61 protein-coding genes (2 of these 61 only partly in view) are annotated in these 57,671 nt (G+C 44.7%); 11 read left to right on the forward strand and 50 right to left on the reverse strand.

What is annotated here, in order from left to right; genetic code table 11:
* The 3 genes in view from MKY98_RS19025 to MKY98_RS19035 are tightly spaced (at most 14 nt apart) and all read right to left on the reverse strand, a layout consistent with a single transcriptional unit that may run on beyond the window.
* A protein-coding gene (locus tag MKY98_RS19025) for an NAD-dependent protein deacylase (protein WP_039272876.1) crosses the window boundary here: on the reverse strand, positions 1–687 show its 5' portion. The gene continues 54 nt to the left of window position 1, outside the view; only the first 687 of its 741 coding nucleotides appear in the window; its start codon is at positions 685–687; its stop codon lies beyond the left edge, outside the window.
* Positions 684–1,454: an HAD family hydrolase gene (locus tag MKY98_RS19030; protein ID WP_069012477.1), complete on the reverse strand. Its 771-nt coding sequence runs from the start codon at positions 1,452–1,454 to the stop codon at positions 684–686. The genes MKY98_RS19025 and MKY98_RS19030 overlap by 4 nt, the downstream gene beginning before the upstream one ends.
* A 14-nt stretch (positions 1,455–1,468) precedes the next feature.
* On the reverse strand, positions 1,469–2,275 hold the full coding sequence (locus MKY98_RS19035) for an alpha/beta fold hydrolase (RefSeq protein WP_039272872.1): 807 nt from the start codon (positions 2,273–2,275) through the stop codon (positions 1,469–1,471).
* A 313-nt stretch (positions 2,276–2,588) separates the two neighbouring features.
* Between MKY98_RS19035 and MKY98_RS19040 the strand changes: the two genes are divergently transcribed.
* From MKY98_RS19040 to ilvD, 3 genes are all read left to right on the forward strand, one after another.
* On the forward strand, positions 2,589–3,623 hold the full coding sequence (locus MKY98_RS19040; protein WP_069012476.1) for an acyltransferase family protein: 1,035 nt from the start codon (positions 2,589–2,591) through the stop codon (positions 3,621–3,623).
* 176 nt (positions 3,624–3,799) lie between these two features.
* The gene (locus tag MKY98_RS19045) at positions 3,800–4,048 is read left to right on the forward strand and encodes a KGG domain-containing protein (RefSeq protein WP_023989894.1); all 249 of its coding nucleotides are present in this window, start codon (positions 3,800–3,802) and stop codon (positions 4,046–4,048) included.
* 344 nt (positions 4,049–4,392) lie between these two features.
* Positions 4,393–6,081, forward strand: a complete 1,689-nt coding sequence (gene ilvD / locus MKY98_RS19050) for a dihydroxy-acid dehydratase (RefSeq protein WP_039272868.1) — start codon at positions 4,393–4,395, stop codon at positions 6,079–6,081.
* A 99-nt stretch (positions 6,082–6,180) separates the two neighbouring features.
* On the opposite strand, the gene MKY98_RS19055 is transcribed toward ilvD, so the two are convergent.
* Positions 6,181–7,566: a polysaccharide deacetylase family protein gene (locus tag MKY98_RS19055; RefSeq protein ID WP_069012475.1), complete on the reverse strand. Its 1,386-nt coding sequence runs from the start codon at positions 7,564–7,566 to the stop codon at positions 6,181–6,183.
* 179 nt (positions 7,567–7,745) lie between these two features.
* Between MKY98_RS19055 and MKY98_RS19060 the strand changes: the two genes are divergently transcribed.
* A complete protein-coding gene (locus tag MKY98_RS19060) occupies positions 7,746–8,900 on the forward strand; it encodes an AI-2E family transporter (protein ID WP_069012474.1) in 1,155 nt (384 codons plus the stop codon).
* Here the strand turns inward: MKY98_RS19060 and MKY98_RS19065 are convergent.
* From MKY98_RS19065 to MKY98_RS19115, 11 genes are all read right to left on the reverse strand, one after another.
* Positions 8,888–10,663: a peptidoglycan D,D-transpeptidase FtsI family protein gene (locus MKY98_RS19065; protein WP_069012473.1), complete on the reverse strand. Its 1,776-nt coding sequence runs from the start codon at positions 10,661–10,663 to the stop codon at positions 8,888–8,890. The two genes, MKY98_RS19060 and MKY98_RS19065, sit on opposite strands and share 13 nt — an antisense overlap.
* 126 nt (positions 10,664–10,789) lie before the next feature.
* Positions 10,790–13,036: a methyl-accepting chemotaxis protein gene (locus MKY98_RS19070; protein ID WP_069012472.1), complete on the reverse strand. Its 2,247-nt coding sequence runs from the start codon at positions 13,034–13,036 to the stop codon at positions 10,790–10,792.
* 224 nt (positions 13,037–13,260) lie between these two features.
* Positions 13,261–14,592: a peptidase U32 family protein gene (locus MKY98_RS19075; protein ID WP_069012471.1), complete on the reverse strand. Its 1,332-nt coding sequence runs from the start codon at positions 14,590–14,592 to the stop codon at positions 13,261–13,263.
* Positions 14,593–14,624: 32 nt separating this feature from the next.
* Entirely contained in the window at positions 14,625–15,554 is a 930-nt protein-coding gene (locus tag MKY98_RS19080; RefSeq protein WP_069012470.1) for a peptidase U32 family protein, read from the reverse strand.
* Positions 15,555–15,565: 11 nt separating this feature from the next.
* Positions 15,566–16,594, reverse strand: a complete 1,029-nt coding sequence (gene mltG, locus MKY98_RS19085) for an endolytic transglycosylase MltG (protein ID WP_069012469.1) — start codon at positions 16,592–16,594, stop codon at positions 15,566–15,568.
* 94 nt (positions 16,595–16,688) lie between these two features.
* On the reverse strand, positions 16,689–16,994 hold the full coding sequence (locus MKY98_RS19090; protein WP_013311522.1) for a DUF1292 domain-containing protein: 306 nt from the start codon (positions 16,992–16,994) through the stop codon (positions 16,689–16,691).
* Complete coding sequence (locus MKY98_RS19095) at positions 16,991–17,293, reverse strand: DUF1292 domain-containing protein (RefSeq protein WP_013311523.1); 303 nt, start codon at positions 17,291–17,293, stop codon at positions 16,991–16,993. Before MKY98_RS19095 ends, MKY98_RS19090 begins: the two co-directional genes overlap by 4 nt.
* A 13-nt stretch (positions 17,294–17,306) precedes the next feature.
* Positions 17,307–17,723 (reverse strand): Holliday junction resolvase RuvX, encoded by a 417-nt coding sequence (ruvX, locus tag MKY98_RS19100; protein ID WP_029515724.1) that lies wholly within the window; start codon positions 17,721–17,723, stop codon positions 17,307–17,309.
* A 9-nt stretch (positions 17,724–17,732) separates the two neighbouring features.
* The gene (locus tag MKY98_RS19105) at positions 17,733–17,993 is read right to left on the reverse strand and encodes an IreB family regulatory phosphoprotein (RefSeq protein ID WP_007431624.1); all 261 of its coding nucleotides are present in this window, start codon (positions 17,991–17,993) and stop codon (positions 17,733–17,735) included.
* A 136-nt stretch (positions 17,994–18,129) separates the two neighbouring features.
* A complete protein-coding gene (gene alaS, locus MKY98_RS19110) occupies positions 18,130–20,763 on the reverse strand; it encodes an alanine--tRNA ligase (protein WP_029515725.1) in 2,634 nt (877 codons plus the stop codon).
* Positions 20,764–21,113: 350 nt separating this feature from the next.
* Complete coding sequence (locus MKY98_RS19115; protein ID WP_029515726.1) at positions 21,114–22,181, reverse strand: AI-2E family transporter; 1,068 nt, start codon at positions 22,179–22,181, stop codon at positions 21,114–21,116.
* A 211-nt stretch (positions 22,182–22,392) separates the two neighbouring features.
* Here MKY98_RS19115 and MKY98_RS19120 point away from each other — a divergent pair, with 211 nt between their 5' ends.
* Positions 22,393–24,366, forward strand: coding sequence for a methyl-accepting chemotaxis protein (locus MKY98_RS19120; protein ID WP_029515727.1), 1,974 nt, complete (start codon positions 22,393–22,395; stop codon positions 24,364–24,366).
* Positions 24,367–24,531: 165 nt separating this feature from the next.
* On the opposite strand, the gene MKY98_RS19125 is transcribed toward MKY98_RS19120, so the two are convergent.
* From MKY98_RS19125 to MKY98_RS19135, 3 genes are all read right to left on the reverse strand, one after another.
* A complete protein-coding gene (locus tag MKY98_RS19125) occupies positions 24,532–24,744 on the reverse strand; it encodes a hypothetical protein (protein WP_013311529.1) in 213 nt (70 codons plus the stop codon).
* A gap of 10 nt (positions 24,745–24,754) precedes the next feature.
* On the reverse strand, positions 24,755–25,276 hold the full coding sequence (locus MKY98_RS19130) for a PRC-barrel domain-containing protein (RefSeq protein WP_029515728.1): 522 nt from the start codon (positions 25,274–25,276) through the stop codon (positions 24,755–24,757).
* Between the two features lie 136 nt (positions 25,277–25,412).
* On the reverse strand, positions 25,413–26,564 hold the full coding sequence (locus tag MKY98_RS19135) for a cysteine desulfurase family protein (RefSeq protein WP_029515729.1): 1,152 nt from the start codon (positions 26,562–26,564) through the stop codon (positions 25,413–25,415).
* A 585-nt stretch (positions 26,565–27,149) separates the two neighbouring features.
* On the opposite strand from MKY98_RS19135, the gene MKY98_RS19140 reads away from it, so the two are divergent.
* Positions 27,150–28,274 (forward strand): zinc-ribbon domain-containing protein, encoded by a 1,125-nt coding sequence (locus tag MKY98_RS19140; RefSeq protein ID WP_341011093.1) that lies wholly within the window; start codon positions 27,150–27,152, stop codon positions 28,272–28,274.
* Positions 28,275–28,306: 32 nt separating this feature from the next.
* Here the strand turns inward: MKY98_RS19140 and MKY98_RS19145 are convergent, their stop codons facing one another.
* Positions 28,307–28,642, reverse strand: a complete 336-nt coding sequence (locus MKY98_RS19145) for a YolD-like family protein (RefSeq protein WP_341011095.1) — start codon at positions 28,640–28,642, stop codon at positions 28,307–28,309.
* A 127-nt stretch (positions 28,643–28,769) separates the two neighbouring features.
* Between MKY98_RS19145 and MKY98_RS19150 the strand changes: the two genes are divergently transcribed.
* On the forward strand, positions 28,770–29,330 hold the full coding sequence (locus MKY98_RS19150) for a hypothetical protein (RefSeq protein WP_341011096.1): 561 nt from the start codon (positions 28,770–28,772) through the stop codon (positions 29,328–29,330).
* Positions 29,331–29,495: 165 nt separating this feature from the next.
* On the forward strand, positions 29,496–30,008 hold the full coding sequence (locus MKY98_RS19155) for a hypothetical protein (RefSeq protein ID WP_341011097.1): 513 nt from the start codon (positions 29,496–29,498) through the stop codon (positions 30,006–30,008).
* 120 nt (positions 30,009–30,128) lie between these two features.
* Here the strand turns inward: MKY98_RS19155 and MKY98_RS19160 are convergent, their stop codons facing one another.
* Entirely contained in the window at positions 30,129–30,362 is a 234-nt protein-coding gene (locus MKY98_RS19160) for a hypothetical protein (protein ID WP_341011099.1), read from the reverse strand.
* 223 nt (positions 30,363–30,585) lie between these two features.
* On the opposite strand from MKY98_RS19160, the gene MKY98_RS19165 reads away from it, so the two are divergent.
* The 3 genes from MKY98_RS19165 to MKY98_RS19175 are packed head-to-tail and all read left to right on the forward strand — an operon-like array spanning position 30,586 to position 34,338.
* On the forward strand, positions 30,586–31,743 hold the full coding sequence (locus MKY98_RS19165) for an AAA family ATPase (protein WP_341011101.1): 1,158 nt from the start codon (positions 30,586–30,588) through the stop codon (positions 31,741–31,743).
* Positions 31,736–34,024 carry a S8 family peptidase gene (locus tag MKY98_RS19170; protein WP_341011103.1) on the forward strand — a complete coding sequence of 763 codons (2,289 nt, stop codon included), beginning with the start codon at positions 31,736–31,738 and terminating at the stop codon, positions 34,022–34,024. Before MKY98_RS19165 ends, MKY98_RS19170 begins: the two co-directional genes overlap by 8 nt.
* A gap of 32 nt (positions 34,025–34,056) precedes the next feature.
* Positions 34,057–34,338, forward strand: coding sequence for a hypothetical protein (locus tag MKY98_RS19175; protein WP_341011105.1), 282 nt, complete (start codon positions 34,057–34,059; stop codon positions 34,336–34,338).
* 84 nt (positions 34,339–34,422) lie between these two features.
* On the opposite strand, the gene MKY98_RS19180 is transcribed toward MKY98_RS19175, so the two are convergent.
* The 30 genes from MKY98_RS19180 to MKY98_RS19325 all read right to left on the reverse strand — a co-directional run.
* On the reverse strand, positions 34,423–35,007 hold the full coding sequence (locus MKY98_RS19180; protein ID WP_341011107.1) for a phage holin: 585 nt from the start codon (positions 35,005–35,007) through the stop codon (positions 34,423–34,425).
* Between the two features lie 14 nt (positions 35,008–35,021).
* Entirely contained in the window at positions 35,022–35,942 is a 921-nt protein-coding gene (locus MKY98_RS19185) for a peptidoglycan recognition protein family protein (RefSeq protein ID WP_341011109.1), read from the reverse strand.
* A 3-nt stretch (positions 35,943–35,945) separates the two neighbouring features.
* A complete protein-coding gene (locus tag MKY98_RS19190) occupies positions 35,946–36,347 on the reverse strand; it encodes a hypothetical protein (protein WP_341011110.1) in 402 nt (133 codons plus the stop codon).
* A gap of 49 nt (positions 36,348–36,396) precedes the next feature.
* The gene (locus MKY98_RS19195) at positions 36,397–36,543 is read right to left on the reverse strand and encodes a CD1375 family protein (protein WP_341011111.1); all 147 of its coding nucleotides are present in this window, start codon (positions 36,541–36,543) and stop codon (positions 36,397–36,399) included.
* A gap of 5 nt (positions 36,544–36,548) precedes the next feature.
* Entirely contained in the window at positions 36,549–37,061 is a 513-nt protein-coding gene (locus MKY98_RS19200) for a hypothetical protein (RefSeq protein WP_341011114.1), read from the reverse strand.
* Between the two features lie 13 nt (positions 37,062–37,074).
* A complete protein-coding gene (locus MKY98_RS19205; RefSeq protein WP_341011116.1) occupies positions 37,075–39,564 on the reverse strand; it encodes a hypothetical protein in 2,490 nt (829 codons plus the stop codon).
* Positions 39,557–40,105, reverse strand: a complete 549-nt coding sequence (locus MKY98_RS19210; RefSeq protein ID WP_254664435.1) for a YmfQ family protein — start codon at positions 40,103–40,105, stop codon at positions 39,557–39,559. Before MKY98_RS19210 ends, MKY98_RS19205 begins: the two co-directional genes overlap by 8 nt.
* Positions 40,098–41,165, reverse strand: a complete 1,068-nt coding sequence (locus MKY98_RS19215; RefSeq protein WP_341011118.1) for a baseplate J/gp47 family protein — start codon at positions 41,163–41,165, stop codon at positions 40,098–40,100. The genes MKY98_RS19210 and MKY98_RS19215 overlap by 8 nt, the downstream gene beginning before the upstream one ends.
* Complete coding sequence (locus tag MKY98_RS19220) at positions 41,158–41,514, reverse strand: DUF2634 domain-containing protein (RefSeq protein WP_341011119.1); 357 nt, start codon at positions 41,512–41,514, stop codon at positions 41,158–41,160. Before MKY98_RS19220 ends, MKY98_RS19215 begins: the two co-directional genes overlap by 8 nt.
* A 47-nt stretch (positions 41,515–41,561) precedes the next feature.
* On the reverse strand, positions 41,562–41,921 hold the full coding sequence (locus tag MKY98_RS19225) for a DUF2577 domain-containing protein (RefSeq protein WP_341011120.1): 360 nt from the start codon (positions 41,919–41,921) through the stop codon (positions 41,562–41,564).
* A complete protein-coding gene (locus tag MKY98_RS19230; RefSeq protein ID WP_341011122.1) occupies positions 41,921–42,919 on the reverse strand; it encodes an XkdQ/YqbQ family protein in 999 nt (332 codons plus the stop codon). The genes MKY98_RS19225 and MKY98_RS19230 overlap by 1 nt, the downstream gene beginning before the upstream one ends.
* A 4-nt stretch (positions 42,920–42,923) precedes the next feature.
* Positions 42,924–43,634: a LysM peptidoglycan-binding domain-containing protein gene (locus MKY98_RS19235; RefSeq protein WP_341011123.1), complete on the reverse strand. Its 711-nt coding sequence runs from the start codon at positions 43,632–43,634 to the stop codon at positions 42,924–42,926.
* Positions 43,635–43,651: 17 nt separating this feature from the next.
* Positions 43,652–46,003, reverse strand: a complete 2,352-nt coding sequence (locus MKY98_RS19240; RefSeq protein WP_341011124.1) for a hypothetical protein — start codon at positions 46,001–46,003, stop codon at positions 43,652–43,654.
* A gap of 39 nt (positions 46,004–46,042) precedes the next feature.
* Entirely contained in the window at positions 46,043–46,693 is a 651-nt protein-coding gene (locus tag MKY98_RS19245) for a hypothetical protein (protein ID WP_341011125.1), read from the reverse strand.
* Between the two features lie 232 nt (positions 46,694–46,925).
* On the reverse strand, positions 46,926–47,348 hold the full coding sequence (locus MKY98_RS19250; RefSeq protein ID WP_341011126.1) for a phage tail assembly chaperone: 423 nt from the start codon (positions 47,346–47,348) through the stop codon (positions 46,926–46,928).
* Between the two features lie 28 nt (positions 47,349–47,376).
* Positions 47,377–47,850, reverse strand: coding sequence for a phage tail tube protein (locus MKY98_RS19255; protein ID WP_341011127.1), 474 nt, complete (start codon positions 47,848–47,850; stop codon positions 47,377–47,379).
* A 1-nt stretch (position 47,851) separates the two neighbouring features.
* Positions 47,852–49,174, reverse strand: coding sequence for a phage tail sheath family protein (locus MKY98_RS19260; RefSeq protein WP_341011128.1), 1,323 nt, complete (start codon positions 49,172–49,174; stop codon positions 47,852–47,854).
* Positions 49,174–49,416: a hypothetical protein gene (locus MKY98_RS19265; RefSeq protein ID WP_341011129.1), complete on the reverse strand. Its 243-nt coding sequence runs from the start codon at positions 49,414–49,416 to the stop codon at positions 49,174–49,176. Before MKY98_RS19265 ends, MKY98_RS19260 begins: the two co-directional genes overlap by 1 nt.
* On the reverse strand, positions 49,409–49,834 hold the full coding sequence (locus tag MKY98_RS19270) for a phage tail terminator family protein (protein ID WP_341011130.1): 426 nt from the start codon (positions 49,832–49,834) through the stop codon (positions 49,409–49,411). The genes MKY98_RS19265 and MKY98_RS19270 overlap by 8 nt, the downstream gene beginning before the upstream one ends.
* A 4-nt stretch (positions 49,835–49,838) precedes the next feature.
* Entirely contained in the window at positions 49,839–50,237 is a 399-nt protein-coding gene (locus tag MKY98_RS19275; protein ID WP_341011131.1) for an HK97 gp10 family phage protein, read from the reverse strand.
* A complete protein-coding gene (locus tag MKY98_RS19280) occupies positions 50,234–50,605 on the reverse strand; it encodes an ABC transporter ATP-binding protein (protein WP_341011132.1) in 372 nt (123 codons plus the stop codon). The genes MKY98_RS19275 and MKY98_RS19280 overlap by 4 nt, the downstream gene beginning before the upstream one ends.
* Position 50,606: 1 nt before the next feature.
* Positions 50,607–50,981 carry a phage head-tail connector protein gene (locus tag MKY98_RS19285; protein ID WP_341011133.1) on the reverse strand — a complete coding sequence of 125 codons (375 nt, stop codon included), beginning with the start codon at positions 50,979–50,981 and terminating at the stop codon, positions 50,607–50,609.
* Positions 50,941–51,255, reverse strand: a complete 315-nt coding sequence (locus MKY98_RS19290; RefSeq protein WP_341011135.1) for a Rho termination factor N-terminal domain-containing protein — start codon at positions 51,253–51,255, stop codon at positions 50,941–50,943. Before MKY98_RS19290 ends, MKY98_RS19285 begins: the two co-directional genes overlap by 41 nt.
* Before the next feature lie 46 nt (positions 51,256–51,301).
* Positions 51,302–52,345: a major capsid protein gene (locus tag MKY98_RS19295; RefSeq protein WP_341011137.1), complete on the reverse strand. Its 1,044-nt coding sequence runs from the start codon at positions 52,343–52,345 to the stop codon at positions 51,302–51,304.
* A gap of 18 nt (positions 52,346–52,363) precedes the next feature.
* Positions 52,364–52,735: a hypothetical protein gene (locus MKY98_RS19300; RefSeq protein ID WP_250268547.1), complete on the reverse strand. Its 372-nt coding sequence runs from the start codon at positions 52,733–52,735 to the stop codon at positions 52,364–52,366.
* 15 nt (positions 52,736–52,750) lie between these two features.
* Positions 52,751–53,386 carry a phage scaffolding protein gene (locus tag MKY98_RS19305; protein ID WP_341011139.1) on the reverse strand — a complete coding sequence of 212 codons (636 nt, stop codon included), beginning with the start codon at positions 53,384–53,386 and terminating at the stop codon, positions 52,751–52,753.
* 122 nt (positions 53,387–53,508) lie between these two features.
* On the reverse strand, positions 53,509–53,850 hold the full coding sequence (locus MKY98_RS19310) for a hypothetical protein (RefSeq protein WP_341011140.1): 342 nt from the start codon (positions 53,848–53,850) through the stop codon (positions 53,509–53,511).
* Between the two features lie 169 nt (positions 53,851–54,019).
* Positions 54,020–55,717 (reverse strand): minor capsid protein, encoded by a 1,698-nt coding sequence (locus MKY98_RS19315; RefSeq protein ID WP_341011142.1) that lies wholly within the window; start codon positions 55,715–55,717, stop codon positions 54,020–54,022.
* Positions 55,714–57,183 (reverse strand): phage portal protein, encoded by a 1,470-nt coding sequence (locus MKY98_RS19320; protein ID WP_341011143.1) that lies wholly within the window; start codon positions 57,181–57,183, stop codon positions 55,714–55,716. The genes MKY98_RS19315 and MKY98_RS19320 overlap by 4 nt, the downstream gene beginning before the upstream one ends.
* A 20-nt stretch (positions 57,184–57,203) precedes the next feature.
* Positions 57,204–57,671 carry the 3' end of a PBSX family phage terminase large subunit gene (locus tag MKY98_RS19325; RefSeq protein WP_068939733.1) on the reverse strand. Its footprint extends 795 nt past the window's final position, so the window shows 468 of its 1,263 coding nt (coding positions 796–1,263); its start codon lies off the right edge, out of view; it ends in the stop codon at positions 57,204–57,206.

The following is a 57,671-nucleotide window of genomic DNA, read 5'->3' on the forward strand; positions in this document are numbered from 1 at the left end:
GATTAAAAGATCCGCCTTATGATCATACGAGGTCGGATCTGTATTCAACAGCACCGTATGTTTACCACGAAAATAAGTAATCAAGCCCGCAGCGGGATGTACTGTCAGCGACGTTCCTCCAATTAACAGCAGATCAGCCTGTGAAATAGCCTGAACGGATTGAATAATGGTATCCTGATTCAGCTCCTCCTCATATAAAACGACATCCGGTTTGATAATTCCTCCATCTATCGGACATTTGGGTACAACCTCAGAGCTGTTCATCACTTCATCTAGACTGTAAAAGCGTCCACATTCCATACAGTGGTTGCGATGTACCGAGCCATGAAGTTCTAGTACATTCACACTACCTGCAGCCTGATGTAAACCGTCAATATTTTGGGTCACAACCGCTTTTAGACGGCCTTGTTTTTCCAATGACGCGAGGAAATGATGACAACCGTTCGGCTCCGCATCGGGATGCAGCATTTTGCTGCGATAGAAGTCGAAGAACACCTCAGGATGCTTCACAAAAAATGAACGGCTCAGCATAACCTCAGGGGAATAAGGCAATTTCTCCTCACTTTGATACAGGCCTGCTGCCGAACGAAAATCCGGAATACCGCTTTCCGTCGATGTGCCTGCTCCGCCGAAAAAAACAACATTCTGCGATTGCTGTATCCATTCCGCCAACGTATTAACTTTCATACCCTACGCACCTCCAGTTCTTCATATCCACGAACAACCTTATCCGCATCCAGTAAATGACCAGAACGTTCTGCTTCTGGCGCAAATCCAATAGCGAGCCGCACTCCGGCACGCTTGCCCATCTGCATGTCCCCATTACTGTCTCCGATGACTACCACGTCCGCCGGCGACAATCCTAGTAATGCGCAGGCTTTTTCAGCCATTTCCGGGTCAGGCTTACCGTATGTAACCCTATCATGTCCGATAATCTCGTCAAAATAAGATGTCAGCCCCATCCACTCCAAATGCTCCTGTGCAGCCTCGGTACTGTCAGAGGTCACAACTGCCAGCTTCAGCCCGGCATGGCGGCTTTGCTCCAGCAATGTCCGCAATCCTGGAAACACCTTCGCTGCCCGATGTCGCCGAATATCAGCCATCGCCGTTTTATTAAAGTCGCGGACAAGCCGCACAGCCTCATTCCACGGTACACCAGCAGTATAAAGCTGCCAAGCCAGTACCCCTGTACTTTCGTCCACCGTCCCCACGGCCAGCGGGCCAGAAGGATCGTAACCGATCACACGCCCCTCCTGATCGTGAACAGTACCTAGAACGGTACCTTTTTCCACCGTAAAACCGGCACCCGCCACGGCAAGATGCTGCTCCATCATATCCAGTATAGAACGAGCCCAGGGGCCCCACAACTGAATAAAATCCAGCAACGTTCCATCTTTATCCAATAGAATACCACGGCATGGGTACCGCTCCCCCTGCACGATCAGCTCAGACATGCAGCATACCTCCTTTACTGATTCTTAGGAGCCACATCCACACTTTCTTTCATCCAGTCCTGTAAAGCCGTTACCGTCTGATTCCATTGCTCGACAGCGCTAATTTTTGCAGGATTATCCCCTTTTTGGGCACCATAACTGCCGAATTGAGCATGATTACCCCCTTCGACTGTAAAATACAGCGTGTTGGCTGGTAAATAAGTTCTACCACTTTGGACATTTTCCATCTGGACGACTCCATCATCACTTCCCAGTAGAGAAATAACAGGCAGATTTTTATCCTTTAAATTTCCTTTGTTATCCGGGTAGGAGGCAAGGAAAAATACACCTTTGACCTGATCAGGATGCGCAGCTGCATATCGGGCCGCCATCACTCCACCTAACGAATGACCTCCAATAACAAACGCTTCTTTCGGATATGCCTTTAGCACTTCATTCGCTAGATCCGGGGAGATCAATGCAAGGTTGAGTGGCATTTTTGCAATAATCACATGATGACCCTTTTCCGCCAGACGGCGTGCCAAAGGCGCATAGCTTTCGGGCTTCACCAACGCCCCTGGATACAAAATGACTCCAGCTCCGCTTCTTTTTACAGGCTCAAAACCAACCCAATGTTCTTGTTCATTTACTTTCACAGCATCCGCTACTTCGGCTAATGCAGCCGCCGCCGTCTCGTCAGGCTGATAAGGCGTAAATACCTTCCATGCTCCCCACCCTGCTATCAGTGCAATAATAATCAGGATGCCTAAGAGAACTTTCCATATTCTCCGAGGACCACGTGTCCCATATGAATTGTATGATCTTCTTGTTCTTCTTCTCATTGTAAAAGTCCCTTTCGTCTTTCGTACCTCGTAATTCGTAATTTGAATATAAAATGTGCCGCTGTATTCTCAGCGTAACTATAGCCTTGTTAGGGTAACATCGTTGCACATACAGGGTCAAATCAGCATACATTTCCAGGTATTAGCCCGTCTTTGTCTGGTGTTCAAGCTTTCGCCACACAATAAGGTTATGATAACGCTTACTATTGTGAATAAAATCACAATGATAAAGTCCAGAGTATCGTACCTTGTTCCTTGTAAAGAATTATTTTTTAAATAGTTTATTCGGCAGAAGCCGCTCGGAGGGAAACACATGACGACAAGCCATGATGTACAAGGGGAAAGCTTCTTTCTCAATTTGCGATTTCTGTTGATCATATGCGTATTTGCAGGAAATGCTCTGGAACCTCTAGTCGGTTCATTTCATATTGCTCAACAATGGTTCAGCTGGATATTCATGTTTCATATGCCGTTGTTTGTACTCGTTACAGGCTACTTTGCCCAAACATCTTTGACCGGATCTGCAGGCCGAAAAGTTCTGCTTCAGATCGGTATGCAATATCTTATTTTTCAATCGCTCTATTCGATCTTGGATGTTGCGCTCTTCCACGTTCCCCATATCCATCATTCGTTCTTTGCTCCTTATTTGCTACTCTGGTTCCTTGCCAGCCATATCTGTTGGAGACTGCTAATGCTGTCTTTTCAGAAAATACCACCTGTCCTCCAATTGGGTATATCCGTGCTGCTCGGTATCCTCGTCGGGTATCTCCCTGTGGATGGTATATGGCTGAGCGTATGCAGAACCTTTGTTTATTTGCCTTACTTTGTAGCAGGTTATCATTTGAATTATGCGGACGTTCGGCGGTTCTTCACAGCTCCAGTCCGCATAATCGCTGGCTTTATATCTCTTCTGCTTATGGTACTGGCGGGAACGTCGTATTTCGACATCCCGGCAGGCTGGCTGTATGGCAATATGACTTACGGTGAATTGGGCCATACCGAATGGTACGCAGGAATTTACCGCATCGGCATTTATGGAGTTCAATGGATAGCATCCATGGCGTTCCTAAGCTTTGTTCCAGCTGTCACAGGACGTATAACCGAGATGGGAAGACGGACACTATATGTCTTTTTACTGCATGGCTTGATCGTCCGTACCGTCGTTGCGAAGGGAGTCTACGAATATATAGACACTCCAGTGGAAGTCATGTTGATTGTGGTGTGTGCTGCTGGTCTGTGCTGTATGTTGACCATGCCTTGGGTTCGAACTGCAACACGACCTCTGATTGAGCCACAGGTAGAGTGGATGCTAAGGCCAGCTCCTTATCCCTTTAGACGGTCCGCGTAATTTTTTTATCCATTTTTTATTTAACATTGAACACGCCACAACCCACTTACAGACCAACATGTGAGCAAGTCTACCCCCTCTTTACTCCACTTGGAGCCTGTTTCATACAGGCGTGACGTGGTAAGTAAAGGATGCGCGCAACAAAAAACAACTTTTTTATTAAGGAGTGATTTGTAATGGCACGTAATCAAAATCAGGGGAAAATGAGTCGCGAAGAGGCAGGTCGTATGGGTGGAGAAGCTACTTCCAAGAAGCACAATAAGGAATTTTATCAGGAGATTGGTAAAAAAGGCGGGGAAGCAACTGCAAACTCTCACGATAAAGAATTTTATCAGGAAATCGGCAAAAAGGGTGGCGATGCTACAGCTGAGTCGCACGACAAAAATTTCTACAGAGACATCGGTCGTAAAGGTGGCAGAAATTAAGGTGTAATGTCCTCTTCCGCTCTCCTTTAACATATAAACAAGCTGAGCCCATCTGCTTTATTGCGGTATGGGCTCTTTCATATTTTCCCTGATACACAAACCTATCAGTATAGATATTTCTAATAGATTCAAATTAAAACCTCTTCTAAATGCAATATATAGACAAATAAAACTGCTCATGTCTATATATTGTTGATTACAGAACACTTCTTGTATTTTTTCAATATCTTCATATATGTAGAAAAAAGCTCACATCTATGATAGACTCTTTAGAAAACATCTGCGCTATCACGGCGTCCATTGAACGCCATACTATTTTTATACTTTGGGGGGAAACCAGCATCATGACAGCTAAGACGAAAATGCGTTCCGATATGATTAAAAAAGGCTTTGATCGCGCTCCTCACCGCAGCTTGCTGCGCGCAGCGGGTGTCAAGGAAGAAGATTTTGACAAACCGTTTATTGCGGTATGTAACTCGTATATTGATATCGTACCGGGCCACGTCCATTTGCAGGAGTTTGGCAAAATTGTCAAGCAAGCCATTCGTGACGCAGGCGGTGTACCTTTCGAGTTTAACACCATCGGTGTAGACGACGGCATTGCCATGGGCCACATCGGTATGCGTTATTCTCTGCCCAGTCGCGAAATTATAGCTGACTCTCTGGAAACTGTCGTGTCCGCTCACTGGTTTGACGGCATGGTTTGTATTCCTAACTGTGATAAAATTACCCCTGGCATGATGATGGGCGCATTGCGCGTTAACATTCCAACTATTTTCGTCAGCGGCGGTCCTATGAAAGCTGGTAAAGACAAGAACGGTCGCTCTATTTCCCTGACCTCCGTCTTCGAAGGCGTAGGTGCATATCAGGCTGGTAAAATCGACGATCAAAGCTTGCTTGAATTAGAACAATATGGCTGTCCGACATGTGGCTCCTGTTCAGGGATGTTCACAGCGAATTCCATGAACTGTCTCGCAGAAGCAATGGGTCTGGCTATGCCGGGTAACGGCACCATTCTCGCAGTAGCAGAAGAACGTAAAGAATTCGTTAAACAATCTGCACGCCAATTGATGGAATTGATTAAGCTGGATCTTAAACCACGTGATATCGTGACTAAAGAAGCTATTGATAATGCATTTGCATTGGATATGGCAATGGGCGGTTCCACAAATACAGTATTGCATACATTGGCACTTGCCCATGAAGCAGAAGTTGACTACCCTATCGAACGTATTAATGAAGTCGCAAACCGCGTACCTCATTTGTCCAAATTGGCACCTGCTTCCGACTATCATATTGAGGATGTTCATAATGCAGGCGGCGTAAGCGCAGTACTGAATGAATTGTTGAAGAAACCGGGCGCACTGCATGGAGACTGTATTACTGTAACCGGAAAAACCATTCGTGAAAACGTAGAGGGTCAGGAAATTCTGGATACTAACGTCATCCACAAACTGGACAACCCTTATTCCGAACGTGGCGGTCTGGCTGTATTATTCGGTAATCTTGCACCGCAAGGCTCCATCATTAAAGTCGGTGCAGTTGATCCTTCGGTTGGTGGTTATCACAAAGGTCCTGCTATCTGCTTTGATTCACAGGAAGATGCACTGGCAGGTATCGCCAACGGTAAAATTAATGAAGGACACGTGGTTGTTATCCGTTATGAAGGTCCAAAAGGCGGACCTGGTATGCCTGAAATGCTCGCTCCAACTTCACAAATCGTGGGTATGGGGCTTGGTGCCAAGGTGGGCCTGATTACAGACGGACGCTTCTCAGGTGCTTCCCGTGGTATCTCCATCGGTCATATTTCCCCCGAAGCTGCAGAAGGCGGACCTATCGCATTTGTTGAGGACGGCGATATCATCGAGCTGGACTTGAACAATCGTAAGATTGAGCTCCAGATTACGGACGAAGAATTCGAACGTCGTCGCGCCAACTGGAAAGGCTTTGAGCCGAAGGTGAAAACGGGTTACCTGGCGCGTTATTCCAAGCTGGTGACGAACGCAAGTAACGGCGGAATTATGAAAATCTAAATGCTTTGCTAAGATAGGACTACTTTATGAACGGCTAAAAAGCCTCTCGATCCCTAACAAAGGATCGAGAGGCTTTTTTATTAGGTCATCAGGGTTAGCCTATTCAGTCAGCTCGCTGTTGAGTGCATGGACATCATCTCTCTGAGCTGTTTGCTCAAGAGCTTCGTTTGAGCGGTGTGAGTCTCCCTGATGAAAACGTTCAAACAAGGTATCCAGTGGCATCACAATTATTTTCGGTACCATTACATCTTTTTTTTCATTCAATTTCTCTAAGCCCGAAGGATGGATAACACGAAATAACAGCTTAAGATATACAGTGGACACATGCTTAAACAATCCTTTGGGAAGCTCTCGAACTTGAAATCCCAACTTCTCTGGTCCCCGATGAATCATACTTACTGCATAGATCGCCTTTACACCCTTCATTTCAGAATCATGTACAATGCGTTGGGTCAGATCAGGAAGTTGTTTTTTTACAATCCGAATTAATTGAATAGCTAGATGTACCATCGACTTTGCCGTCGAACCCAATTGGAACAACTTTTTATTATCAAAATGAAGTTCGATTACCGGGTCCCCTTTTTTTAGCCACCTGCTGTTCTCCATATTTACATTTGGCCCATGATAGATACGGCGACGATAATAAAAGATCGTATCCTCCTGACTTACGGGACGAAGACGAAACAAAACATGAAATAGACGCTCATACTGAAGCCATCCAAATACCAGCGTTCTTTTATACCAACCCGTACTGGACATCTCGGAGGCAGTAGGTTGATTGACAGACTGACGGCAAAACAATGTATCCACCCGCACGCTGCGTAATTGTCGTTCTTGGGCGACCCTCAGTAGCTTCTCCAGTGCGATTAGCATATTCTGTGGCGCTTCCGCGTCTGCCCCCAATGTCGTACCACAGTCATGGAGCAGCATCACCTCGCCACCCCTTAGCTTTTTAAGCATTCTCTCTGCCAATTGTTTAGCTCCAATGCTTGCCTTCCAGTCCCCGAACATGGAAGACCATAATACGATTCGACGACCATTGGTGTTGGAAATATCAAAGAAGTTCACTATCCCCCAAGGTGGGCGATAAAAGGTCGTTCCCTCGCCAGTTACTCGACGAATGACTGACTCTGTCTGGGCAATTTGTCTTCTAACAGTAACAGGCCGCATAAGCCAATTCGATTTGTGCACATAATTATGAATACCAATTAGATGACCTTCATCATGCATGCGTTTCAGAAGCTCAGGGTGTTTTTCTGCATTTATCCCAACAACAAAAAAAGTAGCTTTGGCATCAAAACACTTCAGTAAATCAAGCAGCTGCGATGTATACACTGGATCAGGGCCATCATCAAAGGTGAGCGCATATTCTTGTTCACTTTTGCCGCGCCTGAACACCCGGAAACCAAATATACGACTAACCAGCGCCGGAATAAAAGCATAAAAAGTTGAAATGTAAAACATCCATAACAGCAAAGTCTGCACGTTTTATCCCCACTTTTCTATTCTGAACTCCCCAAGCAGGCTTCCTGAGGAAAACTCACTTACTTATATGTTATCACAATGACGTAAACATGCCGAGATTTCACTACTTCATACGGTCAGCATTGAGGTCCAATTTAGTGTACAATAAATAAAAATCTAAAAGGAGTCGTTGTATCCATATGCTTCCATTGTACAAAAAATATTGGCGTACCGTTTTTGATATCGGTTTGATCGTATTAACCGTGTATTTAATTATGTTCGTATCCAGCAAACTGTATCAACTTGCCGCACCTGTGTTCCTTTCGTTCGTCGTGTTCTGGTGCATTGAACCTGCTGCCCGTTATTTTCATCGAAAAGGAATGAAAAAACCTTTTGCCTCCGCACTCTCCGTATTGCTGTTTATTATCCTTTTACTTGCTATTTTTTTCGGATTGGGTCTGATTCTGGTTACGCAATTTACGAAAGTCGCGCAAAACCTCCCACAGTATACTCAGATTATCCAAGCGGAATTCACGCGGTATCTTCATCTTTCTCAAGATAAAATCGCTGCTTTACCTCCGGGTGTTACCGAACGTGTGAATGAATATTTTGCGACTGCCACCACCATTGCTACGAAATGGGCACAGCTAGGCTTATCCTTTTTCATACAGTTCCTCAGTTCTTTCACTGTTTTTATGGGCAACTTTGCCATTGCAATCATTTTAGCGTTCTTTTTAAGTATGGAAATTAATCTTTGGAAGAGCATTGCCCGTAGTAAAACACCCAAGACACTAAAAACTGCTTATCTTTTTCTGAAAAACCACGTACTTAAAGCTATCTCCGCTTTTCTCAAGGCTCAAGCTCTACTGGTGGGGATTACCTTTGTTCTCGTATTTATAGGTTTACTCATTTTGCAAGTGGATAATGCCCTCTCATTGGCGCTCGTGGCAGCTTTGTTCGATATCCTGCCCCTGTTGGGTGTACCTGTTATTTTTATTCCGTGGGCCGTGTATCTGTTCATCACAGGCAATACCGGCCTGGCAGTAGGCCTGCTTATTGTCATGGCTGTCACGGTGATCGTTCGTCAGCTGGCAGAGCCTAAAATCACTGGTAATTCCATCGGTGTTTCATCTGCCTATCTGATGCTTTCCTTTGCCATTATATCGTTGTCCATCTTTGGACTGGCCGGATTAATCCTATCCCCCATTCTGATCATTTTGCTCAAGGAATTGTGGCAGCAAGGCTATCTGCAGCAATGGATTCGGTTTCCGACAGAGGAATTTGACGAGCCTCCGTTTATCGTTAAAATACAGGAGGAGGATCGTGAAGCTACTCGTGGTACTCAGGAGGATTGAGCTAACAGATCCATCACTTGACCAAACAATGCTGTAGCTTGATTTGCAGAATGTGTTGAAGCATTTTGCACAAGGACGGCGACCGCATAACGAGGCCGCTCTATCGGACCATACCCTATAAACCACTGGTGATTGATGGGGTGACCGTTCTTCAAAGCTTGGGCCGTACCTGATTTGCCGGCCAGATTCCATGATTTATTACGCAACGAGGCACCAGTCCCCTGTGTCACAACCTTTTCCATTGCTTCACGAAGCGTGCGAGCCGTCGATGTATGAATCAAGCGGCTACCCTCAGGTGAAGGTGCAGCGTGAGTAGGTAGTTCCAGTAAGGTGCTACCATCTGCATAACTGATGCGTTTGACGACGCGTGGTGCATGTACTTGACCATCATGCAGCAAGGTGACGATGAGATTGGCAGCTTGGAGAGGCGTCACCAGCACATCACGTTGGCCGATAGCTGTCTGTACACGTACGCCCGGATCAGACGCGTTCGTATGGGGGCCGAATACGGCTCCCTTTTCTTCGTGATCCAGCGGTCTGAATTGAGGTAGTCCTGCAAGATTCCGCTCCTGCCAGCCCACAGTTCGGCCCAATCCCAGTGCAGAGGCTGTGGCCTGAATTTGCTCAGGATTAAGCCGTTCGCCGAGATGAGCGAACACACTATTACAGGATACGGCAAGCCCTTCCTCCAGGTTCAGGGTACCGTGTCCTTCTTTTTTCCAGCAAGCCAAACCGTACTTGCCATAAGTTCCATGACAATGGAATTGTTCCTGCGGTTGGACAACACCTGATTCAAGTGCAGCAGCAGCCGTAACCAACTTAAAAATGGAACCAGGCGTTATCGCCTTAAGTGCACGATTAGACCAGTCTGTTTTTTTCTGGGGATCAACATGACCGGGATTATAAAAAGGGCGAGACACCATCGCCAGTACATCCGCGTTGCCTGCATCGAGCACTACCACCGCCCCTTCTGCCAAATGACTAGATTCCGTCAGCTTTTCAATCTGTTCCTGTATAGGTAGATCAATTGTAGTCTGTACCTTTAATGGATAGTGACCATTGGATGGAGCACTGACACGCAGCGGTACATGAGCCAATGGACGACGCTGCGCATCTACAAATCGGGAGACGAACGTTTCACCGACGCCGCTCAGTAGCGGCTCCAGCGTTCTTTCCAGCCCGGCTGCCCCCATCGGCAGTTCACTCGCTCGGTCGGCACGTTCATACAAAAAGCCAAGCCATTGCCTGCCATTGGGCAAATCCCTGTAACGTTTCGCATAAGGTACAAGCTCAATAAGCGAAGGGGCTAACTTCAGCAGCTTGCCTGCTTCATGCGGATTGATTTGTACGGGCTCTCCGCGCCCATCTCGCCATATGAGCGGGGATTGCAGCCCTTTCCATCGTGTCAGTAGTTGCTTCTTATTCGTACGCAGTAGCTCGGCCAGTTCTTCGCCATGTAAAGCCGCTTTGCCATCTACATCGGGAAAAAGTACTGGCGTCCATACTACTCCGCCAGTCAAGGGTCGCCCATGCCGGTCCGTAAACTGTCCACGTCCAGAGTCGATAGAAATGCCCTCCTGTCGCTGACGTGCTGACATTTCCTTAAGCGAATGCCCCCCATAAACGGACATATGAATGCCCGCTGTCCCCTGAAGCCAAGCCAGTCGGAATAATAAAATCAGCAGTAGCGCCATCACCCCCAAGGCCATATATGCAATTCGACGTTTTCGTATGAAACTGCTACCACGCCTCGGCACACCCATCCTTCTTTCATCTTTTTTCCAGTAGTATGTCCTGTAGTTGAAAAAGAAAACCCACTCAACTTTTAACGTTGAATGGGTTAACCACGGAGATCAGTGACAATCCTGATTCCCATGGTTTAGTTATATCTACACCGTAAACCGCGAAAGCTGCTCCTTCAAGTTCACTGATACTCCTTCCAGTTTATCCGACAAACCTACCAGTTGATTACCAATATTGGCCTGTTCAGTGCTGAGTGAAGCGACTTCCTGTGAAGTGGCCGAGGATTGCTCAGCTACTGCACTTACATTGGTCATTGCCTCGGACAATGTGGTCTGTGATTCACTCAGATGATGAATGGAGGCGGTGACCGTTCCCAACCGAAGCGCGAACTCTCCCATTTGCTGCTGCACCGATTGGAAAATGTCCGTTGTTTCCTGCACGGCTCCCATCTGCTCCCGGAACAGCGGGTACACCTCAGATAACGCCTGTACCGTTTCATTCATCTCATTGACGATGTTATTAGTAATACCCGTAGCTGTGCGAATAGCTTGACGTGATTGTTCAGCCAGCTGCCGAACCTCATTGGCTACCACCATAAAACCACGCCCAGCCGTCCCCGCTCGTGCTGCTTCAATCGTCGCATTCAGTGACAGAATGTTCGTTTGTTTAGCAATATCCTGTAATACGTCCAGCACCTTAAAGACATCGGAAGTTGTCTTCTTCAGTTCATCTACTTTGCCTACCAGAGCATGCGTAGTTTCTTCCGTAACCTTAGTCTTGCTCAATAGATTTTTCAGTTGAACTGTCCCTTGTTCACTGGATTGTTCAACTTCTTGTGCGACCAGACTCATTTCATGATTGGAAGCCATAACCGTATCCATTTGCTGAGATATATTCCCGGTTAGTCCGCTGCCACGTTCGGCCTCTGTTGCCAAACTGGCGGCGCCATGAGCAATTTCTTCCGTTGCTGCTGCTATTTCTTTGGCTGAAATGGCTGTCTTCTTCGAGGCATCGCCTAGTTCCGTCGCTGTTTTCAGAACCTCCTGAGCTGAGGCATTCGTCTGCTCTACCAGCAATGTAATTTGCTCCATCATGATATCAAAGCTTTCTGACAACTGCCCAATTTCATCCTCAGCCTTATAGTTCGTTCGAATTTGCAAGTTGCCTTTGGCGCCTTCGACCATTAAATCCTTCAGGTGTGTCAATGGACGAGCCACGAGACGCACGATCCACAGGCCAATGAACAATGCAATGAGTGCAGCCACTGCAGCAAATATCCAGGTCGTGGTTAGAATCCCCTTAGCGTCTCTCACCAGCTCAGATACAGGTACTACACCCACGAGAATCCATTTGGAAGTTCCCAGCGTATTATGAACCGCAAGCACATTTTGCTCTTTGCCATCTGCAACCTGCTCCATAATTTGATTTCCTTCGATCCCCTCAAGCTTGGAAACGTAATCCAGCTTTGTCTTTCCTCCAGCCAAGCTCTCATTGTTAGAGCCTACAAACTCCCCCTTGTCTGTCACAAGGCTAATCATACTGCCTGAGCCCAAATTAACACCTTTCAACTCGTCCTCCACCGCACTGGACTTTAAATTCATAACCAGAACGTAAGTCCCTCCCAACCCGGACATACTGTTCATGGAGCGTGCTAGGCGAAAGGTCTTGCTGCCATTGTCATTCACCTGCGTAGGTAGCCAAACCATTCCCTTGTTTTTCAAAATATCCTTAAACCATGCTTCCTGCCGTACATCCTTTTGTGTTCCGGTGCCCATAGCAGCAAACTTGGTTTCTTCCGGGTACAAATACAATGAATCAATCGCTTTATTCGTAAAAGCAATATTCGTTAATTTCTTGTTTACTTCGCCCATAGCAACAAAAGATGCAAAGGGATTTTTATCTTGCTTTACAGCCTTTTGCAACTGATCACTTAATTCAGTATCAAAAAATACCTGTGTCGATGTGTCTTGAAAGCGCTCTAGAATAATGTCAAGCTTTTCTGAAGTTTGCTGAACGGTCTGCTGATAAGCCGTAGCTGCGTTTTGCTCAATCGTACTTTTAGCCTTGTAGTATGAGAGCATCCCCAAGCTGACCACAAATAACATAATTGCCGCAAAAAAGATCAGAAACAACTTCATTCCAACCGAACGTATCGGATTATAGTTTTTGACCAAATGCATGAAATCTTTACTGTACCTTTCTGGCTTAAGTAAACGCTTTAAATTGTGTGTACCCTTACGAATCGCCTTAGCTAACCAGGGCGCAACCTTCGAAGACATCGCAACCGTTTGTTCCCCTTTATTCGTTGCTTTACTGCCTTTCAAACCCTGCATTTGATCCGTTTTCTTGGGTTGCCTTTTTACTGTATTCCCCTCTTTTTTCCGTAAACCCATTCCTCTCACCTACCACCATATAATTAGTTTCTAATTCCACGTCATCCATTATGTATCTATTATCTATATAACTTCTATCGGAACTATTCGACAAGGAATGTAGCTTTCCTTTGAGCATCGACTAAATTTTGTGAAACTTTTTTCCTAGAAAACTATTCAAAAAAAGGCCTCTCCAACCGATAGGAGAGGCTTTTGATTCTTTTCGTCTGTGGCTTAAGGCTTATTTACTTCTTTTTACGCATCATATCAAAATACGATACGGGCTGATCTACCTTCATTCTAATTCGTTGAAGCGGGTGACGAGCAGCATCCAACTCGTTGCCTTCCTCATCCCAGATCGTTCCGACCGTTTGTTTGAAGAATGTTCCGTTCGGACCGAAAAATTCAATTTCATGACCGGGTTTAAAATGGTTCCGTTGTTGAATAGTTGCGATCCCACTCGCGGCATCGTAGTCCATGACTAGTCCAGCAAAATCATAAGGGACTGCCTTTTCTTCCGGCTCATAAATATGATCCTCATGATCCGGTGTATCGTAGAAAAACCCTGTATTCAGCGGACGATTAGCTGCCTTGTTAATTTCTTCAATCCATTCTGGTTTGAGCACATAATTCTCAGGATCAGCCATATAGGAATCAATCGCTTGACGATAGACATTCACGACCGTTGCCACATAGTGGATAGACTTCATCCGTCCCTCTACTTTAAAACTGTCTACACCTACATCAATCAGATCAGGGACATTTTCAATCATACATAGATCCTTGGAACCCATAGAAAAAGCATTATCACTCTCTTCAAACAATGGAAGCTGGTTAACACCGAGCTGGAACTGTTTCAGTGCATTGCTAACCTGTGCCTCTTCTTCAGATATCCAAACCTCACCTGGGCGGGCATCCTCAAACAGATCGTATTTCCAGCGGCAAGACTGACAACATCCCCCACGATTGGAATCACGGTCTGTAAAGTGATTGGACAACACGCAGCGGCCGGAAAATGAAGAGCACATCGCACCATGGACAAAAGCCTCGATTTCGATGTCCACATGCTTTTTAATTTCTTCGATTTCCTCCAGACTGGTCTCACGTCCAAGTACCACACGCGGTAACCCCTCGTTTTTCCAAAACTTTACCGCTTGCCAGTTCAGCGTGGACTGCTGTGTGCTCAAATGCACTTCCAATCCAGGAACAGCGCGCAATGCCACGGATACAATAGCCGGATCAGCGACGATAACGGCATGAATTCCCGCCTCGTACAGATTGCGCAAGTACTCCTCAATTCCGGCAATATCTTCATTGTGGGCATAGATATTGGTGGCCACAAGCACTTTAGCACCATACTTGTTCGCAAATTCTACACCTTCGCGCATTTCCTCAAAACTGAAATTATCGGCGTTAGAACGCAGACCATATTTTTGTCCACCAATATATACAGCATCCGCGCCATAGTGAACGGCAAACTTCAGTTTTTCCAGATTTCCGGCAGGAGCCAACAGCTCCGGCTTGTCCAAACGATTCCGTTTACCTATATATTTTCTCGCTTTGGTTATCGTCCCCATGACGTTCCCCCCTCTGTAAATTCATTTTAAAATTAATAAACCTGCTCTTTATAGAAAAATCCGAAGGAAAGTTCCCGTTCAGGATCTTGAAGACGGCGAACTTCATCCAGCCAGCTTTCATCATAAGCGTAAGCATCTGGGTCGGCTGTATAACTATCTATTGCTTTACGATAAGCACGAACAACCGCCTCATTGTAAGCCGTAGGCTTCAATAAGCCCTCGATCTTAAAGCTATGCACGCCCGCCTCCATTAGAATATGCAGGTCCTCCATGATGCAAAAATCATCTGAACTCATAATATGTGTCCCATTTATATCCTCGTAAATAGGGAACTTCTCTTCTTTCCGCTCTGCTTCAATCAGAAACAAGCCGCGTCCTCTACCCAAATCCCCTTCTACATTACGTCCCTGGTGCAGCATATAACTTTGAACAAGCTTACGCTTGGAGTGATAAATATTAGTCATGCCATGTACCTGAACCTGTGCTTCTATGTTCAACTTTGGTATCATTTCGGTAATTTCATCCATACTCAGCTCACGAGCCAAAATGACCCGGGAAGCCCCCTTTTCACCCCAATAGTTGGCGGTTGCGAAGTTGGTAGAGATCATCTCACCGTTCCAGAACAGCTTCAGATGCGGGGCATACTCCTTCACGGCCATAAGCACTGCGGGATCATTAAACTCAATGGCGTCTATGCCGCATCCAGCTAGGGTCTGCACATATTCGGGAATGAGCGGCAATAGCTCGTTCGTCATCAAATTCGTCATAGATACATATACCTGCGCCGCATGCTTGCGTGCTTCTTCTACCACTTCACGGATTTGGTCCGGTGTAAAATGTCCCGGCAGTCGCATTCCAAAGCGGTCATCTCCAATAAGTAATGCAGTAGCTCCAGCCCCCAGCATATGGCGGGCATCCTCCGGAGAGCTGGAAGTTGCCAGTAGTTCGGGTTTGTAAGCCATAGGCTCACCTCCTAATTTGTCTTACGGTTACTTACCTGAATGTTATGCAAATGTTCTTTATACGTTTTGGCAAACAAATGTTCATGTGTCCCGTCTTTTTTGGTCACATAAAATAAATAATCTGTAGCTTTCGGCTGTAAAGCCGCTATCACTGAGTTCAGACTGGGACTTGCAATCGGCCCTGGTGGAAGTCCCAGATGCAAATACGTATTATAAGGGCTTTCCACAGCCAAATCCTTGTAATACAGCCGTTCTTTTTGCTTGTCCAGCATATATTGAACCGTAGCATCAATTTCCAGCTTCTTACCCTGTTTGAGCCGGTTATAAATGACGCCAGCTACTACAGACCGCTCATCTTCCACAACCACCTCGCGCTCTACCAAAGAAGCAACCGTCAGCAGTTGATGCAGCGTTTCACCCCGCTGTTTCAGCTTGGCATCCAGATCGGAAACAGTCTCCAACCGCTTTTGTGTCTGTTCTAGCATCACCTGTATCATATCTTTGGCCGTGCTGCCCTTTTTCAGCTCATAGGTTTCCGGGAAAAGGTAGCCCTCCAGCGCATAGCGAAGCCCCGCCTGCTTTGGAATGTCCCGCACCAGCGCGACGTCAAAAGCGGACGGATCGTTGGCCAGCTGCAAAAATTGCTGCCGGTCTGCCAGTCCTTCCTTTTGCAGCTTATCAGCCATCTGTCTAATCGTAAAACCTTCCGGGATTGTAAAACGAATCATTTCCTCTTTGACAACATCTCCAGCCGATAACTTAGTAATCAACTGATCAAAGGTTGCGCCAGGCTGCGCCTCATATTTTCCGGCCTGAAATGCGCTTCCTTGCTGTTTGAATTTTACATAAGCCTTAAACACGAGCGCATTACGTATAAGTCCCTTTTGCTCCAGCGTATCTGCGATTGCCGATGTTCCTGTTCCCTGCACCACCGTAAAAGCAACGGGTTGTGTTTGGGGCTGAACAGGCTGCATGGCATTCCAAATATAGAGGGCTACCCCTCCTGCTATAATGATAAGCAGTAGCAACAACGTAAACATCCTCGTCCTTCGCTTCACATCCACCCAACTCCTTCACAGCCAAAAAGGGCGGACTGGTCCGCCCTTTCAGGTTTGATCTCATCGCTATCCAGACTTACAGTTCTTCCGGCAACGTACATTCATCGTACAGTTCGGAAATATCTTCCCACTCATCATCATCTTCAATGGTGGTGATAGAGATTTCGCCGTCTGTGGATGAGCTTACATGGTAAAGTTCATGTTCGCCAACAGCAGCCCCGGGTCTACGCAATACGGCGTACCGTTGCTCCCCTACCTTGAACTCTGCTTCCAATTCCATGCGAATCGCATGGCCCTGTTCATCCTGCAACTCTACATCGCCGTCGAACGTTTCCTTCAAATCAGAGGTCCAACTCAGGTCTTCACGTGAATAGCTCGTCATTTCCCGTCTTCCTCTTCCTCTTCTTCTACGAATGTATTAAAGGTCTCTTCGACGATTTCCCATTCGGCATCGTCTTGGATCACAAACAATTTAATATCATCGCCTTCTTCCTCGTAACGGAAGGCGTACACATCGGACTCATCAGCTTCAGGGTCCACTGGCGCAACCATCATGTACTTCGCTTCGGAACCATCTACCTCAAACTTCATAATGACCTCGAACTCTTCCTCGTTGCCCTCGTCATCGGCAATATAAATAATTTCCGGCTCTTCTTCCATACCCACTTGATTTTCAGCCATTACGAAATCCCCCTCACCTTGTACTGTGTGCGTCCAAATAGTTTTGCAAGATCAGGCTTGCGGCCAGTTTATCTACCACCTGCTTGCGTTTTTTTCGGCTGACGTCGGCCTCCAGAAGCGTACGCTCCGCCGAACGCGTCGTCAGCCGTTCATCCCAAAGGTGAACGGGTAAACCCAGTAACTCCTTGAGTCGGTTCGCAAACTCGATGCAAATCTCACCGCGTGGACCCACGGTTCCGTTCATGTTTTTCGGCAAGCCAACAACAACCTCGCCGACCTCATTTTCACGAACCAAATTTGCAATTTTACCGAACTCGCTGTCGTCACCGCGTCGTTCTATGACTTCCAATCCTTGGGCGGTCCAGCCGAAGGCATCACTTACGGCGACCCCAATTCGGCGATCCCCGTAATCCAATCCCATTACTTTCATGCCTGTCTCCTAACGATGCTTAGCAAGATAGAAACGAACCAACTCTTCAATCAACTCATCGCGTTCTTTTTTACGTACCAGGCTTCTAGCATTATTATGCCGTGGCACATAAGCCGGATCACCGGATAGCAAATAGCCGACAATTTGATTGATCGGATTGTATTCTTTTTCTACCAACGCATCATATACGGTCAACAAAATCTCCTGAGCAGAAGCTTCCTTTTCATCTGCCTTGACATTAAATTTGACCGTTTTGTCCATGGAATCCATTGTTGACACCTCGCTTCCACAAAACATGTGTACATGTTTATGCCAGCTTATTCTTTTACATCATACCATAAGCAAAGCCCTACAAGGAAATATCTAAGCCCGTTTTTTCCCAAAAATCTGCAAAAAATATCGAACTTTATCCTTGTGAGGCTGCCGCCACCAGTTCATGCGCACGTTGAAGTGCTTCATCCAGCTTGCTGGCATCCTTACCACCGGCTTGCGCCATGTCAGGTCGTCCGCCACCGCCGCCACCGCATACGGCAGCAATTTCTTTCACGAGCTTGCCTGCATGAAGTCCGGCCTTGGTATGCTCTGCCGGAACTGCTACGACAAAATTAACTTTATCGTCCATTGCAGCGCCGAGCACCAGCACAGCAGCCGGAAGTTTCCCTTTCAGTTCATCAGCAATCGCACGCAACGCGTCCATGCTGGAAGCCTGCACGCGCGCAGCCAGCAGCTGCACCCCGCCTGCTTGCACGACCTGATCGGTCAGCTGGCCTGCCTCAATAACGCTCAGCTTGCTCTGCAGCGATTCATTTTCACGGCTAAGGTCTTTAATTTGTTGCTGCAATGATTCGATACGCTTTGGTACCTCAGACAGCTTGGATTTTACAAGTCCAGCCGATACCTTCAACAGCTCTAATTGACCTTCCATATATTCAAAACCAAAACGTCCGGTCACCGCTTCAATACGACGTACACCTGATCCAATGCCGCTCTCGCTGACAAGCTTGAACAAGCCAATTTGCGAAGTATTGCTGACATGACAGCCACCGCATAGTTCAATGCTGTAATCGCCTACTTTAACGACCCGCACGATATCTCCATATTTTTCACCGAACAGCGCCATTGCTCCGAGAGCCTTGGCTTCATCAATCGGTTTCAGTTCAATATTAACGTCCAGTTGGCTCCAGATGGCACGGTTTACACGCAGTTCAATATCCGCCAGTTCTTCTGGTGTAATGCTTCCAAAATGGGAGAAATCAAAACGCAGACGCCCAGGCTCTACCAAAGAACCCGCCTGATTGACATGGTCACCCAGCACTTCTTTAAGCGCTTTGTGAAGCAAATGCGTAGCCGTATGGTTTTTCTCAATTTCTCCACGTGAAGCTTGATCAACTTCAGCTTTCACCGTATCGCCAACGTTCAGCTCACCAGCTTCTACAACAACCTGATGCACATGCTGACCTTGTGGCGCCTTAAACAATCCTTCGACCTTCGCGGTTACCGTACCTCCACGCAGCAAGCCTTGGTCACTGACTTGTCCTCCGCTTTCGGCATAGAAAGGAGTCACATCCAGCACGACCTGGCAAGACTGCCCTTCACTAACAGTGTCCACCAGTACATCTTCATATACAATCGCCACAATTTTAGACTCAGTTACGAGGTCATTATATCCAACAAATTCACTTTTAACCGCCAGATCGGACAAAGCTCCGCCCTGAATCTTCATGCTGGCGCTGTCCTGATGTGCATCACGGGCGCGTTTGCGTTGTTCCTGCATCGCTTCATCAAAGCCTTCACGGTCTACTTTCAAGCCCTGCTCGTCTGCATAATCCTCTGTGAGATCGAATGGGAACCCGTACGTATCATACAGTTTGAAGGCATCTGCTCCACTAATGACATTGCGACCTTCTGCCTTCGCCTGAGCACTGATATCGGACAAAATTGCCAATCCATCTGTCAGTGTTTCATGGAAGCGTTCCTCTTCCGTTTTGATCACTTTGATGATGAAATCACGCTTGTCCACTACCTCAGGGTAATACACACCCATGACATCCCCAACGGTTTCCACCAGCTCAAACATAAATGGACGGTTCATGCCCAGCATTTTGCCATAGCGCACAGCCCGGCGCAGCAAACGGCGGATCACGTAACCGCGTCCTTCATTAGAAGGCAGCACACCGTCACCAATTGCAAAAGCTACGGTACGAACATGGTCAGCAATAACCTTAAGAGCCACATCACTGTCCACATTTTCGTTATATTTCACTCCTGCCATCGCCGCTGTTTTTTGAATTAGTGGCTGGAAGATATCCGTATCAAAGTTGGAATCCACATTTTGCAGAATGGATGCAAAACGCTCCAATCCAGCCCCTGTATCAATATTTTTGTTTGGAAGCGGCGTATAGCTACCGTCTTTGTTATGGTTGAATTGTGAGAAAACGAGGTTCCACACTTCCAGATAACGCTCATTTTCTCCCCCCGGATACATTTCAGGGTCCGTCATGTCGCTACCGTAGGCTTCGCCACGATCATAAAAGATTTCCGTACAAGGTCCGCAAGGACCTTCACCGATATCCCAAAAGTTATCTTCCAGTTTGATGATACGTTCGGCAGGAAGTCCAACTTTTTCGTTCCACAGCTTGTACGCTTCCTCATCCTCAGGATACACAGTTACAGCCAGACGTTCCGGATCAAAACCAATCCATTTTGGATCCGTCAGAAACTCCCATGCCCATGTAATGACTTCTTCCTTAAAATAGTCGCCAATAGAAAAGTTGCCGAGCATTTCGAAAAAGGTGTGATGGCGGCGCGTTTTACCGACATTCTCAATATCGTTCGTCCGAATACATTTTTGCGAATTGGCGATACGTGGATTTTCTGGCTTCACACGTCCGTCAAAATAAGGCTTAAGCGGTGCCATACCCGCATTAATCCACAGCAGGGAAGGATCTTTATGTGGAACAAGCGGCGCGCTTGGTTCAATCACATGTCCCTTGCTTTCAAAAAACTCCAGCCATTTGGAGCGGATTTCACTAGCTTTCATATAAGTAGCCTCCTAATTATGGTGTCACTTTTCCTGGCACAGGCCATAAAAAAACAGAAAAACGCCCCTGAACGGATCAGGGACGATTGTATCGCGGTACCACCCTGGTTAACGCCGTCCCCTCTGTACGAAATGCCCATGCGCAAGCTGCACACCAACATTTGCTTAACGGACGATCGATCGCCTTGTTTTCACTGGTAACGGGAGCATCCCGGCGGGTTCAGCCCGCACTTCGAAATGAGCTTTCCCTACTGGATAAACACATTTAAACATACTCAATTCAGTATATCCGTGTCATTTAGCCGTGTCAACGCGATATCAGACAAGATACATACGGTGTAAGGACAAAATCAGATCGTTTTCCGCTTCACGTAATAAGCAAAAAAATGTTGAAGTCCTACCTTTAATACCGCCATCACGGGAACCGCTAAAATCAAGCCGGTAATTCCCGCAATTTCACCACCCACTAGCAGAGCGAAAATAATGGCTATCGGATGCAGATGCAGCGTTCGTCCTACCACCTGGGGAGAAATGACATTGCTTTCCAACACTTGAATACAAGTGTTAACGACCACGACCAAAAGCACCATTTTGAAGGAGATTGTAGAAGCCATGATTACTGCCGGAGCGGCTCCCAAAAAGGGGCCCAAATATGGAACGATGTTAAAAACCGCAACCACTCCTGCCAGCAACAGCGCATAAGGCATGCCAATCAGCATATATCCGAGATAAGCCAGCACGCCAATAATGACGCATACCAGTAATTGTCCCCTGACATAGTTGCCAAGCGCCTGATCAATTTCCTTAAGTACCGTTACAATCGCCTTACGACGAGAACGCGGGAGGTAAGACACAATCGTCCGCTCGAACACATCAAAATCTTTCAAAATATAAAAAATGAGGAACGGTACAATGAATACATTGAACAGCATGTTGATCATCCCGCCGATGTTATCCATAAAGGTAGAAATTCCGGTTGCCATCCGATTCTCTAGTTGGAAAAACCATTGATTCATACCCGTTCGCACCCCTTGGGGCAAAATGCCGCTATCCATATTCGTCATTAATCCCTGTGCATGCATGGTCAGCTCAGGCAGATGCTCATTCAGCTCATCCAGTTGTTCAATAAACATCGGAATCAGGTTCATCAGAATCACAACGAGACTGGCCAAAAATACAGCATAGATGAGCAGCACAGCTACGCTTCGAGGCACCTTGCGACCGCCCAGCATATTGACAACAGGATTAAGTACATAGGAGATGATCATCGCTACCGCAAACGGAGCAATGATTGTTTTCAGAAATTCATACAAATGAAAAAACAAAGGTCGCAGCAGCCAGATAAAATATAGAATGACAAGTCCCAGCAGCGTCCATATTCCGTACCGGAACAGTCTACTTTTCGTTAATTGCTCCATTTCGTGCCCCCTTACCGGACTAGCCTTCTTTAAGTATATGCCTGTACCTCTACTTTAATCCTTCCCGCGAGTCTGGAATGCTACATCGATTACCATTGTAAAAAAATGATGAAAACGGATGAAAATAATTAACAAAGTCATTCCATCTGACGATATAAGTACAAAGCACTATTTTAGGATTTCATATTTCTGAAACATCGGGGGTCATTACATGAACTTAAAAATCAAGCTTATTCTCCTTTTCACTTGCATTGTTATCGTTGCAGCCGGGCCTTTATCCGTTATTAGCATGACAAGTATCAAAAATCAGGCTAACCGTGACATACAAGAGCTTATGACTAGTAAAGCCACCGAAACCGTCAATCAGCTCGACGGATGGACCAGCGGCAATGCCAAAATTATCGAGACACTGGCTGCAGGTCTGGAATCGAGTGATATTTCATCAGATGCCAAAACCGTATCTCTGAAAGCAGCTTTTGAAAACTATAAAGATCAAAATATTTCCAACATCTACGCAGGCTTTGAAGATGGATCCTACTGGGATGGATCTGGCTGGTTTGAAGCTGGTTATGATCCTCGCGCTCGTCCGTGGTACAAGGATGCCAAAACCAAGGGAGAAATGTATTATTCCTCACCTTACACCGATGCAGGCAGCAATGACTTCACCATTTCTATTGCTAAACCTCTCAAAGATTCCAACGGCTCTATCACCGGGGTAGTCAGCGAGGATATTATGTTAAATGATATGACAAAAATCATTAAAGACATAAACCTGAACGGATTAGGCTACGCATTTCTGATTGACCAGAATGGAGTTGTGGTCGCACACCCAGACAGCAAGCTGGCCGGTAAAAACCTTAAGGATACGCCCGAGTTGGGTTCATCAACTGCGGCCCTGCTGAGCACAGCTTCGGGAAAAACAGACTATACCTATAATGGCAGTGACCGTCAGCTTTATTTTAAAAAGATGCCTAGCACTGGCTGGATTGTAGGATTGTCCATTTCAAAAGATATTGCTTTTCAGGAGTATTACTCCACTCGTAATCAGTTGATTATTACCGTTGCTATCATCTTGGTCGTTGCTATGCTGCTGGCAATCTGGGCGGCAAACAACTTTATCAAGCCAATTCGGAAGCTTCAAGTGAACGTCAAACGTATAGCTGAAGGCGATATGACAGCTCGTGTGGACATTAAGGGTAAAGATGAAATTGCCAGCCTGGGTACAGATTTTAATATCATGTCTGATAATCTCTCTCACCTGTTGCGCAAGGTATCAGATACTGCAGGCGATGTCAGCTCAGCTTCCCATGATATGCATCAGCACGCTAAGGATACTGGAACCATCGCGTCACAAATCTCCAGCGCAGTTCAGGAACTTGCCCAAGGAGCGAGCGACCAAGCTGAGGCTGTATATTCCGGCTCTGAGAAGCTGACTCACATGACAGGCTCCATCGACCAGATTGGCGAAAGTGTCAAACGGACCCAAACTGCCGTATTCGAAACAGATTCTGCCGTGCTTGCAGGGTATGAAACAGCTGAACGTCAAGCGAAACTGGCCGCCGAGTCCAGACAAACGACGACTGCGGCAGGGGAAGCCGTAGATTCACTCACGCTAAAAACTCAGGATATTGAGCGGCTGGCCGGAGCCATCCATGATATCGCCGCACAAACAAACCTGCTGGCCCTCAATGCATCTATCGAAGCAGCACGGGCCGGGGAACACGGACGAGGTTTTGCCGTCGTCGCGGGAGAAGTGAGAAAGCTGGCTGAGCAAGCTGGCAGTTCCAGTGACAGTATCATGAGTAAGCTGGAAGAAATTAAGATTGCAGGAGTACAAAGCGCGGAGGAAATGAAGAGGGCTCTTGCTGTAACTGTAGAACAGGAGCACGCTGCCATTGCAACGAGACAGGCGTTTGAGTCCATTCGTGGCGCTTCTCAGCATATGCTTGCCCAAATTGAGGACGTTACAGCCGCCGCAGATGATCTCCGTGTGAATGCCGGGCATATTTCCGACGTCATTTCCAGCGTTGTCGCTGTTTCTGAGCAAAGTGCAGCATCTACAGAGGAAGTGGCCTCCTCTGTGCAAGAACAAGGTCATGCCATGAATAATATTGCTGACCTTTCTGCCAAACTCGATTCTCATGCAGATCTTCTATTGGAAGAGGTCAAACGCTTTAAATTGTAGAACTTACAATCTTCACAATAACGGTATACAAAAGAGGGTGCCCTCAGCCATTATGGCCGTACGGGGCACCCTCTTCGTTGTTTTTTATCAAGCGTTATACAACCTACTAAGCCGTATGTAGATCACACCTCTTAGTAAGCAGCCTGTCCACCTTTGGTGTCCAGCTTAGGAAGAAGCGTGAATTTGCGGCAAGTCCTGTTGTGCCATCTCATCTCCAAAGAATAGGTCGTCCAGCGAACTGAGCGTTCCATCCTCTTCCACTTGGTAGACAGACATTTTTTCACCATTCACCTGAAGTTCGATAAAGCATCCCCAGCAATAAAATTGATGGGAGCCAATTTTTCCGATATCTTTGGAATTACAATTCGGACATCTCAATAAACTCACCCTATCCATTAACAGAATATATGGCTTTTTCCAGACGCTGCTCGCTTAATGGGGGAACCATAACAGCATTTTCCCCGATGGACATCTCTTCGGTGCAGGGCAGCCATTTCCGCCCCTCTATAATATCCGATACAAAACCATCGCTGATTTCCAAGCCTATTATGTTATTGCCCATTTCCTGGTCAAAATAAACATCCGAGATGTGCCCGAGCATAAGCCCTTCCTCTGTTAGCACGGATAGATCCTTCAGTTTACAAGGCCCAAGCAAGTACGTATGTTGTATATCATGGGCCTCCATTTTACGCACAGCCTGCTGATTGCGAATCATGATCGCATCCTCACCGTAAGCAACGATGTCATCCCAAGCAACCATTTTCACGTGAGAAGAAAAAAGTCCCTTTCCTTCCAACTCGATCCCTGAGATTCGCCAATCCGCTGTCACCATAAAGTCATGTATTTTACCAATCTGCTTCCCGTCCTCCACATCGAAAACGGCAAGTCCGATCATATCTTGAAGCTTCATATATAGGGTACCTCCTCATTCTGCAATCTGAACGAAGGTGCGGTCCTTTTCCTACATGCCTGTCAGACCTTGCTTCCGTTCATGCAATGAAATGGAAAAACCGCCCCTCCCTTCTTATTAAAATGCGGAGAAATCCCTAGTACCTAGTACGCAGCCGCTTCCATATGGTTTCAATTTTCTTGGCCGTGTATTCCATTTCTTCCGTAGTATTACCCAAACCGAAGCTAAACCGAATCGCTGAATGTAAAACATCTTCAGGAAGATCCATCGCCTGCAATACATGCGATAGCTCTAAAGATCCGGAAGTGCAGGCTGATCCGCTTGCTGCTGCGATTCCTTCCATATCAAGGTTCATCAGCATGGTCTCTGTACCAATGGCCGGAAAGCTAACATTGAGAACATTAGGTAAAGAATGATCAGGGTCACCGTTAATCACAAAATTTTGGCTACCCAGAGTGTCTTCCAACCCTTTAAGCAACGTCTGGCGAAGAACCGTATCGTGCGCCCCACGCTCCTCAATGGAAGCATTAGCAAGAGTTGCGGCTTTAGCCAGCCCCGTAATACCGGCGATATTTTCTGTTCCGGCACGGCGTTTCTTTTCCTGAAGTCCCCCATGCATTAGCGGCTGAAGGCGTGTACCTTGGCGGATATACAATGCCCCAACCCCTTGCGGTCCGTTAATCTTATGACCAGACACACTCAGTAAGTCAATCGGGAGGTTCCGGCAGTCGATGGATATATGACCGAAAGCTTGAACCGCATCTACATGGAATACAACTCCATGTTCTCTCGCAATCTGCCCTACTTCTGAGATCGGCTGAATGACGCCCACCTCATTGTTGGCATACATCATGCTGATCAAAAAAGTATCTGGTCGAATGGCAGCCTCGATATCCGCAGGGTTCACGCGTCCAAACCCGTTGACCGGGACATAAGTTACCTCATACCCCGCTTTTTCCAGCTCATCACAAGCATGAAGCACTGCATGATGTTCAACCGCAGTTGTAATCATATGCCCTGAAGTACGGCCGTCTGCCGTAGCCGTCCCAAACAGGGCCAGATTATCACTTTCTGTTCCTCCGCTCGTAAAAATAATTTCTTCAGGCTTGCAGCCCAAAGAGGCCGCAACGGCATCCCGAGCAGCGCTGACGGTGCGCTTGGCATCGCGGCCAAAGGCATGAACGCTCGAAGCGTTGCCGAATTGGCCAGTCATGATGTCCATCATAGTCTGCGCAACCTCAGGATGCATAGGAGTCGATGCGGCATGATCCAGATAAATTCTGTTCATGTTATCCACCTCAAATGTAGAACATATATAAGTCGTTATCTACACAAGCATACAGGAAGCGAGTTAAAGCCGCAAGGGTAAAGGGTTTTTGCGATTTTTGAGCTAGTTACATCAACAAGAAAAAATAACGATCTACAAACCTTTTTGCGGGTAACTTACGGGTAATGATTAGAAGCCTTATTGGCATACGCCAGTAAGGCTTCTTTACAATTCACTTAATTACATTGTCTCATTGTTTTACTAAGTATATCTCCAAAGGAATTCCCTAAAAGCCATTGTCATGTTTTTTATCATTATCATTGGTCTGCAATTTCAAACAATGATTTTTCTAGCTGATCTTGCAAGTCTGTTCTTCCGTTGAAATTCTTACATATACGTCTGTCACGCTGTACACTTCCATATTTTTGATAAATATATTCATAACAAGCGGTTCGTAATTTATCAGGCATCTATGCATCACATATTATTTTTAGACAGGTTATCTGAATTCTTCCCATGTGATTAGACCTAGAAAAATATTCCTATGTTTGATAGACTACTTTTTATGAAGCAACAGAGTTCCAAGAAAGGCAGGAGTAAAAAAGAATGCCCTGTGATAAATGTGGGAAAGAAATACCCAAAGGAAGCGCCTTCTGCAATTATTGCGGAAAGGAAGTAACTATCAATATTGCACCGCAAGAAAAAACATCCGAAATTAGGAATGATGGTTCGATTCCTAAGAAGATCAGCTATAGGAAGAAAATTATTATCTCAATTGCTCCATTTCTTATTTTATGTCTTATTATCGTAAGCTATTTAATTGCTGCTCCCTATATCAGTTATATTCAGGCCAAGTCATTAATGAATAACGGTGAATTTGAGAAAGCAAATCAAGCCTTCACCAATTTGGATGGGTACAAAGATTCCGATGAGTTGATTAATGAAACCAAATATCTAAAGGCACAACACCTGCTAAAAACTAAAGAATACGAAAAGGCTATTGAAATGTTTATCAATTTAGTCAATTACAAAGATAGTGTCAAGCTAAAAACAGAATCAACATACTTACTGGCAAAGCAAAATTCCTCTCAGGATAACTACGCTTCAGCAATTGAATTACTTGAACAAATTCAAGAGTATAAAGATTCCTCTAATTTGTTACAGGAAGCGAATTACCGAGAAGGAGTAAAACAATTCGATTCGTTTCATTTTAAAGAAGCGACGAAGTTATTCACTGCCAGTGGTAACTATCAAGACTCAGGGGAATATCTGGCTAAAGCATTCTTGCTAGATCATTTTCAAGGGATTTGGAAAGATACGTCCGGCTATGAAAATCTGACTTTTAAAAACGGTGAAGTAATCAAAGTATTGTTCCCTAACTCACAGGATAAAAGCACTTATACCTGGTCAACCACTCTCATCGGTAATAAATTACACGACGATAACGGCACAATATACTACCTAAAAAACGATAAACTGATCGCAAAAGATAAAGACGCATACCTTGGTTCTACATCATTTGTTAAGACTGGAGATTACGAAGATATTCCACCAGAAAAACTTGCTCCTCAAATCGGAATGACTGAACTGGAAGTTATAGACTCCAAGTGGGGACTCCCGAAACACGTAAACAAGACCACTACTGCCTATGGTGTAAATGAACAATGGGTGTACGATCATTACAAGTACATCTATTTTGAGAACGGGATCGTAACAGCAATTCAAGACTAATTCATCATGTGTAGCCCTGGGAGAACCGAGGGCTACATTACTGCTGACACTATATCCTCCAGCTTAATCCAACTATAATCATCTTCCCCACGGAACAGTTTCACTTCACGTCTAGCAGTGTTAATTGACGTAACTACACCAGTCATAACCGTGTCGTCAAACGGGCTAAATACGGTCACGCTGACAGGCTGACGTGAGTTGTAAGACTCTATTAAAGCTTGTTCAATCAATTGTACCTCCTGGTCGTCCAACTCCGGTTTGCCTCTCCGTTGACGGTCCTTCATAAGCTTCAGGTATGCTTCCTTGTGTTCAGGGATGATGATCCGGCTGCTTTCCCATAAGCCGTTATCTTCTAATTTTTTAGACATGTATGTAGCCTCCTGTATTCTGATGTACAAATTATATTCCGAACACACGTTCCTTACAAGAGGATGAAATATAGAAAAATATCCCTTATACTGATAAACTATAAAAAAACACGAGGTGAACAATCAGATGCCAGTTTTGTTAAAAAAAATATGCCTTTCAATAGTTACAGTCTTCTTCTTTTGCTCGATTATAATCCCCCACGCATCCGCACAGAAACCTTACGAGAATTTTAATACTGTAGGTAATTGGACACTGGGCTCTGCCTTTTCGGACTTACAGCCACAGCTCAAGAACATGAAAATTGAAACAGAATATTATCAAATCGCATACAGTGGGGATGTTGCTTTCTTTGACGACAATCAATATCTTAACTTCCACAACGGAATTCTTGAATATGCAAGTGTTTATCAAAAGGGAAAAGGTATCAAAAACAAATTTGTGGTGGGCGATACAGTAAAAAAAGTCGTCGATAAACTAGGAAATCCCTTAACTAAAATGAATACATCAGATTCAATTTATTATTCCTATGGTAATGATTACACTGACCCTGAGCTGACGGTAGAAATAAGGAACGGTAAAGTAATTTCCGTGCAGCTCGAAAAAATCACAGAAGGGTTCCCGGACGAAAATAGGGCAGTTCAATACTATCTGAATAATAACAAAGATAAAATTAGTTTCATAAAATGAATGAACCCCGGAGCAATCCGGGGTTTTAATATTATGAAAACTTGTTAAAAATTCTAGTAGCTTGGCTCTTAATACCCTCTAATTTTTTCTGGGCACCTTATTGATCAAGTTGAATATAGTACGACTGTGAAGTGAAAATAATAAACGGAAGGTGTGTTTTGAATTATGTTTCAATATCGTTCGATGCATCAATCACCAGGAACCTTTACAGTCCCCACACAGCCAGCAATGCCCATCCCTCAAATTCCTTATGGAAGCAGCGGTGGTCTCAATTCAGTTAATATGACAAATATACTAGGACAATATCAACGCCCGACTGAACAACCTCCTGCACAAATGTTGAGTCTTTATCAACAATTAAAAGCAAACCCGACCTTGCTAAAAAAAGTAATTCAAATGCGCCCTCAAAATATACAACAGGCTTTGGAGATAGTTCAATCTGATGGAAGTAGCCAAGGAGGAGTTTACGATCACAGTACTCCTAGAAGCAGGGCAGTAGAAGACTATGATTATAGACCTCTTCCAGGGTTTTGTTATTTTAGATATAGCCTTATTTTTACCTGGACAGATGTATTTTTAATGTGGCCTGTGACTAATATCTTTGGTTTTGTTATAGGTTACTGTTTCTTTACACCATGCGCAGTGCCAGATAGTCAAATTATTTTTGCTTTATGTTAATTTCACAAATAATTCTAAGGCGATATCCTCTTTTTCAGAATAACGCTGATGAATAAGACATAATTAAGCTGATGAATAAGACATAATTAAAATGAAACAATAAAAAGGACTCCGTACTGGTTACATACCAGCGGAGTCCTTTTTCACATCTACTCTAAATTCAAACTGATTCCTCATGAAATAGCTTCCGTTAATCTTAATCGACTCCGGTGTAATCTTCTCCACTATTCCACCGTTGTCCACAATATCTATCAAATCCTCACCCAACGGCTGGACCACATATACTCTTACCTGGCTTAAAGCAGCTGCAAATAGTTCGATATCCGACTTTAACACTTTATATGTGTGATTCATTCTGATCACCTCAATTAGCTATTCGATGGATTGTGTAAAAACCCCTTCTATGTATAAATCCCAGTCTAGGAACGTTTGTTCTTGACCGAAATATAAATTTGTATTATTGTTCATATTAGTTGATAGGTCTGTCCGACTTGTCCGAAAAATCCACGTATAAAAATGGCATAAAAGGTGGTATAATAAGGTCTATATTCCGGCTTTGTCCGAACGGGTGGTGTTTATGAGATCCGATTTTGTAATTAAACTTATCGAGGCGTTTAACAACAACGACGATGAAAACTTTAAAAAAACGGTCCTTGAATTGTCCGAGGAGGAAAGAAAAAAAGGAAATGTTCAATTAGCAAATAAGATAACAACATCTTTAAAATCGAGAAACATAAGTCCAAGTACAAAGAAAAGAGAACCCACATTTTCACCTTCTTCAGGTCTTAAGATGTTTGAACCCACGGGTATGTATACCCCTCGGGATAAGACATCTAATAACAGTTTAATCGACTGGTACCATCCTCAAGAAGTTCAACAAGATTCGCTAATCCTAAGTAAAACAATATCAGGTCAAATTGAATATATTATTAATGAATATGAAAATCGGGATCAGTTGATCAAATTGGGGCTCAATTTTGAAAACAGACTATTGCTTTGTGGTCCTCCAGGTTGCGGAAAAACTTCTACTGCTTTTTCTCTATCTAAGTCATTGTCTTTGCCTCTAGCTTATGTTCGACTAGATAGTCTAATTTCATCCCTCTTGGGCCAAACAGGAACTAACATCAGAAAAATTTTCGAGTCAGTTGATAAGAAAAATGTGATTCTCTTTCTTGATGAATTTGATGCAATTGCAAAAAAACGTGATGATAAAAATGAATTAGGGGAATTAAAACGAGTAGTTAATACCTTACTACAGAATATTGATATGCTTTCAGACGATGTTCTCATAATTGCGGCGACTAACCATCAGGAATTACTCGATGCAGCTGTTTGGAGAAGATTTAATACAGTTTTGTATCTTGAATTACCCGATCAAGAAATGAGAGTCAATTATCTTGAAACACAACTAAAGAAATTCGAACTAAATATACAAGCGGATATTAAAAAGGTCGCTGATATTAGTAAAGGCTTTAATTTTTCTCAGCTTCATGATGTTGTTGTAAAAACCGTTAAAAATACTCTTTTTCATCAGAAAAGAATTTCAATTTCCACAGCTGATTTTGTAAAAACAATTACAAATATGCTTCTTTTATTTAATGAAAGTGCTGTGGACGCGTCGTATCTTCATTTGCTTAAAAGTAACGGCTTAACCCTAAGAGAAATCAGTGAAATAACCGGCATACCTAAATCAACCATTTCTGATCGAATTAAGGAGTTGAATAAGGTTGAATGATCGAAGAAAACCAAATAACAAAAATAAAGATCCAAAATCACATTTTTGGATACCTGATAGCGAAGTAGATCTGGTGGAATATAAACCACGATCGATACCAACACCAAGAGACATTAATCATGTTGAACACGGCACAAATTTAGCAAAAGGAATTGAAGCGATACGAAAGTCACACCGTCAAAATAAAACACCAATCTCAGATAATATAATTATTTTTAAAGTTGAACTAGAAGAAGGAGACACGATTGATGATCGAGGAGACTTCGAAAAATTATTTACGAAAAACAAGTTGATAGTTAATTCGATTAAAAAGTCCAACGTAGCAATTGTTTCAACTTCTCCTGAGAACTTAAAAGAGTTTGACCGAAAGTTGTCACAGTATACACAAAAAGATGGGAAATCTCATGATTTTTTTCAGTATATAAAATCGATTTCTTCCTACGCTTCTGAAGATAAACTTGCTCAATCGCTTAAAGACTCTAATGCGACTCAAGATGTACAAATAACTTTGATTCCTAGTTTAAAGTCTTCTGATTATGAAAAAATGATTGAGTTTCTATCTAGTAATATATTATCAGTGCAAGGTGAGTTGTTAGACAACGTTATACTTCAAAACAATACACCTGTACTACGAGCGCTTATTCCTTCCAGCGGACTAAAAGTATTGGCTGATCAAGAAATAGTTCTCGAAATAGGAAAAACACCTTTTTTCAAAACTGAAACTGAAGGTGGTGGTCAGGCTGAAATTGATTTGGACGATGTAAAAATCGAATTTTTACGTGACCCTAAGGAACTACCAATAATTTGCATACTAGATGACGGGGTATCTTTACCCGAGAGCATGAGTGATTGTATTGCAGGTGAGTATATATCTGAAGATTTAGAGTTTGCTCCAACCTGCGAACATGGTACAAAGGTTGCAAGTAGGGCAATTTTTGGTGATGATATAGACACTCAAGTATTAAACAAACAACTTATACCAAAGGTCCGAATAATCGATGCTGCAATTAGTGATGGGCTAACACCCTTAGATGAACCCACTCTTATCAAGAGGATACGTTCAGCTGTTGAAAACATTAAAGATCAAGCAAAAATATTTTGTTTAGCATTAAATCAGCAAGATTCACTATCTGGGGACTTCATCAGTAATTTAGCTTTTGAACTTGATTCTTTGACAAAGAAATATACGGATTATGGCATTCAATTTGTGGTACCTACAGGAAATCATAAATTATGGTCTTATTATTCATCATTGGATGATATCATAGATGATGATGCGTCGAGAATGGCAGCACCCAGTGAATCTTTTTACGCTCTCACTGTTGGTTCTATATCGAGAGATAACCATCCGGATAGCATTTCAGGTAGAGATGAATTATCCCCCTTTAGTAGAATTGGCTTCGGATTTGCTGGTTCACCAAAACCGGATTTAGTCTACCCAGGCGGCAATGTTTATATTAAAGATAATAAAGGATTTATATCTGCAAATTGCGCCGCCTATGTTATAAATAATGAAGGGAAATTAACCCAAGAATTTGGGACAAGTTTCTCGACGCCATTAGCAGCACAAGAATTAGCCTTGCTTACAGAACATATCCCTGAAAATGATATAATGATAGCAAAAGCACTTCTACTTCATCATGCCGAAACGCCCCATATTGACTCTTATAATTCATCTCAAGATTTTAGAGAGCTACATTCAAAACTGTATGGAAAAGGAATCGGAAATTATCTAAACTCTAAAGACTCTTATAGAAGTAGGGCTTCTTATATAAGAAAGGGTAAACTTGGTAGACTTTTAAAAGAGAGAGTAAGATTCTATATGCCATCAACCCTCTCTCAGTACTCAAACAACAAAAAGCCTGTGGTAAAGGTTTCTGTTACTTGTATTTGTTTCTCGCCCGTAAATCAAAGTATGGGCAATGAATATTTGAGAGCATATGTAGACACTTCTCTTCACACAATTAATTCGGGTAATAACATGGCAACAAGCAATCCTGCAGGTAAAGAGGGTCGAAAAAAATGGGATCATATTCATCACTTTAATCGTATTATAAAGAGTTTTAACCCTGGTGACTGGCAGATTTGGCTGCAGCTCTATAGCAAACCTGAATTAGAAAACGATGAAGAGATCGACTATATCCTAATAGTCTCAATAGAAGATTTAACAACTAATGATGTCGATGTTCATGGCGGTATTTCAATTGAAAGCCACTCTCGTTTTGAGATTCTCTCTGAAATCCACGTAGATGGTGAAAGTTTCTATAATAACGAAGAGTGATTTTAATAAATAACTTTAAGGAGATTTATACTATGAGTAAAAAAGAACAGTTTGTATTAATGATGCCTTTGATTCAAGAAAATTCGGAAGATGAAGTATATATGCCGTCATCAGCTATGAGTGGAGCGGTAAAAAATGTTCCTGTAACTTACGAGGCTCTCGCAGGATATGCAGAAGGGTTCAAGGGATTTGAGATGGATACCATTGAGATACATGTAAAAGGAATTGCCAAATCGGGCGGTTTAACTCAACTGGTCGTTGGTTTGGAAGGAGAAGCTGGGGTAAAAATCACCTTAAAAAAGAAAAAAAATTAATTCAATTTCTTCATCGATATTCATTCTACCTAAACGTAAAAACACCCTACCAGTATAAGTTGATAGGGTGTTTACTTTATATACTTACTCTGTAGTTACAGGCGCTTGTGTAGCTTCTGTCGGCGCAGGAATAGGCTCAGGTGCAGGTTGAACCTGAGCACCTGTTGTTACCTCTGCCGTAGCCTGAGCCAACAATTCGTTTACCTTGGCTGCCAAACCAGTCATTGCCTCTTTCGCTGCTGCTTGAGCTGCTTCTTCGGTGCTAACCTTGGCTGCTACATCTGCTATAGTGGCTTCCTCCGTACTAATGGGCTTTTGCTTCGTTTTGGCTTTATAGTCCAGGTACGCCTTTTCAATCGCCGCTTGGACTTCCACTGGAGTGAGTGTGATTCCCTTTTGCTCCAACTGTCCGGTTACATAGGACAAAGCCTCCTGAAGTTTCTTAGGCCCATCAGCTTCTTTATAGGCTGTCTTCGCCAAGGAAAATCCTTCCTCAGCCAGCTTATGCAACAAGACTCGCTGTGACTCCGTTGTACGTGCATCTATCCACGTGTTGGCCTTTACCTTAATCGTGTTAAGTCCAGCGATAACAATGGCTGTCAGGACTCCTAAAATAGCTGTAGCAATGGTACTTACATATGGTTGTACAGTTTCGATAATAGTTTGCATATAAAATCCCCCTCTTATTGTTTCGGCAGACCTGCGGCAGAACGCAGATAATTAGCCAGATTATTGAAATGTTGCATTTGTTCCTTGTCATCAGCTTGTTTAGCCTTGAACCAAGCTGGTTGAAGCCACCGGAAGATAATCTCTTGTGCATTGGATTTAAACAGCTTCACAGCTCCAGCAAGCGGCAGATTCTTTTCGTTCAACCCGGCCGCCGCCCGAAGGTTATTGGCTAGGTTGTGAAAATGTGTCTTGCCTTCCGGATCATTGGCCTTTTGGCTTGCGAACCAAGCTGGAGAAACATAGTTATCAATTAAAGATTGAGCGATGTACACGGGCAACGGTGTGAAGTCCAGCGCAGCAGGAGCCACAGAAGCGCCTTTAAGCTCTGCTTCAACGTCATAGACTAAATCCTTGAGCGTTTTCCCAATCGTCCCCAGAGCTTGGTCTACGTCCCTCTTACGTGATGGATCAAGCTGCTTATGACTCGGTATGTGTGTCCGTGGGTTTATGCTCCATTTGTTGCAACAGTAGGCCAGGTACCATACATAGCGTTTGTAAGCCTCCAAGGTGTCGATCTTGCCGCCGAAGCACAGTTCCACGCCCAACGCTATATCATTCGCATCGTCGCCGTACAGTTCGTTATCCGTGGTTACGTTGTACAATACGTGCCAAGCTTTCTCAGCTGCGTCTGGTCCGGTTCCGGTCGGGATGATCTCCAGAATCTTTTTGTCATCCACAAAAGTTTGAGCTGATGCGGATCTGTCTTTCAAATCCTGAAAGTAGGTGTAATGGTTATCCGCTGACGCTCCTGGATTACCCGTGTCGTGTGCAACTAAAAAGACCGGATTCCCGCTTGTTAGGCGAGTACCCGGTCTTACGTTATGGCGCTTGTTTATGTAGCGCCGTTCAATCGTGTATTTATTTGGATTAAACAAGTATCACAATCCCCCTTTTACAAAAACCGCTGTAACAATAGCGATTATGGTCCCGCCCAATACAAAGGTCAGGAAATTAAACCACTGTTTATTATTCGTCGTTCGTTCCTTAACGCTATCCTGCTGCGTTTGCTGGAGCCAGCTAAACAGTTTCATTTCCAGCGTGTCGATCTTAGTCATTACCTGATCAAATTGTAGTTGCATCATGCGCGTTGAATCTTTAAGTTGACGGATTTCCTCATCATGCCTACCCTGTGTCTGCTCGACCAATTTGAAACGCGCCCCATCCGATACGGCCTGAGCAGACAACCTAGCAAATTCCCCACTTAGATTCTGTAGTTGAACTGTTAACTCTTCTGTTTTCGTGTGCAATTGTTCAATCGCCATCACGTCTCCTTCCGGCATACCCTTTCCCCCGTCTCTATCTATTTTTGCTCAGGAAAATTTTCCTGTCTTACTCATCCCGTTTTTCTAATGGTGTGCCATCCACGTCTAATCCCCAACTTGCTAGATATGCTCTAACAGGTTCCTTTTGTATATCTGGTACCTGAGCAAACGTCTTTATGCCTTTCATGATTAGAGATCCATATATGGCTGCCACGTTAATCACCTCCCCTCTTTAAGAACTTTAAGCTCCGCCTGCATAGCAAGCATTTGCTCATACATATCCGCCATTGCAATCTGCGTATTTGTAAGTTCTTCACGAAGTTTCGGCTGCGGTTCTGGCTGTTTGGTTAGCTCCGCTATCTGTTCTGGAGTGAGTCCTTCTGTCCATAGATTTTCTGGCTCTTTAGGTGCAACATATACAGGCTGCTCCTCTGTAATCCTGCCCTTAGCCTGCCAATCGTTTAGCGCGGCTATATATGACTCCTGAGCCTCGTAAACTGCACCTTCATAAGCCATCCATGCAGCAAGGTCGAATTTTGGCTTAAACAACCCGGTTGTTGTAATTGGTACACTTACGGTATATCCAATAGGCTCCGGCTTTTGAGGGTTCACTATATCACCCTGCTCTCCAACGGATTCGGCATAAAAAGGGACGACACCCGAAAAGGCATCGTCCACTTCTACGTCTTCCATATAGAGGCCATCTGTATTTACTTTAGCGGCTGCTTTCATTTGTTGCCCTCCCCTAATCTGTTGTGAACTCCAAATATATATTTACCTCGTTATTACTGCCGCCCGACACGATGAATTTACCGTCTGCATTGATTAGCACAGCGGCAAACACGTCCGTCGTCGTATAAGAGTGTACCGGACGAACCTGACCCACAAGCGGTCTATACCCTTCTGGCAGAACCATAAATGGCTGTCCTATTACACCGCTTTTAATCCGGGCCTTAACTTGTACCTTATTGTCAATTTTACGGTAGCCCAGCACACCCATACTAACCCAACCATTGAGTAACGTTGTTGGCGTAATCCATGCGGGAACATCCTTGTCAGCCTTCTTATTCTCCAACACCGACACACGCGATGTGTTTTGCTGCACACTGTCTACCAAGTCTGACAGCAGCGTCTTTTCGTTGGCTGCGTATGAGCCTGTAAACGGCATATTGGGCGAAGACACCATTTCCATGTATGTCACAGAATATGATGACGCATCGCTAAATTTCGATAAAGGTGTGTTCGCTTGCACTAATCCATATGTTTCGATGTTCGGCGCAGTTCCGTGATCCATCACCCTCCAATTATCCCTTTTTCCATCTTTATAAAATGCGAGAAAGGACTTGGGACGTTTATTTAGTGGTGTTGACCCGCCAATTGCTCCGTTGATCCACATATTATCTTCGTATCTCGCAGCCTTGACACCTTCGCGTAACACAATCCCTGTGCCTACTTCGACCTGATTATCACCCTCGATAAAGGAAAGCTGCCCCTCTGAAACAATAGGCTCGACTGTAGGCGTTGCGAGTTGATATACAAGTTGGTACGGCGTTTTGTAGTCTGGTGCTGCAGTAGTTGGCAATGTGTTGGTATAATTGTTTGCCCCACCGGATAAGAGTGTTCCCCATGCTTTTACGCCACTTGTGTATGGGCCTAGTGTCGTTTGATCGCGCATACGCCAGCCCATGAAATACGCCTTAATCTCGTCTGCTGTCGGTGTATAGCTGTCTCCCCATCCGCTGTCCGCGATAGACACCGTCACGAATATAGATTTACCGTCCGCAGGGCTTCCAGATAAAGAATCAGCCGCATCTTCTCCAACCCGTTTAAGTAGGCTACCGTCGAACTTGACGCCCACCGGATTCCAAGTGGAAGGATTGTAGACATCTTGAAGTACAATTGTGACGCGCTTATACCCAGTATACGTAGACGCATATGTCCACGTCAGCGCTCCATCCAATGTCACACTCTGCCACTTCTTCGACTTGAAATACTGCCCGTCACGCTCGAACACCGTATCAGCATTAACCCCTGCAACTGGATCGGCGTACAGGTCTGTTTGCAATGCTAACATTGAGTCTTCGCGCGGTTTGAATGGTTTGGCTGTGCTGCCGATGTTAAGCATTGGGTTTTCGTGCGCGAATGAACCCGCAGCGGCGTATCTAAGCCGCACAGATAAGAATCGCGTTTGTGACGATGTAGTGAATGTTTTAGAACCTACGGCAATTACACCCGTCGCAACTTCTCCGGTTGGGTCAGAATCGTTATTGTCCCTACGCTCAATATATTGTAACCCGTCTCCTATACTAGAAATTGTATAGTCGGTGTTAGGCAGAACAGGAACAACAACCCGCAACGGCGATATGACATCAGGAACGGTCCGTGTAGCTGTAGCTTTGTACGGCCCTTGTAAGGTAACCACGCCTGTAGTGTTAACAGCCCATTCGTAGAATGGGGGAATCAAGTTTTCCCCGTACCGAATCGCATAAGGATTACGTACAGGCATTACACTATCTACATAAGGCCATTTAGCAGCCACTTGAACAGACGTAAGGGTCGCCGCTGCTGCATAGTCTGCATCTGATACCTCGTAAACACGCACACTGTCCATATTAAACGTATTACCGCTTGCACCTGTGCCTGTAATGGTCAAGATGTGGAAATAATCAGTAGCCGCAAACCGGACAACAGACGGCGCAAAAGCCGAAGCTGCCGCTACATCGTTACCCGTTGCCCCAGCAATGCCATTTATGGATATGGAAACCTTGCTGGTGTTACCGTTTTTCACATCTGCTATGGCTACATACTTTTTGCCCGGCGTAGTAAGGAAGGTCGCGGATGCTGTAGCGGGTACAGAACCAAGCGTAAGTTTAAATGAGCTGGTCCCGCTGGTTTTATTAGCTGTATCTGTTGCGATTGTGGTATTGGACGACCATAACCCCACACTTTCGCAATTACCCATACGCCCGAGCAAGTTTACGAGCATTCGCCCGGTCACACCGTCCAAAGAAAACAAAGCTGACTTAATGGCGGTGATGATCTGTACTCCTGCATTCAGCGTTACTTCCTGACGAGTTATTGTATCAAAACGTTCTTTAACCCCATCCATAACACCAGCAAAACCGTCTATCTTCTCCCAGTTATCATTCATCATGGTTTTCACATCAAAGAAATCGTTACCTTCTGCCACCGGGTCCTTCATGTATAGGCTCAAATTAGGTGTATTACTAGCCAATCGGTACACCTCCTGCAAATTTGTTTAATTGAGTGTTATTAATTTCACTGATCCTCATCACGTGGTGTATCTCACGTATAACTAGGTACCTGAACTGATACCGCACTTCTAAGTGTGCCGGTTTGATCTCTTCTATAGCATCTTTTAAGTCTTGGAGATTTGGCGGCAATCCTAGTGTCCCGATAAACCTGATCACAAAATAGTATTCAGACGGAAAAACAGTAACATCAACCTCGCCGCGGTCATAGCTGTCTGCCACATTTTTAATCATGCTCGCAGACACCTTGCCGCTCCCGCGCATCTTGGAGATAACCACGCTGCGGCGTTGTTCAATTGGCTTAGAGGGCATCGAGATTATTTTAAGATCCTTTTCCCAATACTTAATGCCCCAAGTTGCTGTCTCCGGGTGAAACTGGCGGAATGTATCCACCATTGCAGCATCCAAGCTGGCAAACTCAACATCTTCCGACTGCATTATTTCTACGAATTCTTGAATTTCCTCATAATAGTCCGGCAAGTATGACATTAGTTTTTTAGACATGCACATCCACCGTCCCGAGCACTGCAACCGAATCTAGCGGAACCTGAATGTTGCTGGTTACGCCGTTAATAGTCAGGTCAAAATAATCAATTACTGGAGGAACATCCAAGATAAAGTTTGCTATCCGGGTGATCCGCACCAATGTGTCGGTATCGTTAAATGCTAACCCCTCCAGATACTTAGCAATACTGGCTTCCAATTGCTCTTTTACATCGTCCGTTGTCGCATCTCGTGCTAACTGTACTCGCACACTGACGTTTATAGGCACCTCCCCAGCGCCCACAACCGTGACAACCGGACCAATAGGCGCAGCGCCTTCACCGTGTCCATCCTGAGTAGGGTCTATATGCATCTGCACAGCCTGTACAACAGCAGGTGAAGGTGTTCGTTTGTCATTGTTAAGAATCACAACCTTAACTGTGGCGTTCCCATTCCAGAGCGGGAATACCTTTGCATCCCCTACGCCACTTACTTCCCGTGCCCACACGACATATTGGTTCTTGTTTGCGCTAGTAATAGGTTTGGTGACTTTATCTTGATATCTATCAAACAAAGCCTCTCCTGACTCCACATCTTCTCCAGAAACCAATAAATCTACTAGTTCAGCTTTTGCTAGCCCGTCGATAAAATCAATAGGAAGCAATGTTCCTGTGTATTTATTGCCTATTACTCCAGCAGTCTCACACTGAACAGAAAATTGTCCAACTCCCAGTTTACTTATGACCACGTAGTTTAACTCTTCAATCGAGTAACGACTACCGATAGGTACATCCATAAGCTCGTTTTGGTTGTTATAAAACTTACCTCGCCACTGCGCTTTTATCGCTTCTTTGCGTTCTGTACCCGACCAAGCAACAGATTTATCTAAGTATTCCTCGTTATCAGGATTAGGGAAAACCAAGCTTATTTGAGTGTCTAATTCCACATATGCTTGAGCTAATTCAGCAGCATTTGGGGCCAGCGCATCATATATAACACTTCCCTCTCGTTTGTCCATGCTATCCGGTATGCGAGCAAGCATACGTTCTAGAATAGCCTCAAATGTTTGACTCTCATACAATGCCTCCGACCCCCGTTTCATCTCTGAAATTGCCTTGCGTTGTTATAACCTCAAACTCTGCTAGTACGTCACTGCCGGAAAAGGTAAATTGGAAATCACGCACATCCGTAATCCGATCATCCGCCAGTAAAGCTTCACGGACCAGCCGCTTAAGCTCTGTTTGCACGAACAATCGGCTCTGCCCTTGTAACTGATCTACTTCCGCTCCATAATCGTCGGAATAAATTAGATTTTCGTATCTCAACGTTTGAAGTATCTTATATACCACCTGCCTCATAGCCGCTAGACCGTCTACAATGCCGCGTGCGCGTCCGTTTACAAAGTCTAAGGCATATGTCTTGGTGGGCATTTCTTCCTCCTCAATCTCCTCGTCAACGATACTACCGCCCGCTGGAATCATGCGCTCACCAACTTATCTATAACGGCGAACTGCTGACCGCCTTGCATGCGTTGTAAAAGCACAGCATCACCGAGTTTGAGGCCTTCGCGGATAACCAGCACATCCGGCAGCGCGGTTTGAGTGGTCTTGGTGGCTGTTTCCGTTGGAGTTTCGTCTTTGTATACGTGGCTGTGTGTAAGACTAACCTCGTACCGGGTTACTCGTTCCGTGATAAGCAAGAAATCTTCATCCAGCACCAGTCGTTGATCAACTGTAATTTCAAGCGGATCTACTCCCGTCACCTGTCCGACCATACTCTCACTTGGCTTAGATGCATCCACAGTGCTCAGCGCTATTTTCTGTAGTTGTTTAATCATTAGATCACCTTCAGTTCCAGGCTCATCGTGTGCTCAAGCCCTGAAAATTTATGTGTGCATGAATCGACCAAATACACTTGACTCACCTTCAAATCATCAATAAACACAGGCACATAACACCCTGCCCGTATACTCAAATCCCCCATAGCATCTATACTCAAGCTTTTGCTTTCCCTATTGTGTAAGGTGAGCAAGTTTTGCGCCTTTTGCTTAATCTGTGCTGCGTTCATTTTTTCATCTACCTTGTCGTACAACTGGAGCTTGCCCCACTTTTTGATATTGTTGCTGTCCTGGTATACGTAGGCATCGCGCTTGCCTGACTCTTTATTGTCCTGCACCAGCTTTACATAGTTGTATGTCTCGCTGTCTATCGACTTTTTAAGCGCGTATCCGGTCATTAGGCTACCGTCACCCACCGACACCGATACAAGCATGTCAGCAGCCCGTTTAAGGGCCAGAGCGCCGAAATCGTCGTAAAATACATAGGTTGAACCGGTAGACATAAGCGTCTGGTCGATGGCTTTATAGATGATGTCTAATAGCTTTTGGTTATCTTCAACCATAGCGGGTATTTTGTATCCCGTGTCGGCTATCATCCCGGTTTTCAGCTTAAAATCCTCTGCAATCCGTTTTATCACCGCTCCGGCCGTCAGGTTTTTAAAAACGTAAGTGTCGTTGGCATTGAGATACCTTATTTGGTCGTACGCCGTTATCTTCATGTCGGATTTCTCCGATTGTTCCACCGAAAACACATAGCCGTAAAATATCTTGTACTTTCCCTTTGTAATGCGGACGATGTCCCCGTTCTGAACCTTAAACTTTTTGTTTTGATAGATACCGTCTTTAACCAACGTTATATCTACGCTACCCGGGCTCCCGGTGCGTTCGGTTTTCCACGTCAACTCAGACACCAACCCCGAAGCATTTTCCTTCCCGGCCATCGCCTCACCAGACACCTGCCAGACGTTGCCGTCCCGGTTGTCGATAAATATATCCATACCATCACCCCGGCAGTCTCAGCACTTGCCCGACCTTTAGCCGTTTGGCTTGTGCATTCGTGATTTTGTTGAGCGTTTGGATATCCTTGTAACGGGACCCGTCACCCAGGTATTTCTTCGCAATTATCCAAAGCGTATCCCCGGCCTTTACCTTTACAGATTTAGGTTTAGCCTTTTCGCTAGGTCGTTTGGCCTTTGTCTTTGTCGTAGTCGTCTTCTTTGCGCCTGCCTTGGTTGTGGTCTGTTTAACCTTGGCCTGCACCGCACTATAAAACACGTATTTCTTAAATGTGATGCTATATTCGATATCCGATGTGCCAGCAACTGGCTTCCATTCGAATTCCTCAATTGTGACCGGCATGTTAATAGCAATCTCCTGCGGACTCTTCTGTGCGCCAGGTTCAAAGCTAATGGCGGAATAAATAAAGCGGATGGGCCGTTTGGCGTCCATCCACTTGGTTATAAGAGCGATATATTCAGGTATAGGAAGCAATTCGTCACCGTTAACGAAAGGATACAGTTGCCCCGGCAGGAAGCTGGAGAACGATATTTCTGTGAGCTTCCGTGACTGTATAGCGTTTATTTCATCGCCGCCCACAATCTTATACGTTGACCCGTCTCCAGCCTCCTTGACGCTTAGTTCCTCCGGGTTAACAGGAATACGAAAAGCTTCCTCCTGATTGTTGTAACTCAGGAATATACCGTGTTCTTCCATATTCGAATCCCTCCCTATCATTCATATACCATTCGTGCGGTAGATACGAATTGTTCTTCCAAATGGTCACCAATCTTTTTAATAATCGTGTCAAGATCCGCACCGCTGTTAATATCTCCTGTTTTAACTTGGATGGTAGGCGTGATGGAATTGAAATTCTGTATAGACTTCATTTCTGCGATATCCCTCATAACCTTCAAATCCTCCGATGAGATATCTACCTTGTCTTCGATCTTTCCGACTTTGCCCACTTTACCAACCTTGCCAACATCGCCAGCGCCGTTTGGCTTTGCTGCCTTAGGAGCTTTATAAGGCTGGGCAGTTCCTTTAAGAGAAAAATTGCTTACGGATTTAGTAAGGTCGTTAGCCATCGACTTACCATTATTGAATGCTTTCAGAACATCCATTGATTGCATACGGTACTTGCTAAAGTCCATAACATCTTTATCCGAAGTCGGCTTTTGCGGACCATCTGCCATCTTCATGTACTGGATCGCAGAAATGGTAGAACCGGTAATCGAATTTGTTTTTTCGATCAGCCAGTTTAAGCCATCGACCATCTTGTTTATCAGATCTACGAAATACTTACCGATATCATTCCACAGGTCATAAAACAGCTTTTTGATTGCGTAAACCGGGTCGATAAAAATATTTGCGAAGAACTCCACGAAATCTAAAATTACATTCCAGAATCCAGCAATCCAGTTGTTTAGTTGGGCGAACATTGCATAAAACACCCCCACAACAAAAGCCACAACTTCCCCGGTGGATATCCCGAATTTATTCAGTACCGTTATAATACCAATGATAGCAGCCACAATAAGTGCTAATGGCCAAACGGCTATAATCCAATCTATCGCAAACCCAACAGCTACAGCGGCAGCTACAACGCCTAAAACTAATAACGTGTTTTTCACCAGATCCCAGTTGTTCACAAGAAATTGAACTACGCTTGTTGTTGCTGTTGCAATCATGGACATGCCAGCTTGAATACTGCCGAAAAATTGATCAAACTTACCGCTTTGGAAACCGTTGTTTATCATATCGAACAATGGTTCAAAGGCTTTTAATGCCTGCATCCCTGCCTTAGATAGGCTAAACTCAAAAGTGTTTACTGCCTTCTTCCATTTTGCAGCTGGAGATTCTAACATTTTGTCAAATGCCTTTTGCGTTAAATTTTGTTGGTTAAGGAGTTTATCCATTCCCTTTATGAATTCATCAATATTTCCTGCTTTACCAGCCTTCAACGCATCACTTGACTTAATCGTACTTCTTCCTATGTCGAACCTTTCCACGATAGAAGTGTAATCCCCCGAAAGGAGTTCCTTCATACTAAAAGCTGCCCCTTCTAAACCTTCAGCAGGGTTTAGCTTTGCAAGCCGCATAGAGAGCATATTCAATTTTGTTAACTGTTCAGGGTCCATAGTGTTAGACATAAACTTCATTGTTCCTGACAATGCTTCATTTACATCTTGCCCAGCCTTTAATGCTTGTTTAGTGATCGAATCATAAATAGCATTCCCTAGATTTAGATCACCAGCTCTAGAGGAAAATGTGTCAATAAATGATTGTTGATCCATCGCCCCGCTCATAACCTTTTCGAACAGAGCCTTTGCCGCTGCAATAGAAACGTAAACGGCTGCAATATTTCTGAGGTTGCTCAACATACTCTCGGAAGCCCGTCCGCCCTCACGCAAACGTCGATTCAGTCTTTCTTGTAATTGGTTTATCTTCTGTTCCAAAGCTTCTATCCGTGCTAAAGCGGCTTGTAACGATGCTGCGTTTGCGCCGCTGCTTGTTCTCAGTTGCCGAACAACACGAATGAGCCTCAATACAAGCATTTGCAGATTGCCAAACATTGCTTGTAACGATGCTGGTAATTGTATCCGTATTCTGGCTTGGATATTTCGTAATTGATTATCAATTTGCTGGCGAATGCGACGGGCCTGCGTTATTGCATCAGCGGCATTAATTGTTATATTCACCACTGAAGTGGTAAACATCCCGCGAATACGGTCACGAATAACTGTAATCTCCCGCAGAATATCAGCCGAATTGACCACAATATTGACAACAGATCCTGAGCCCATTTGCCTTATATGGTTACGCACGACTTCCAGCTCTCGAATTGCATTGGCTGCATCAAGATTGATTCGCACATTCCCATCGGATAAAGATTGCAGTCTACGTTGTACAGCATTCAACTCACTAACTGCATTAGCCGCGTTTACGTTTATTTGAATATTAGCACGGGCAGCCGTTTGCAACCGTTCCATTTGCCGTGTTGTATTTTGAAGAGCCTGATTGACTGCATTTAGTTTGTTGGAAAAGTTATCATATAATTGGAGCGTCGATTGAACAGTAGCCATTTTCCCTCCTTTCCAAAAAAGAGGCACAAAAAAAGCACCCTATTTGGATGCTTTACCTGTACTTTGTTTTTTAGGATTTACTATTTTTTCAACTACATTGATTTCCTGTAAACCTGCCTTCACTCCTACTAAATACAAAGGAGAATTTTCTCGATATTCAGCTAATTCACTTGTTTTACCATCATCCAAGTATTCAAGTAACGATGCCAGCGCAGAGTCTTTCATAGCTACTCCATCCAGAATCTTTGATTTTCCTTCCGTCAAATGAGCTCCAAGTTTCTCGGGAAATCTTTCATCAAACTTCATTGCCATTAAATTTGATCTATGTTGATTAATTATATCCCGATACTCTTTAACGTTTTCATAGGCTTCGACTTGACTAAACGAACCAGATGAGTAAGCTTTAACGAATTCGTTGAAATTTGCTTCACTCTCAACCATTTGTGTAGTTTCACTGAGAATTTGTTTTTTAAACGAATCAAACTCCTTCTTTATTTGAGTAGATTCCGTCATGGGTTTTACAGATTCTTTGCCGCTTTCTGAACCTTTTGTGATTCCAACAATGATAACCAAAGGAATTCCTATTATCAATATGATTGCAAGAAGAACCAATTGGCTTTTATGACGTTTCTTTCTTTTTTCCATCTTGTATTCTTTTTTCGATTCTTGCCACTCGCCGTAATTAGACATAATGACCCTCCTGAGTGGGTATATTTTACCATTATTCTATCAACCCACTCAGGAAGAGTAAATCATTTATTTAGTCGCGCCGCTTCTTTTTTCTCATTTTCTATACGTTCCTTAATCATTTGATATATGACTCCGCGCTCAGTGACAGACATTTTCATCAAGTCCTGGGGCAATATACGTAATTTGTGGAGGGCATAATATGCGAAGTTTGCGTCCGCATCGCCCTCCTCCATTAGTTTTTTGTTTCTTCCATAACCTTGTTGATATCTTGATCGTAACCGTTAAGCTCCTGCACCTTTTCTAACAATGTTGCAAATTCGCCAGCCAAAAGCATTGCGTTTAGCAAATTGTCGGCTCCCGCAACACCATAGTTCCCTTGCAATTCAGCATCTTTTAAGTTAGGATACACCACACTCGCCAAAACTAACTTAGTGGTGTAATCGTCCGGGTCAATTTCCGGAATCTTCATGCCGCCTTTACCCTTTTCTGTTTTCGTAGCTGACTTTCTAATAGCCTTGTTTTGCGCCTCTGAAATACCTTGGATTTTCCAAAGAATAGGTTTGCCGTCTTCATCTTTAAATCTCTCAGAAACAACAATCTCTTCTGTAATATCTACTGAAGCATTCTCTTTGAAAAACGCGCTAAATTGACTCATTATTTATATCCCCTTAATTTAGATTATTTTAGTTACCGCCCAATACAGGTTTAGAGAAGCTATCTTGCAATCCGACGCCGGAAAAAGTAAAGTCCAAATCTTCGTCCAATAATTGAGACTCAGTATCCAACTTAGCAATAATAATGCTGCTAATATTAACATTCTTGAGCGTCACGGTTTGTTTGCCGATCGAGGAAGTTGGGTCTTCATTAACGGCAACTAGATCGAAATAGGTATCTTTACCTGTGGTCACATAATCCAGCATCATTTGTCTAAACAATGAGGTCACATAGTAAAAAGTCATGTTGCCTGTTCCCTTCCAACCATTTGCTTTATTCTGATCCCCCAGGTAGCCCAATACTTTTACTTCTGTCATGTTTTTCTCGATCTTTGCCTCGAATTTCTTGCAGTAGGCCATCTCTTCCACACTACCGTTTATGGTGGCGTACAATCGACCCTGCTGGCCGGAAATAGTATCCTTAGCTTGCAACCACTGTGTCATATTATCTCGCCCTCACTAACTGATAGATTTTTTCGATACTATCTACTGGCTTAACGTAATATTCAGCGTAAATAGCATCTTTGTCTGTACCAGGTACGATCGTTACATCCGTCTGAGGATTAAACTCCTCAATAGCACTGATTTGTTGATTAAGTTCGAACAAATTAATAGCTTCTTTTTTAACGAGATTACGCCCGTCAACGTTGTTATCAACTTTGCCGATATAGGATTTTTCAAAGACTCGTTGCAAATCAGTCTTGATACCATCCAATGTACGAACAACACGATTTTTGCGGAAGTCTTTATTCTTTTTAGGCGTAAAGCTACGGAATGTATTGATATCCTGCTGTACTTTGGCCTCGCCACCCTTATAGATAAAAAAGAATTGACCGCTCTGGACACCTGTGATCGCTTCACGGTTGGTGTATCTTACATCTACATCTACTGCATCATCGTAGTCAGCGTAAGTGAGGGATTCGTTTACGTTTGCTGCTGCTGTAGCAGCTGCGACCCAAGCGACTGCTTTAACCTTATCTATCACCGTACCATCTGAAAGAATAACGCCATTCGTGACGTTTATTACTCCTTCACTGTCAGCCGCGCTGTAGTTTGGGAGTACAACCTGTACATTTTTGCCCTCGTCATCGCGCAAGCGATTGACGTAAGTGGTATACAAAGGCTTCAACGTTGCATCATCATATGGCACTCCTACGGTGTTGAAATCTTGCGTTTCAATGGCTGCCATATAATCGGAATGATCAGCGTTGGTTACAGTGCCATTTGTCCCGCCAGCTAATGAGGCTCCTGCCGTAGCTGCCAACGTCTTATCTGTAGCTGAGGCCTTGAAGCTCACCCACTCATTCGCAACCAGCCCATCAATGTTAGCAACCTTTTGTGTATTTACCTCTCGGCCCTCAACCAAGGTGCGAACATTGAAGCTAGACGGTGTGTCAATGTCAGCTTGAATCACAATGGAAATATCATTACCTCTCACGCCGCCATACTTCGCCGTAGCGACAAGATTACCGCTTGTGACTGTGCCCTTTGTCCCTTCGTTTAATCGGTACACAAGCAGCGTTTTAGCGCGTTTAAGAGCCTCCTTAACCAACAGGAGACTTGCGTGTGTAATGTCGTATCCCAACGCTTTTGAAATATCATCACCAGCATCAATAGTAATGATTTGTTTTGCTGGTCCCCAACTTAATGTCAATGGCATGGTGACGGTACCTCGATCACTTAACGTGCCTAGTGGTTTAGGCTCAGATATAACGTTGGTATATACGCCAGGTAGATCCTTGTTCTGTGTAACCCAAGTACCGGCCATTATTTAACCTCCTTCTTCAACCATTCAGCGAGAACCCGTCTAGCTTCACTAATGGTATAATCCTGCTCATCCTCTAGTAGGACGCTTAGTGTATCTTTTTCAATTTGCGTAAATTGCTTCGAATCTTGAAATTGCTCTTTGGCAAAACGGGGTTCTACCGAAGCTGACGATGCCGCCGTCTCTTTCTTCGTAGGTGCCACAACAGGCGTTGCCCCGGTTTCTGTATCTTGGTTTTCAGCCACGTATACCAGCCTCCTGTTTTAAAGTCCTCATTTTTGTTTCTGGCCCCTGCGGGCGCATTAAATGAACATTCACATCCAAGAAGAAATGCAGCACATCATCGACGATTTGGTGCTTTAAGTCGACCGCCCTGTACATACTGCCTTCCCATTGGATGTATTCCATTTCCTCATAAAGCCGATCTGCTACCGCCTCGCATTCACGGCGCTTCTCCGGGTTGTCCGGGTCTGGGAAATAGTGAATGTCGAAACTATTAGTCCGCATGTAGCGGCGGCCTAACTCTCGTGCCTGTGCGCCGTCTATGAGCAGCACAAAAAAGCACGGCTCGTCGAAACCTTGCTCTATACGCTCGTCGTATGCTTTCACGCCTGTTTGAAAGGATGAAAGATACTTTCGTATTCCATTTTTAACATCTTCCATTGCATCACCTCAGGTGGTCTTCCATAAATCGTTTCAGCTTGCGGTCCATTAGTGCAGGCAGTTCACGCTCCAACTCCCGTTCAGAGATAGTCAGCATGAACCTGCCTTCCACCCAGCCCGTGTGTAGCCGGGTACGGTGCCCGTATTCCACGTAAGGCGCATATTCGGTCGGGTTAAACAACTCAATGCTGTAGCCACCGCCCACACGCTCCACAGGGCCTAACTGCCAGTTACGCCGGAGCATTCCCGTATCTACGGGAGTCCTCGCTACCGTTTTAGCCAGGAGCCTACTAGCAAGCTCGCGTATGCAGTCTTCCACAAAGCGCGGGTAATCGGCTTGCATCTTCCGCAGGCTCTTTCCCAGCTGCTCAAACTCACTAAAATCAAACTCAGCGAAACTCATGCCTTACCAACCCGCTTCATTTTTACTTCTTGATGCGTTGGGTAGATAAATGGTTCGCCTGACTGCTGAAACTCATAGTTCATGCCGTCCTGCGTAACGAAGATACGACTGCCAGATGGTATTGTGACATCTGGAGCAATAAACAGCTTGCCGTCATATGCGACATCATTGTTCGTGTCCGTTTGGGCCGCGCTTGGCAAAGACGCTTGAGACAATGCACAAGGCTGGTTATCTAATATAACGCCTTTGCGCGGTCTCTCAGTGCCTGTTACCGGGTCTTTGTAGGTTATCTGTCCCTCTACCCGACAAACCCCCGTGTAGGTCATTTCAAGAAGCCTGCGTTCTGTTGCTGGATTACCCAGTTGCATGCTACCACCTCAATCTGCGGAATGCGTTAAGCTGCGTGGCGTACGACTTAATAAAGGCCGTACCCTCTACACCCACTTTGGCATCCGCAAAGAAAGTAAACTGCACATCACCGCGCTTGATACTCTGGACATTCTTCTCACCTTCACCAGCTGCAGCCGGAGCCACAAACTGATTTAGGTAATAGTCCTTTGCAATCAACAGCACCGTATTTTCAAGTTGCTCCGGTATGTCGGATATGTTGCAGTAGTTTTGTATGCCATTAATCGTAAAATCCAAAGAAAATCCAAGTTGCACATCCTTACTCGTATCAGTAACTGGGATGCCAAGTAGGATTTTAAGCTTGGTCAGCAGCGCTTCCCTGCGGTTCGGTTCCATTTCCTTCACCCGCTTTCAGAATGGCTGCGAGCACGTCTTCCTTTTTGGTTGCGCCAGCAAGGTCAATGGAGTTTTGTTCAGCGTGGTCCTTCAGCTGAGCCAGATTCATCTTGTTGACATCAGTCTCGACAGGTTCGTCGGGTACTTCTGTATCAGGGCTAATAACTTTGTCAGCGATTAACCCCGCTACATGTTTTGGATCTACCTCAATTTCTTGCCCCTTGAGGTAGAATTCACCGCCGTACTTTGCACTATTTGTAAGAGCCACTTTCACTCTATTCACTCCTCTCAAAATAAATAGGAGAGACGATTGTCTCCCCTTAGTTAACTTTAGCGATAAAGATGTTGTTCATTTGTTCAAACGAAGGCAATACGATTTCAGACACGATAGTATTTACGTTTACCGGATGCGGTTCTTTGTAAGTTGTTACCGCAACCCCTGTGTTGACAATCTGTACCTGAGCGTCCGTACCACCACTCATCAAATCTGCTTCCTCAGGTGTAGTACCATACCATGTGTTGCCCAGTGTATTAGCTGGGATAAGGGTGAAGTAATCGTCTGGGTAAAACAGGCCTGTAGTACCGTCTTGCAATGCAAACTTCTTGTTATACACAGCTACTGTCAGTCCTAACTTACCGACAAGGTATTGACGCATCATAGCATCCGTCATAATAATGTTTTGACCGCCAGCAGGGTTCATGTCCAAGCGGATACCAACGTTTTTCAGAATATAATTCCACGTTTTCCGCGTGCAAATAGCATTCTCAGGACGAACGCCCGTATCATCTTCGATCAGATCCATCCATGTTTGAATGTCCTGTACAATTTGCGCATTAGGAGAACTCCACTTAGCGTCTGCTGTAAGAGTAGTTTTGTGTTCATCGGACATTTTGTAATCGTATTTGTATTGCAGACGATTAGCCACAATGTCGATTCTACCCAAGGAAAGCAACTGCATAATCATTCGTTCAGGTACTACGACTGCACCATCAATCAGCGTTTTTCTATCATTGTAAATTTTCTCGATCAGTGTTTCATAGTAGGCCGCGTTAGGAGACGACAAAAGTTTAAGTAACTCCTGACGCTCTTTCTCATTAATCTTCATGCCCTCACGGAAAAACGGCATTTCTGTATCCACTTTTTCAAACCCAATACGCTCGCGTAGCGTCGCCTTAGCATCGAATTCGGACGGCTGCAGTGATACTGGCAACCCGCCGGCTCCTTTAATCCAGCTTAAATCCAAACCTTGCTGTTTCTTCGGTGGAAATAACGTAGCCCCCAAATAAGGGATTGCATTAGATGCTGTCTCCTGATAGTACGTAGCGATATTCGGTGCTGTTACAAGATCATAAATTGTTGGCATGTCTTCACCTATCCTCTCTTATTTCAAAAATGTGATTTGTTTAAGTGCAGTAATTTCTTCTGGCGCTGGCGCTGTAGGAATTTTGGTCAGATCCACGAAGCCGTGAATCATCAGCGCTCCTGAAGCAGGGCCATAGGTAACATCAACGTCTTCAAAAAGCACGCCTTCCGCATTAGAAACTCCAGTTGTTGTGACTGCCTTTTTGCCCAACTTCGTAATATCATTCAAAATTCCGTTACCGATAATCGTTCCAGCAGGGACAATTTTCTTTCCGTCCGCATTAGCTGTGATTCCCGTATCGTCCACTGTAATAGCCAGATTCACGTAATGATCAGGGAACTTGGTGATTACCTTCTTGTTGCCGTATTTAGTGGTTACAAATTTACTCATTTTCTCATCCTCCTGTTATTGGAAATAGGATTCACGCGCTTTAGATAGGCCTTCGTTATCCGCCGACTTATTCTGTGCAGCGATCTTCCCGTAATTCGGTTTACCGTCGCCCGGGTCTTGTCTGCCACCCGTTCCATCTGCTGGTTTAACTCCTTGTGGCTGGAATCCCGGTTTTGGTTCCTCTTTTGGCACAAACAAAAAGCCCTTGCTTTCGCGTAGGCCAGTGAGTTGATTGTCGAGTCCGGCTTTAATGCTTCCATCCTCTGCAATCTCGATTTGTGATTTGTCCAGCAGACTAGATACGATATCAGGATCGTGGGCCTGACCGTTCAAAGCCATCTTAAGCGCCGTATTAAGGCGTAACTCCTGCATGTCGGCATTGTACTTGTCGGTAGCTGCTTTATTGTCCTCTTGAAGCTTGGTAATCTGATCCTGTAATGCCGGAACATCCCCCGCCGCTTTCTGCAAATCAGCCAACTGCTTATCCCGGTCCTTCAGATCCGTTTCGAGTCGTTTCTTGGTATTGTTCACTTCGTCGAATTTATCTTTTGGGAACCAGTTGCCATCATTGACGACCGCTAGTTTCTTATCACCAGCCTTTTCAACAACTTGGTTATACAAATCTTCTCCAAGCAATTCTTTTAAATCCATTAATAGCACCCCTATTTTAGTTTTTATGACGTGTAACCCACCACGCATAGGATACGTTCAGTCAGCCCCGAACCTTTAAAGAGGGCAATACCCAGTTTATAGCCATATGGTAGGGCAAATGGCTAGTAAGTGAGCCCTGCTTTTATACTTGCCCAGCCGGTAGGAGATACAGGCAATGTAGCCAATTCAATACGCGGCCACTCATGTTTACCTACTACCACTTTAAAATTAATAATCGGTTGCCACGGGATGAAAAAGGCTGTTGCCAAGTCGATGGTTATTTGCATAGCTTGTTCGATGTCATAAAGAGTAGCCCGACCATCAATAACCTGCTTGCCAGTCTTGTTTAATTCATACCGCCATTCAACACTTAACGAAGGCTTGCCAACAAAACCGATCTTTTCTTTTAAGATGTCCAACACTTCTGCATTGGAAAGCGCGTCTGCCTTTACAACTCCACTCATGACTGCCCCTCCTTGTGTTTTTTCGCAAAATAAAAAGCCTGCTGCATCTAAATGTGCAATCAGGCTTTAATCCTTACTATTTTGTTTTTCAAACGGCTCTTTGACTTGCCTTAGCATGTCAGCAGCTATTTCTTTTGGCGTTTTAGTAAAATCCAACTTTAGCGGCGTATCATCGATTAAACCGATAGTCCGCTTTGGCTGCTTGGAAGTCTTCGACATACGTCCACCCCAGTTCCTTGATTATTAACTGTAGCCATAGATAATCCATATACTCATTTCTTGCTGTTTCTGACATTGTAGCATAGTTCTCGCTGCTTTGTAACTGCTCAAGAGCGGTCAAAGCAGTGGATTCCAGCACATTATTAAACACAAGCAGATCGGATGATTTACCATTGGATGACACTCCACTTACTCCGCCATCATGTCCAACTGCAAGCAGACTAGATATAGCCGGATAAATCGCCATGTTGCGAATATCCTTAACGTTTACCCTCGTCCCTCTCGGGTGGTTGTGAGTCAGGATTACGCTATTCGGCGGTGCCTTGATAAGCGATTCGTGTATCTCGGGAGTAAATGTAACTTTGTTTATGATACCATCAGCTCTACCGATTTTCTTGCCTGCTGTCTGATCCATAATGACCATGATTTCTTTGCCAGCTTTGTGACCTTCCCGAGCTAGGCTACGGTTAACCTCAGCCAACTTTTCCAATACCGGTTCTGATACGTTTGGCAGATCAACATGGTAAGAAGCTTTAGGATTGTACTTCCGATTAAAGCTGCCTCCAGGTTCTTCAACCTCAGGATCTGGCACGTTGCTTTCTGTGGGTTCATTCGGCGCGCTCGGCTTAACGTATTCCTTTTCCCACTGCTCATAGGTCATATCACCCGGTACAGCCTGATTCTTGCCGTCTTCGTCCCTCGCAACTCGCTCTTGGACATTGTCCTCATAATGTGGAATTGTGGTAGAACGGCAATAAGCATGCAATGGCGGGTAGTTTACTCCTACCTCTGCCTCAGACACCGCAAATACCTCTCCATCCATGTGCCGGCATATTGAGGATGTGCGTTTGTCTAGCGTAGCCGTAAACTTATATTGCTCTACGCCCAACTCCTTATAAGCATCCATGCGGGACTGCCCGGCAAAGTAAGCTGATTCCGTTTGTATGATCCGGGCCGCCGCTGAACGTGATACCCCCATGCGGTCAGATAAGGCGTTAATCATCTTGTCCGGTGTATCGCCCCTTATCATGCCTTGTGTAAGCACGGTTTGAAGCTCATGCACCAGCTTATCTCGGTCTTTCCAGATCCGTGCTGAGAAGTTTGAACCATCAGCAGCCCACGGTTTACTTAAGACCGCCTCAATTTGCCGTTTGTCCAGCTTGGAAAATGTAGCGCCCAGCCCAGTGCCTTTATGCAACTCGAACACAGAATGATAGTACCCATCCTTGCATATATCACCCATAAGCTCTTTAGCGCCTGCCTGACGCTTTCCGGTTAGGACTTCGACGTGTTGGCGCATCTGTAACTTTAGAGCCTCTAGGCGAGTCATACGGACTCTGATGGATGCATTCTCAAGTTCTTTCATCCACCGCTGATCAACCGCGTTTTCTCGTCCTGCCTTGATGTAATCTTCAACAGTCCACTTAAACTCCTTGAGCTCACCAGCTTTGAGCACTTGCCGCGCTTCTGCCAGCCCTATTTCGTTGTTCTTGGCGAACCGCTGATAGAATGTGTCTATATCCCGCTGAATGGATGCGTTAGCCTTGGCATACTCCAGTTCCATCTTCTTAACGTAGGCATCACCTTTACTCAGCTGCGCCTCATTTAGGGCATCCATACGGCCTGACCAGTATTCTTCGGACTTCATAGTTGTTCATCCTTCGGCTCTGTCTCAGGAGGGTTACCACCTGTACCGCCATAAGGCTGGTCTTGCACTGTTTTTAAGGCTTCGGCAGATTCTTTCCTTTTGCGCTCTTCTTCGGCTTGAACATCAGTGACCCAAGGATGATTTGCCAAGTTAGTTTCATCGGACAGTATGCCTACGCTGTTTTTGACATTCTCAACCGCTTCAGTCTCATTGATCATAACGTCCCGGTTAAGGATGAAATCAACGTCATAACTGGAGTAGTCAACCTTTGTTGTGTTATACAGATGTTGATCTACGAACCAAAGAAGCTGCTCAAGTGACGCTTGGAATTCTGTCTCAATTGTATTCGCGTCCAGATCCAAATCCTGATAAAGCGATCGAAGAGCTATACCTGAAGGGTTATTCCCAAACTTGTCCGTTTGCGTGTCAACGCCTCGGCCAAACTCATATATACTTTTACGCAATTCAGCAATATGGTTGCTTAGTGCTGTAGTGTCAATGTCGATACCTAACGTATCAATTCCACCGTCCGCCTCAACCCTAACCATACGTAATTGAGCTAAGTTACGCCGCGCATCTTCCAACTTTCCGCCACCGTAATTCTTCAGCACAATAATACTGCTCGGCATATCCTCGATATTGTCCGCATTCTCCGACATCCGCAAATCATAATCATCAACCAATGTTCTGATCATTTCTAAAAGCGGTTGTTCTTCGTCATTGTATTTGAATGCAACAAAAGGCGGGCGTTCCCAATTCAGAAGCATTTCCTTACCGTTTACTATGGCTGTAAAGTGAGATCCCACTTCTCCTAATGGACTTAGATCATTCGAAACCAGCTTATCTTGAGAGAAGCGCATGACTCCTTTTGAATCCCAAAATTCAACTATTGTAATGGTCTTCTTGGTTTTAGCCTCATAGTAGATCACATCATAGAATCGAATGACTGCATCCAACTCTGTATGCGCTGAATCTTTCCAAAGCGGGACAATCTCCTCACTTGGAATGCTCTTGAAGGCAAGTTCCTCGGTCTCGGTGTAATAAACCTGTAGCCAGGCTATCCCCTTATTGATTGCATTCTTGCCAACGTTCTTAAGTGTGCGCTGAAAGTCCTTACCGAAGTATTCACCAAGACGTTTCTTGTATTCATCTGGACCGTCAGTTTGTATGCTAAATGGTTTAGAAAGCAGATATCCCGTTTTCTGATCGACGAGTTTGCGAACAAATCCGTGTATTAGCTTATTGTTAGCTAGATTATGAACTTCTTGCCTTACCCCACCTTCGCCAACAACAGTACGCTTCTTCTCAAGTATTTTGGTCTTGTTCTCATAATACATCTGTCCCAAGATCATAAGTTGACGCTTCATAGATCCTTTGAAATCCGTGACCTCTTGTAGAGCTATTTCCTTATTGGTCATTGGAGAGTTTTCCTCAAGCATGCGGATGATGTCTTGTGTTGTGCTCAATGCATGTCCTCCTTCCTGTATTAATCAAATGAGATGCCTGGTTGCCTCATATCGTCCTCAAAAGCGTACCGTGTAGCATCAATAGTATGATTGTCCTTGTCATCCAGCCGCGTCCGTGGATTGCCGTCTGCGTCCGTCTGATAGTCGATGTTCTCAAACTCTCGGGCAATGTTTGGCGTACGAACTGGATCAATAACTATTTCCTCAAGATCATCAAGCCATTTTTCTCCATACTCCACTGAACCTGGACCCTTCTTTGCACCCTTGAAACGGCAATGTAACTGCATTTTTAGTTCATCCACCGACTTGGGTTCCGCACTATCTGCAATGGTTAGCTGCTGGTCATACTTTTTCTTCTTGAGCTTCTCACTCAGCTCCCGGTTAGATATCTTCACACCGTATACTTCATCCAGGGCGTATATCTTCCGGCGTGTCTTGTCATAATGCCAGCGAACAAAGGCCAGCGGATCAACACCGTAACCCCAGTC

The sequence above is a fragment of the Paenibacillus sp. FSL M8-0228 genome (assembly GCF_038007385.1).
In the GTDB taxonomy this organism is placed as follows: Bacteria; Bacillota; Bacilli; order Paenibacillales; family Paenibacillaceae; genus Paenibacillus; species Paenibacillus polymyxa_D.

Bases quoted from the DNA above. Each gene is read 5' to 3' on its own strand.
- MKY98_RS19270 (WP_341011130.1), bottom strand. From the start codon at position 49,834: ATGGAAGATGTTAAAAATGGAATACGAAAGTATCTTTCATCCTTTCAA.
- MKY98_RS19145 (WP_341011095.1), bottom strand. From the start codon at position 28,642: ATGTCTAAAAAATTAGAAGATAACGGCTTATGGGAAAGCAGCCGGATC.
- ruvX (WP_029515724.1), bottom strand. From the start codon at position 17,723: ATGAAAGTAATGGGATTGGATTACGGGGATCGCCGAATTGGGGTCGCC.
- MKY98_RS19240 (WP_341011124.1), bottom strand. From the start codon at position 46,003: ATGGCTACTGTTCAATCGACGCTCCAATTATATGATAACTTTTCCAAC.
- MKY98_RS19105 (WP_007431624.1), bottom strand. From the start codon at position 17,993: ATGGATTCCATGGACAAAACGGTCAAATTTAATGTCAAGGCAGATGAA.
- MKY98_RS19080 (WP_069012470.1), bottom strand. From the start codon at position 15,554: ATGGCTTACAAACCCGAACTACTGGCAACTTCCAGCTCTCCGGAGGAT.
- MKY98_RS19180 (WP_341011107.1), bottom strand. From the start codon at position 35,007: ATGCAAACTATTATCGAAACTGTACAACCATATGTAAGTACCATTGCT.
- MKY98_RS19130 (WP_029515728.1), bottom strand. From the start codon at position 25,276: ATGAAGCTTCAAGATATGATCGGACTTGCCGTTTTCGATGTGGAGGAC.
- MKY98_RS19040 (WP_069012476.1), top strand. From the start codon at position 2,589: ATGACGACAAGCCATGATGTACAAGGGGAAAGCTTCTTTCTCAATTTG.
- MKY98_RS19070 (WP_069012472.1), bottom strand. From the start codon at position 13,036: ATGGGTTTACGGAAAAAAGAGGGGAATACAGTAAAAAGGCAACCCAAG.
- MKY98_RS19175 (WP_341011105.1), top strand. From the start codon at position 34,057: ATGAGTAAAAAAGAACAGTTTGTATTAATGATGCCTTTGATTCAAGAA.
- MKY98_RS19060 (WP_069012474.1), top strand. From the start codon at position 7,746: ATGCTTCCATTGTACAAAAAATATTGGCGTACCGTTTTTGATATCGGT.
- MKY98_RS19300 (WP_250268547.1), bottom strand. From the start codon at position 52,735: ATGAGTAAATTTGTAACCACTAAATACGGCAACAAGAAGGTAATCACC.
- MKY98_RS19285 (WP_341011133.1), bottom strand. From the start codon at position 50,981: ATGGAACCGAACCGCAGGGAAGCGCTGCTGACCAAGCTTAAAATCCTA.
- MKY98_RS19255 (WP_341011127.1), bottom strand. From the start codon at position 47,850: ATGACACAGTGGTTGCAAGCTAAGGATACTATTTCCGGCCAGCAGGGT.
- MKY98_RS19045 (WP_023989894.1), top strand. From the start codon at position 3,800: ATGGCACGTAATCAAAATCAGGGGAAAATGAGTCGCGAAGAGGCAGGT.
- MKY98_RS19135 (WP_029515729.1), bottom strand. From the start codon at position 26,564: ATGAACAGAATTTATCTGGATCATGCCGCATCGACTCCTATGCATCCT.
- MKY98_RS19165 (WP_341011101.1), top strand. From the start codon at position 30,586: ATGAGATCCGATTTTGTAATTAAACTTATCGAGGCGTTTAACAACAAC.
- MKY98_RS19310 (WP_341011140.1), bottom strand. From the start codon at position 53,850: ATGAGTGGAGTTGTAAAGGCAGACGCGCTTTCCAATGCAGAAGTGTTG.
- MKY98_RS19230 (WP_341011122.1), bottom strand. From the start codon at position 42,919: ATGGATATATTTATCGACAACCGGGACGGCAACGTCTGGCAGGTGTCT.
- MKY98_RS19120 (WP_029515727.1), top strand. From the start codon at position 22,393: ATGAACTTAAAAATCAAGCTTATTCTCCTTTTCACTTGCATTGTTATC.
- MKY98_RS19075 (WP_069012471.1), bottom strand. From the start codon at position 14,592: ATGGGGACGATAACCAAAGCGAGAAAATATATAGGTAAACGGAATCGT.
- mltG (WP_069012469.1), bottom strand. From the start codon at position 16,594: ATGTTTACGTTGTTGCTACTGCTTATCATTATAGCAGGAGGGGTAGCC.
- MKY98_RS19160 (WP_341011099.1), bottom strand. From the start codon at position 30,362: ATGAATCACACATATAAAGTGTTAAAGTCGGATATCGAACTATTTGCA.
- MKY98_RS19065 (WP_069012473.1), bottom strand. From the start codon at position 10,663: ATGGGTGTGCCGAGGCGTGGTAGCAGTTTCATACGAAAACGTCGAATT.
- MKY98_RS19280 (WP_341011132.1), bottom strand. From the start codon at position 50,605: ATGCAACTGGGTAATCCAGCAACAGAACGCAGGCTTCTTGAAATGACC.
- MKY98_RS19210 (WP_254664435.1), bottom strand. From the start codon at position 40,105: ATGTCTAAAAAACTAATGTCATACTTGCCGGACTATTATGAGGAAATT.
- MKY98_RS19155 (WP_341011097.1), top strand. From the start codon at position 29,496: ATGTTTCAATATCGTTCGATGCATCAATCACCAGGAACCTTTACAGTC.
- MKY98_RS19190 (WP_341011110.1), bottom strand. From the start codon at position 36,347: ATGCCGGAAGGAGACGTGATGGCGATTGAACAATTGCACACGAAAACA.
- MKY98_RS19245 (WP_341011125.1), bottom strand. From the start codon at position 46,693: ATGTCTAATTACGGCGAGTGGCAAGAATCGAAAAAAGAATACAAGATG.
- MKY98_RS19275 (WP_341011131.1), bottom strand. From the start codon at position 50,237: ATGAGTTTCGCTGAGTTTGATTTTAGTGAGTTTGAGCAGCTGGGAAAG.
- MKY98_RS19305 (WP_341011139.1), bottom strand. From the start codon at position 53,386: ATGGATTTAAAAGAATTGCTTGGAGAAGATTTGTATAACCAAGTTGTT.
- MKY98_RS19115 (WP_029515726.1), bottom strand. From the start codon at position 22,181: ATGGAGCAATTAACGAAAAGTAGACTGTTCCGGTACGGAATATGGACG.
- MKY98_RS19150 (WP_341011096.1), top strand. From the start codon at position 28,770: ATGCCAGTTTTGTTAAAAAAAATATGCCTTTCAATAGTTACAGTCTTC.
- MKY98_RS19140 (WP_341011093.1), top strand. From the start codon at position 27,150: ATGCCCTGTGATAAATGTGGGAAAGAAATACCCAAAGGAAGCGCCTTC.
- MKY98_RS19220 (WP_341011119.1), bottom strand. From the start codon at position 41,514: ATGCCCACCAAGACATATGCCTTAGACTTTGTAAACGGACGCGCACGC.
- MKY98_RS19090 (WP_013311522.1), bottom strand. From the start codon at position 16,994: ATGACGAGCTATTCACGTGAAGACCTGAGTTGGACCTCTGATTTGAAG.
- MKY98_RS19225 (WP_341011120.1), bottom strand. From the start codon at position 41,921: ATGATTAAACAACTACAGAAAATAGCGCTGAGCACTGTGGATGCATCT.
- MKY98_RS19315 (WP_341011142.1), bottom strand. From the start codon at position 55,717: ATGAAGTCCGAAGAATACTGGTCAGGCCGTATGGATGCCCTAAATGAG.
- MKY98_RS19030 (WP_069012477.1), bottom strand. From the start codon at position 1,454: ATGTCTGAGCTGATCGTGCAGGGGGAGCGGTACCCATGCCGTGGTATT.
- alaS (WP_029515725.1), bottom strand. From the start codon at position 20,763: ATGAAAGCTAGTGAAATCCGCTCCAAATGGCTGGAGTTTTTTGAAAGC.
- MKY98_RS19200 (WP_341011114.1), bottom strand. From the start codon at position 37,061: ATGAAAGCAGCCGCTAAAGTAAATACAGATGGCCTCTATATGGAAGAC.
- MKY98_RS19260 (WP_341011128.1), bottom strand. From the start codon at position 49,174: ATGGCCGGTACTTGGGTTACACAGAACAAGGATCTACCTGGCGTATAT.
- MKY98_RS19095 (WP_013311523.1), bottom strand. From the start codon at position 17,293: ATGGCTGAAAATCAAGTGGGTATGGAAGAAGAGCCGGAAATTATTTAT.
- ilvD (WP_039272868.1), top strand. From the start codon at position 4,393: ATGACAGCTAAGACGAAAATGCGTTCCGATATGATTAAAAAAGGCTTT.
- MKY98_RS19295 (WP_341011137.1), bottom strand. From the start codon at position 52,345: ATGCCAACAATTTATGATCTTGTAACAGCACCGAATATCGCTACGTAC.
- MKY98_RS19250 (WP_341011126.1), bottom strand. From the start codon at position 47,348: ATGAGTCAATTTAGCGCGTTTTTCAAAGAGAATGCTTCAGTAGATATT.
- MKY98_RS19035 (WP_039272872.1), bottom strand. From the start codon at position 2,275: ATGAGAAGAAGAACAAGAAGATCATACAATTCATATGGGACACGTGGT.
- MKY98_RS19235 (WP_341011123.1), bottom strand. From the start codon at position 43,634: ATGGAAGAACACGGTATATTCCTGAGTTACAACAATCAGGAGGAAGCT.